This window comes from Pseudomonas sp. CFBP 5748 (assembly GCF_053850495.1).
Genome location: NZ_JBSPTN010000019.1, coordinates 1 through 53,324 on the forward strand (window position 1 = coordinate 1; position 53,324 = coordinate 53,324).

Consider the following 53,324-nt stretch of genomic DNA (forward strand, 5'->3'; position numbering starts at 1 on the left):
ACTGCGGTGCATGCACATGTTTCAACGGACCGGGTAATCAAGGCCGCCAAAACGAAAAGACCTTGAAAGGGATGGCTCTAAACGCCTAATGCAGGTAGATTCACGCCCTGACAAAAATCGGGGCGTTTTTTTATGCGTATTGGCCACGGCTACGATGTTCACCGTTTCGCTGAAGGCGACTTCATTACTCTGGGCGGCGTGCGTATCGCACACGGCTTCGGGCTGCTTGCGCATTCTGACGGTGACGTTCTGCTGCACGCCTTGAGCGATGCATTGCTCGGCGCGGCCGCCCTGGGTGATATCGGCAAACACTTCCCCGACACCGACCCGCAATTCAAGGGCGCCGACAGCCGCGTGCTGCTGCGTCATGTGGTTTCGCTGATCCACGCCAAGGGCTGGAAAGTCGGCAATGTCGATAACACCATTGTTGCCCAGGCGCCGAAAATGGCGCCGCACATCGAAGCGATGCGCCAGTTGATAGCCGAGGATCTTCAAGTTGAGTTGGACCAAGTGAACGTGAAAGCCACCACCACCGAGAAGCTGGGTTTCGTCGGTCGCGAAGAAGGCATTGCCGTCCACTCCGTCGCCTTGTTGCTGCGCCCATGACTGAATTGGAACTACTGGGCCCGCGTGCCTACGGTGAACCGCTGGGCAGTGCGGTACTCAAGGCTACCGCTGAAGATTTTCAGGTCGATGAAGTGCTCGATATTCCGTTGACCGGCGATGGCGAGCATTTGTGGATCTGGGTTGAAAAACGCGGCTTGAACACCGAAGAGGCGGCTCGGCGAATTGCCAAGGCTGCTGGCGTGCCGTTGCGCACCGTCAGCTACGCCGGCCTCAAGGACCGACAGGCCCTGACCCGCCAATGGTTCAGCGTCCAGTTGCCCGGCAAGGCCGATCCGGATTTGTCGGCGGCAGAGAACGAAACACTGAAGATCCTCAAGACCGGTCGGCATAAACGCAAACTGCAACGCGGCGCGCACTCGGCCAATGGCTTCACCCTGCGCCTGACCCAGTTCAAGGGCGACACCGCGGCTATCGATGCGCGGTTGCAACAGATTGCGCGCCAGGGCATCCCCAACTATTTCGGCGCCCAACGGTTTGGGCACGACGGTGGCAACGTCGTTGATGCCCGTGCCTGGGCGGCGCGCAAGGCCTTGCCGGAACAGCGCAATGTGCGTTCACGGCTGTTGTCCACGGCCCGCAGCTTTCTGTTCAACCGGGTGCTGGCGGCACGAGTGGCCGACGGTACCTGGCAACAAGCGCAGGTGGGTGACTTGCTGGCCTTCACCGACAGCCGCAGTTTTTTTCCGGCCGGCGAAGCTGAATGCAGCGATCCACGGCTGGCCATTCTCGATCTGCACCCGACCGGGCCGCAGTGGGGCGAAGGGCCTTCGCCTGCCGCCGGCGCGACCTTTGCGCTGGAACAGGCCATCGCCGAGGGCGAAGCCGATTTGCGCGACTGGTTGATAAACGCGGGAATGAGTCACGAACGTCGCATCCTGCGACTGCCCATTGGCGGGCTGTCGTGGCATTATCCCTCGCCTGACATTCTGCAACTGGAATTCGTCCTGCCGGCCGGATGTTTCGCCACTGTCTTGGTGCGCGAACTCGTCGATCTGGTGCCGGTGGGGCAGACGGACAGCCCATGCGTATTCTGATTTCTAACGACGACGGGGTGACTGCACCCGGTCTTGCCGCGCTTTATGCTGCGTTGGCGGATTTTGCCGAGTGCGTGGTCATCGCCCCGGACCAGGACAAAAGCGGCGCCAGCAGCTCGCTGACGCTCGACCGTCCTTTGCACCCCTGCTACCTGGATAACGGTTTCATCAGTATCAACGGGACGCCGACCGATTGCGTGCACCTGGGTATCAACGGGTTGCTGGAGCGCGCGCCGGACATGGTGGTGTCAGGCATCAACCTGGGCGCCAACCTGGGTGATGACGTGCTGTATTCCGGTACTGTCGCCGCAGCCCTGGAAGGTCGCTTCCTGGAGCAACCGTCGTTTGCCTTTTCGTTTGTTTCACGCCAGGTTGATAACTTGGCTACCGCCGCCTACTTCGCCCGTAAATTGGTCGAAGCCCATGGCGAGCTGGAGCTGCCACCGCGCACGGTGCTGAACGTGAATATCCCGAACCTTCCGCTCGATCATATCCGTGGCATCCAATTGACGCGCCTGGGCCATCGCGCCCGCGCCGCCAAGCCCATGCACGTGGTCGATCCGCGAGGCAAGGCCGGTTACTGGATCGCCGCTGCCGGAGATGCCGAGGATGGCGGGCCGGGCACTGACTTCCATGCGGTGATGCAAGGGTATGTCTCGATCACGCCGTTGCAGCTCGATCGCACCTTCAACGATGCCTTTCGAAACCTCGATGGCTGGCTGGAGGGGCTGCGCTGATGGCTCGTGAGCAAGACGATATGCTACGCCGCGGGATTGGCATGACCTCCCAACGCACCCGTGAGCGACTGATCCAGCGGCTTTACGAGGAAGGCCTGTCCAACGCCCAGGTGTTGGAAGTGATTCGCCGCACGCCGCGACATTTGTTCGTCGATGAAGCCCTGGCCCATCGCGCCTACGAAGACACGGCGCTGCCGATCGGCCACAACCAGACCATTTCCCAGCCTTATATGGTGGCCCGCATGAGCGAGTTGCTACTGGAGGCGGGGCCGCTGGACAAGGTCATGGAGATCGGCACGGGGTCGGGTTACCAGACGGCAGTATTGTCGCAACTGGTGGAGCGGGTGTTCTCCGTAGAACGAATCAAGGTGCTGCAAGACCGCGCCAAGGAGCGTCTGGTCGAACTGAACCTGCGCAACGTGGTGTTTCGCTGGGGCGATGGTTGGGAAGGCTGGCCGGCCTTGGCGCCTTATAACGGCATCATTGTGACCGCCGTGGCCACCGATGTCCCCCAGGCCTTGCTGGATCAGCTCGCTCCCGGTGGGCGACTGGTGATTCCGGTGGGCGCGGGCGAAGTCCAGCAGTTGATGCTCATCGTGCGCGAAGAACACGGTTTTTCGCGACATGTTCTCGGGGCCGTGCGGTTTGTGCCATTGCTCAACGGGCCATTGGCCTGAGCATTTATAAACAAGCGCTGAATTCCGTGGCATTGGCTGTGTCTTACAGCGGCGCTGATTCGTTAAATGCAGGTTTGTTAAACGGCGTTCAACGGCGTCGAGCAAACGTGTGCGGTGCCCCTTCACGCTTCATTAATAGAAGCGCGGTCGCGGCCAGCTATTGTTGTATGACTTCTGCCTGGACAGGCAGTTTCCAATTTTTCAGCCACCACAAAGGGAGCGGCGGGTGAGTCTCACAGTCATTGCGCAGCGTATGGGTATCACGAGCTTTCAGCGCCTGGTGACTGGCCTTGTCTTGAGTACCTTGCTGGTCGGTTGTTCCAGTACACCGTCGGGTAATGTCCGGGTGGTCGATCGCAATAACAATGCGGCGCCGCAACGTCCTACAGTAACGACCGGTCAGTATGTAGTCCGTCGCGGCGATACGTTGTTTTCCATCGCTTTTCGCTACGGCTGGGACTACAAGGCCCTCGCGGCGCGCAACAACATTCCTGCGCCCTACACGATTCATCCGGGTCAGACGATTCGCTTTGATGGTCGCAGCGGTTCAACGCCGACTGCGGTTGTCACGCAGTCGGGCTCGTCGGCTTCGTCGTCGAGTAAAACCACGGTCATTCGCCGGCCGGCGGGGGCTGCAACGTCGACAGTACCGTCCGTCGCGAGCAAACCGACCCCCGCTCCGATGCCTCCAGCGGGCCCCGCCCCGACAGGCTGGGGATGGCCTTCTAGTGGCGTTCTTATTGGAAAATTCTCTTCAAACGGTAGTTTGAATAAAGGAATTGATATCGCCGGGGATTTGGGACAGCCTGTTTTGGCCGCGTCTGATGGCACGGTTGTGTACGCCGGGAGTGGTTTGAGGGGCTACGGCGAACTCGTGATCATCAAACACAGCGATACCTACGTCAGTGCCTACGGTCACAACCGCAGGCTGTTGGTTCGGGAGGGGCAGCAGGTCAAGGTCGGACAGACAATTGCCGAAATGGGATCAACGGGAACAGACCGGGTGAAACTGCATTTTGAGATTCGCCGACAGGGTAAGCCAGTAGATCCGCTGCAATTCCTGCCACGTCGTTGATTTGATTGTCAGCCTGTTCCGTCACGTAGAGGGAACAGGCTCCAGCGTTGCCAAGGATAAAGGCGTCGCTTGAGCTTGAGGTCGAACTCACCAAAGGACTATAACAATGGCTCTCAGTAAAGAAGTGCCGGAGTTTGACATCGACGATGAGGTTCTCCTTATGGAGACCGGCATCGCTATGGATTCGATGTCGAATGATGAAGGGGCGACTCCACCTTCCGTTCGTGCCAAATCCAAACACTCCGCTTCACTTAAACAACATAAGTACATCGATTACACCCGGGCGCTCGACGCCACTCAGCTGTACCTTAACGAAATCGGTTTCTCGCCGTTGCTCTCCCCCGAGGAAGAGGTTCATTTTGCGCGTCTGTCGCAAAGTGGCGACCCGGCCGGTCGAAAACGCATGATTGAAAGTAACCTGCGCCTGGTGGTGAAAATCGCCCGACGCTACGTCAATCGTGGGCTTTCGCTGCTGGATCTGATCGAAGAGGGCAACCTGGGCTTGATTCGCGCGGTCGAGAAGTTCGACCCTGAGCGAGGCTTCCGATTCTCGACCTATGCCACTTGGTGGATCCGCCAGACCATCGAACGGGCGATCATGAATCAGACCCGGACCATCCGGTTGCCGATTCATGTGGTCAAGGAGCTGAACGTCTATCTGCGGGCCGCCCGTGAGTTGACCCAAAAACTCGACCATGAACCCTCACCCGAAGAAATCGCCAACCTGCTGGAAAAACCAGTAGGTGAGGTCAAGCGAATGCTTGGGCTCAACGAACGGGTTTCTTCAGTAGACGTCTCGCTGGGGCCGGACTCGGACAAAACCCTGCTGGACACCCTGACCGATGATCGACCCACGGACCCATGCGAGCTGCTCCAGGACGATGATTTGTCCCAGAGTATCGACCAGTGGCTTTCGGAACTTACGGACAAGCAACGGGAAGTGGTCATTCGCCGCTTCGGCTTGCGCGGTCATGAAAGCAGCACCCTTGAAGATGTAGGCCTGGAGATTGGTTTGACCCGTGAGCGGGTGAGACAGATCCAGGTTGAAGGTCTCAAGCGTCTCCGGGAGATCCTGGAGAAAAATGGCCTGTCGAGCGAGTCGCTGTTCCAGTAACTCGAACGCAGGCGCAGCAGAAAAGGCCCCGACTGGTTCGGGGCTTTTTCGTTTCTGCGGTGACTGTTTTCCAGTCCGGCTCTATTTGTAGTTTCAGCTTGTAAGCCTTTGCCTAGTGTTGCGTAAGCGATCGGTTTTCCAACGAAGGGATGGACGGCTATTAAAGTTGTCCTGTTTTTGTAGTGCATTGATTAATAAAGAATTTTTCTTTGATGAACGTAGCGTGACAGGGTAAGGCAACGCTGGCAGGCGAATTGCGCTCGTTCGGGAAGATATTAATATCAGTCCTGTGTCGACGGACAGACACACCTGTCATGGACGATGGGGAGGAAGGACATCGCAGGACGCGATTCATCAGGACGATGAAAAGGACCAAAGGGATTAGGGAAAAAATGTGGGCGGGTCAAACCGCCCCTTTTTTTTGCCTGCGATTTCTTGAGCCTGGAAAAGCAAAAAGGCCCGCAAGGGGCCTTTTCGAGGAACGCCGAGAGGATCAGCGTTCGAGGTCGGCGATCTTGCCTTCCTTGCCATCCCACTCTTCGGCGTCCGGCAGCGCGTCTTTCTTCTCGGTGATGTTCGGCCAGATGTCCGCCAATTCGGCGTTCAGCTCGATGAAGTTCTCCATGCCGGCTGGCACTTCGTCTTCCGAGAAAATGGCGTTCGCCGGGCATTCCGGTTCACACAGGGCGCAGTCGATGCACTCGTCCGGGTGAATGACCAGGAAGTTCGGGCCTTCGTAGAAGCAGTCCACCGGACAGACTTCTACGCAATCGGTGTACTTGCACTTGATGCAGTTGTCGGTGACGACGAAGGTCATTTCTAATTCTCTCCTCAGGCGGCGGCAGCGGAGCCCCTTCACGGTGGGGTCGCCAGGTTCGGGAGGATAGTCTGCGAACCAGGCTAATAGCCCGCAGCATCCCAAACCGCGCGAGATTCTAACAGCTTGAAAGCTTGTGCGTTAGATCCGTGTCTTCAATGTATAGAGTAAATCCAGTGCCCGACGTGGGGTCAGGTCGTCCAGATCAAGTTTGGCCAGTTCATCGAGCACCGGATGGGGCAGGCTGGCGAACAGGTCGCTTTGCTGCGGTGCAGCCGGTTTGCCTTTGGTTGGGCGCGGCGCTTCGTGGGGCAGGCTGGTGGTTTCCAGGCGGCTCAAGTGCTCGCGGGCCCGGCTGATCACTTCGCTGGGGACACCGGCCAGTTGCGCGACCGCCAGGCCATAGCTCTGGCTGGCCGGGCCGGGCAGCACATGGTGCAGGAACACGATGCGTTCGTTGTGCTCAGTGGCGTTGAGATGCACGTTGGCCACCAGCGGCTGGCTTTCCGGCAGCACGGTCAGTTCGAAATAATGGGTGGCGAACAGCGTGTAGGCACGCAGGTGCGCCAGCCGTTCGGCCGCCGCCCAGGCCAGGGACAGGCCGTCGAAGGTGCTGGTGCCGCGCCCGACTTCGTCCATCAACACCAGGCTGCGTTCGGTGGCGTTGTGCAGGATGTTCGCGGTTTCGCTCATTTCCACCATGAAGGTCGAACGCCCGCCGGCCAAGTCATCGCTGGAGCCGATCCGGGTGAAGATCCGGTCCACCAGGGACAATTCGCAGCTCGCCGCCGGCACGAAACTGCCGATGTGGGCCAGCAGCACGATCAATGCGGTCTGGCGCATGTAGGTGGATTTACCGCCCATGTTCGGACCGGTGATCACCAGCATGCGGGTGTTGTCGTCCAGGCTCAGGTCGTTGGCCACGAACGGCGTGGTCAGTACCTGCTCGACCACCGGGTGACGACCCTGGCTGATGCGCATGCACGGCTCGCTGACAAAGCGCGGGCAGTTGAGGTCCAGGTTCAGCGCCCGCTCGGCCAGGTTGCTCAGCACGTCCAGTTCCGCCAGGGCGCCGGCGGTGTCCTGCAATGGCGGCAGTTGGCTGATCAGGTCTTCGAGCAGCGCTTCATAGAGCATCTTTTCACGGGCCAGGGCGCGGCTCTTGGCCGACAGCGCCTTGTCTTCGAACGCCTTGAGTTCCGGGGTGATGAAACGCTCGGCACCCTTGAGGGTCTGGCGGCGAATGTAGTCGGCCGGGGCCTGTTCGGCCTGCTTGCTCGGCAACTCGATGAAGTAGCCGTGGATGCGGTTGTAGCCGACCTTGAGGTTGGCCAGGCCGGTGCGGGCTTTTTCCCGGGCTTCGAGGTCGATCAGGAACTGACCGGCGTTTTCGCTCAGCGATTGCAACTCGTCGAGTTCGGCGTCGTAGCCGGTTTTCAGCACGCCGCCGTCGCGGATCACCGCCGGCGGGTTATCGATAATGGCTTTTTCCAGCAGCGCGGCCAGTTCCGGGTAAGTGCTGGTGGTGCGCGCCAGTTGCTGCAGGTGTGGCGCTTCGAGGTCGGTCATCGCCACCTGAAGCTCGGGCAGGGCGCCGAGGGCATCGCGCAGGCGCGCCAGGTCGCGGGGACGGGCGTTGCGCAGGCCGATACGGGCCAGGATCCGCTCGATGTCACCGATTTCCTTGAGCTGTGGTTGCAGTTGCTCGAAGCGATAACGGTCCAGCAGGCAGGTGATGGAAGTCTGGCGCGCCAGCAGCACCGTCAGGTCACGCAGCGGACGGTTCAGCCAGCGGGTGAGCAGGCGGCTGCCCATGGCGGTCTGGCAGCGGTCGACCACCGATTGCAGGGTATTGTCGCGGCCGCCGGCCAGGTTGGTGTCCAGCTCCAGGTTGCGGCGGCTCGCGCCGTCCAGCACCACCGTGTCATCCAGGCGCTCGTGACGCAGACTGCGCAAGTGGGGCAGGGCGGTGCGCTGGGTTTCCTTGGCGTAGGCCAAGAGGCAGCCGGCGGCACCGATGGCCAGGGTCAGGTTTTCGCAGCCGAAGCCCTTGAGGTCTTGGGTGGAAAACTGCTGGCAGAGACTTTTCAGCGCCGAGTCGCGCTCAAAATCCCACGGCGCCCGACGTCGCACGCCACGGCGTTTTTCTGCCGGCAGGTCTTTGGGCCAGTCATCCGGGATCAACAGTTCCACCGGATTGACCCGCTCCAGCTCTGCCAGCAGGTTTTCCCAGCCCTTGATTTCCAGCACCGAGAAGTTGCCGCTGGTGATGTCCAGCACGGCCAGGCCGAACAGGCGCTCATCGCCCAGGACTGCGGCGATCAGGTTGTCCCGGCGTTCATCCAGCAGGGCTTCATCACTGACCGTGCCCGGCGTAATGATCCGTACGACTTGGCGTTCCACTGGCCCTTTACTGGTGGCCGGGTCGCCGACCTGCTCGCAAATCACCACCGATTCGCCAAGCTTGACCAGTTTCGCCAGATAACCTTCCGCCGCGTGGTAAGGAATCCCACACATCGGAATCGCCATGCCCGCCGATTGCCCACGCGCCGTCAGGGTAATGTCCAACAACTTGGCGGCCTTCTTCGCATCCTCGTAGAAGATCTCGTAGAAGTCGCCCATGCGGTAGAACATCAGCTGATCGGGGTGCTGGTTCTTCAGGCGCCAGTATTGCTGCATCATCGGCGTGTGGCTGGAGAGGTCGTTCACGGCTGTATTCATGGGTGTCAGGGAAGCTCGTTGAAAGGTGTGGGGCAAAAGGAGGGGCATTGGCCCGGCTTTTCCGCGATGGGCGCAAGGTTAACATGGGCGGTCGAGGGGGACCCAGGGATGAGTGTCTTCGATTGTTTTTGATCAGACTGGATTTCTGGCCCCAGGTCTTTTCCTTTCGGCATGTGGTGAACAATCTTTTACGAGGCATGAGCCAGGCAACAAAAAAGCCCGACACGTGGTCGGGCTTTCCTTAAATCTTGATGTCAGGCTCGTTTAGCCTCGGCCTGCATCATCACCAAGTTCTGCTGCTTGGTAGCCTCTGTCAAAACCTCGCCATAAACACGCTTCTTTTGGTCCGACTTTGCATTACGGATAAAATCGGCAAAGGTGCTTTTGGCTCCTTTGGACAAGCCTAGCTTGATCGAAATCATAGGTGCCCTCCTGATGATGGCTCGAGCGTGGCTTCTAGGTCGGCCCGCGTGTGTTGCTCAGGGATATGGTAGTCAATTTTATCGACACCAGCTTTGTAAAGTCGTCCCGAATTATCGATATGCTTGAGCAATAGATCCACATGGACGTCACCTCGATACTCTAGCTTAAGGGCGTTCACTACGTCACGTGCGGCGAAGTATTGCTTGATGAAATGTTCTTTGCGGATCCTCCTACCCTCGGCCGCCTCGCGAGCGTTGACGAATTCCCAAGCAAGCACAGGCGATTGATATACATACAAAATCTGTACGAATCGCCCTTTTTTCAAGGAGCGGTCTACGTTCCGTCTTGCTACGTCTATGTTAGAAAACGTTCCATCAAGGATGAAGGACTGCTGTTGATCCAACGCAAAATCCAACATTTTATCGACCAGAATCGATACACCGCCCTGAAAAAGCCAGGAATTTGCCCCCGCGTAAGTAGGAAATTCGCTTCGCAGTTCATCAGCGTCTATGCGTAGGATGGCGGTATCTGTAAATAGATTCACCAAAGCTATTGATGCCTCGGTTTTACCCGCGCCTGGAGAGCCCGCCATGAAAACTGATACCGGCGCCTCTTCTGGCGGATAAAGCACCTTATCTGTGAGTCGCTTTGCGATTGCTTTTTTATTGGATCTAGCGAAGCGCAATGCGTCTTCACAAACGGCTTGGTCTGCTGAGGTCATTACCTGGTTGCGTGTATCGGCGTCCTCCGTCATCAATCCAACTCCTTTTCGACGATACCTATTGTTTGAACCGAGCTATGCCAGACCACGTTATGCCTAGTGCTGCCCATTTATGGAAGTCGGTAAAGCCGTAGCGAGGGGGCTTACTTCCGCTTGAGTGCGAAGCGCTCATAAAAAAGGGCTGCTGCGCAGCCCCGCGAGAGCAAGCTTTCTCGCCACAGGTTCATCGTTTTGCTCAAGTGAACAGTATGGCTACACACATGGTCGTTTTTTGTTTCTGTTTAAGTCGGGCCTGTTTTACCTCGGCCCACATCATGAATGCCTACCTCGGCTCAACTACATCCAACGCCCGATTCGCCAGCAACTGCCCCAGCTCAATCATCTGCTGGACCCCTAGCGCGATATGCCGTCGCGAGCCCTCCATATCGAACGCCAGATCACTGACCATGGCGTTGGCCGAGGCCAGGGTTTCGCTGAGGTTGGCGAGCAGGCATTCGGCGTCGATGTTAGGGGCGATGACGAAAAGGGTGTCGGGTGTGTAGCCAGTTTCTTTGTCGGCTTTGGGTTTGAGGTAATAGTCCAGGGCACGAGTGGCCGCGTCGTCGAGTTTTTTGGCTTTGGCCGACTGGGGGCGGGAGGTGTGATCGTCTGGGGGATTCGGTGTGTTCTTCGGCATTCTATGGATCCTTGAAGTTGAGCCACCACTCACTCGCGACTAAACGAGGGGGTGGCAGCTGTACGCAGGTTAGTCGACCGGGGATCCAAGGAACCGGCGCGCCCGAGGGCGCCCTGCGCACAGCCACCATCAAGTGCAGGAATGGGGATACCTGACTGAATGGAGCAATGAGCACCTTGGAATACCGAGCGACTAAACCCGATCACTGATGGGCAGTGACAGGATCAAAAGTACCGATGGGATCCAAGGTGGACAAGCCGGCGGATTCTGGCGTAGTTGTAGGCAGAGGCGCAAGGCGACGTAGCCTCGTGTCGCACATTTGAAGGATGCAGGGTTGGGCCGTTTCCCACGAGGTTGTAGGGGGAATTTCCCAAGTGTCGGAAGACATGACGCTTGGTCGCAACACCGTTCATTTGAGCGTTGAATTGAATCCGTGGCGAGGGAGCTTGCTCCCGCTTGAGCGCGAAGCGCTCACACAAGTTGGCCGCCCTACGTAGCCAGCGAGAGTGCTGAGGACAGCGTGCATCGGCGTTGAATGTGCCGCCGTCTTCGCGAGCAAGCCCGCTCCCACAGTTTTACCGAGGTGTTCACAGACATCGCATGCACCCCGAATCCCCTGTGGGAGCGAGCTTGCTCGCGATAGCGGTGGTTCAGCTTGCGTTGATGTTGGAGGGAAGCAGTTCGTCGTCGATATGCACGCTTATGCAAAACAGCATTTGTCTTCTGCAAAAAGAACAAGCATCATGCGCGTTATGCAAAAACGCAACGTTTCTACCGTATTAAGAGCATTGCTCGATCAGCACGGGATCTCCCCCACGGAGCTTCACCGTCGTACCGGCGTGCCTCAGTCCACCCTCTCGCGGATCCTCAGCGGCAAGATTGTCGATCCTTCGGATAAACACATCTCGAAGATCGCCGAATACTTCGCGGTGAGTACCGACCAGTTGCGCGGGCGCGCGGACGTTGTGCCTGCCGGTAATGCTCGTCGTGACGAGCCGCATTCCGAACTCAAGGACATAAGCCTGTGGGATGACGATACCCCCGTCGAGGAAGACGAGGTGTCGGTCCCTTTTCTGCGTGAGGTTGAATTGGCTGCTGGATCAGGAAGATTCGTCATCGAGGAAAGCGAGCGTTCTAGCCTGCGCTTCGGCAAGCGTAGCCTGCGCCATAACGGCGTGCAGTTCGATCAGGCCAAATGTGTGACGGTGCGCGGCAACAGCATGTTGCCAGTGCTGCGCGACGGGGCCACGGTCGGGGTGAACGCGGGCAAGTGCGGGATCGGCGACATCGTCGACGGCGACCTCTATGCCATCAACCACAACGGCCAACTGCGGGTGAAGCAGCTTTACCGCCTGCCCACTGGCATCCGCCTGCGCAGTTTCAATCGCGACGAGCATCCGGATGAGGACTACACCTTCCAGGAAATGCAGGATGAGCAAATCGTCATCCTCGGCCACGTCTTCTGGTGGGGCATGTACGCCCGCTAACCCCTCCGCTGTCAGATAAAACCCGCCGCCGTGCGGGTTTTTTTTCGCCTCTGAAAATCCTCTGCCCCCTGTGTTCACTGGCTGTCGATGCGTCAGTGCATCCGTTATGCATAAATAAATGCATTTACGCATTGACTGTGTATGCATCCATGCATATTCTGTGTCCAAGCCGCTCGACAAAGCGGCTGGCAACAAAGCTCTTTAGTTCCACCAACAGGCAGCGATGAACCGGCCTTAACGGTTCAGAGGGTTGGCAACTGACCCGGGTGTGCAGCGTAAAGCACCAGAAGCAGTTATCCGGCGGGCAGGGACCGCGGCCGGAGGAACAATTTGAATGGATCCGTACCGCGCCAGTCGCGCCGAAAGATCAAGCGCATTACTGAAAAGCCTGGGCAACCGGGCTTTTTGGAATGCCTCTGTATCAACGCCCCAAAAACCATTACCTGAAGGAAGTAGATCAATGAAAAAACTATTCAGTGTTCTGATCGCAGCCGTCCTGGCGGCCCAGGTCGCCCATGCGCTGGCTGAAACGTCCCCTGTCGGTTCGTGGCAATTTGCGTCCTACCATGTTCCGGGCGGTAGTTTTTATGCCAACCAGACGATCTGTTTCAAAGCGGACAATACCTGGTATTCAAGCTCGCAGGCTGGCTGGAAGGGCGCATGGTTCCAGAACGGGGACGATCTCCAATGGAATGGGAGTGTGCCAATGCCAGGCGCAGGGAGTGCCAATAATCTCGCCACCATTGCCATGGGTAAATTGGTGGTTGCTGGCTCAATGTCGGGTAACTACGCGGAATGGTCGGCACCCAGCGCGCTGCCGCTGTCGTGGGACAGGCACTACACCTACACCATGACTTACAAAGGCGCGACCTGCGCTGCTCCAAAGTGACGCCAACCCAGTTCCATTAAAGGCACGTCAAAAGATCAGACGTATTACTGAAAAGCCTGGGCAACCGGGCTTTTTGGAATGCCTGTGCCATGAGGCACTTCAAACCGCCGCCAATGGGAGGGCTTTCAATGCTGAAGGATTTCAGATGCGGTAGCTGCAAAAGGCTTCTGGCCCGCATGGGCGAGAACACCGAACTCCAGATCAAATGTTCCCGATGCGGGACGTTGAATCATGTGAAGGCCCTTGAGCCTCGAGTGATCGCCAGAGAGCGAGATGAGCGCTGTTGATCAACCGCGCGATCAATCAATAACTCAAGAGGTGAATCATGAGTCGTTTCAAGAAATACGTTGCCCCGCTGTTGCTATCCATTGCGCTGCTCGGTGTTGGGAGCAACGCGAGCGCCGCCAACCTTCTGGTCAACGGTAGTTTCGAACAGCCAGGCTGCAGTGGCAGTTGCATCCTCGATACCCCGGCGAAAGCCAATTTCATCACCGGTTGGACGACGTTTCTGTCCGGCGCCGAGTACTTCAATATGCCCGCTTCGATCGGGGGTTCCGTGGCTGCGGATGGCGTTGTGATTGTCGACCTGGCCAATTATGTCTACGGCAACGGCGGTGGTATCCAGCAGAACTTCGCCACCGCAGTCGGCGCCAAGTATCGATTGACCTTCAGCGCGGGTAATTCGCGCTACGCCAGCCGCTCCGGCGACGGCACCATCCAGGTCAAGGTGGCGGGGCAAAGTGTCACCTTCAACACGCCGTCGGCCAAAGGTACCGCCGTGGAGTGGAGCACCATCACGTATGACTTCACGGCCACTTCGGCCCAAACGACTTTGGCGTTCTCCAATGAGCAGAACCCTTACGCCCACTTCGCCTTCATCGACAACGTCAGCGTTGAGCCACTGTAAACCAACGATTGTCCTGCGAAGACCCGTCGACTCCAAGCATTCATCCATCACCCCCCAGGAGGCGTGACATGACAAACGAGCAACAAGCGTTGCTGGACATGCCGATCTGGCTGGTCATCGTGCTCGCCCTGGTGGGTGGGGTGTCCGGCGAGATGTGGCGTGCTGACAAGGAGGGCGCCCGTGGCTGGTCGCTGCTGCGGCGCCTGGCCCTGCGCTCCGGTGCCTGCGTGGTCTGCGGGGTTTCGGCAACCATGTTGTTGTATGCCCTCGGCATGTCGATCTGGAGTGCTTGCGCCCTGGGTTGCCTGACCGCCATGGCCGGTGCCGATGTGGCTATCGGTCTTTACGAGCGCTGGGTCGCCAAGCGGATTGGCGTTTGCGAAGTGCCACCGCGGGACGTTCCTCCCGACCAGCCATGAATCGACATCGTTGATCCATACACAAGGAGGCGATCAATGCCCGTCCTTATCGAAAAACCGTCGCAGCTGTTCGCCGCCATTGCCCAGACGCTGCGCGCCACTTACCCCACTTTGAAAATCGGCAGCCCTCAGGATTTCGATGGCACCGACGACCAGCCCTGGGTGCTGATTGCCATTGAACGTGATGCATCAGGCAACCGCGCCAACGATGGGCGTATCGCCCATGTCCTGACGGTTTCCCTGCAAGTGGTCATGGCCGTTGCGGGATGGGAGGCGTGCGATCTGGCCGGTGAGCTGAAACACCTGGTCGTGGATAACCGCTGGGGGCTGTCGGGTGATCAATGCGATCTGCCCACGGAGATCGATGGTATCGCATCCGCGTTCACCCACGAAGCTCGGGCGTACACCGCCTGGACCCTTTCATTTACCCAAACACTCTATCTCGGCCCGATGCTGCTGGAGGACCCGCTGGGCATCCCGAAATTTGCCCGTACCTGGGAAGTCTCGAACATCGACGACCCGGATCAATACACCACACTCGAGGCCTGACCCATGTTCGATGCGCTGTTACGGATGCATCTGGGGCCGATCATCGAGCGTCTGGCCGAGATGGAAACCGAGCTGGAAGACTTGCATCGACGTGCGGAGAGCTTCTGTCGCATCGGCGTCTGCCAGGAAGTCGATGCGGCCAGCAACACCTGCAAGGTCAGTCATGGCGGGCTGCTCACCCCGGCGATCCGTTTTTTCAACCCGAGCGCCGGCGCCCAGAGCGAGTCGCGGATTCCCTCCGTCGGTGAGCAGTGCCTGCTGCTGAACCATGGCGGCGGTGAGGGCGGTGGGCAGTCGGTGGCGTTGTTCGGCCTCAACGGTGGGCAGTTCCCGCCCGTTTCGACCCAGGCATCGCTGACCCGTCGCCTGTATCAGGACGGCACGGAGAACGGCTACGACCACGCCAGCCATGTCCTGCACTGGCAAAACGGGCCGGCGGCATTCACCGGTTCCCGTGAATCCCTTGAGTTGAGCATTGGCCCGTCGAGATTGGCGATGACGCCCGAGGCCATTGAATTGCAGGTCGGCGCCGTCGGCATTCGGCTCGACGCCTCCGGTGTGCACCTGAGCGGCCCGGTGGTGGATCATCAGGGACGCGTCATCAGTACCGCATAAGAGATTTCCCCATGATTGGAATCGATCGAAATTCCGGCGCCACGGTCGACGACTGGCTGCAATTTGTCCAGCGCGCCACTCGGGCGTTGACCACGCCGTTGGGCACTCGCCAGAAGCGCCCGCTGTATGGCTGCGCACTCACGCAATTGCTTGGGCAGAACCTCGGCGATGACTTGCTGATTCTCGCCCAGAGCCATGCGGCCCAAGCGTTCTACAACCAGGAAAACGGCATCGCTGATTTCGAGCCGCAGGTCATTGTCGCCAGCCGACACGGCGCCGGCTTGTTGTTGCGCTTCGCCGGCACCTGGAAAAACCGCAAACAGACTTTCGAGGTGGTGACATGAGCATGTTGATACCCGGCCAGAACCAGTTGGCCGAACCGGCCATCGTCACCGTCGAAGCGTTCGAGGATCTGCTCGCCGAATTCAAGACCTTCGTGGTCGAGTACGTCGGCGCACGCTCTCCCGAGAGCGCGGCCAAGCTGGTGGACAGCCTGGAAAACGAAAGCGAATTGCTGACCCTGGCCCTTGAGGCGTTCTGTGTCCGGCTGCAAACCCACGAACGCAAATACAACGCTCGCATCAAGCAGATGCTGGCGTGGTGGGCCACCGGCACCAACCTCGATGCCCGTCTCGCGGACATGGGCCTTGAGCGTCAACTGCTCGACCCGGGCGATCCGGCGGCTTTCCCGCCCATCCTGCCGGTCTACGAGAGCGATGATGATGCCCGCTTGCGCTACTACCTGGCGCCGCATGCCCCGGCGGCTGGCTCGCGCATGCAGTATCGGCGGGAGATCTTCACCCTGGGCGAACGGCCTGCCGTGAAGGTGGAAAACGCGGCAGCGGGCGTGGTGACGGTCACCTATACCTTCGACCCGGATGGATACGCGGCGCAGATCAAGGACGGCAACGGACGCCGCACCGCCCCGGGCGAAGTCACGGTCACGGTGCTGTCCCGAGAGGGCAATGGCACACCGTCCGAGGCGCTGCTCGAGGGCGTTCGCCAGCATTTCGCCCGGCCGGATGTGCGACCGGAAACCGACCTGGTCATCGTTCAGGCCGCGCAAATCAAACCCTACAAAATCCGTGTCGTGGCGAAGATCAATGCCGGTCCGGATTCGGGTTTGACCCAAGTTGCCGCAGAGCAGCAATTACAGGCGTACGCCGAGGCCTGTCACCGCCTGGAAGGTCGGGTGGACCCGAGCTGGATCGACTACACGTTGCACAGCGCGGGCGCAGTTCAACTGCAGATTCTCGAACCGCTGGCGCCGATTGTGACGACGGCTTTCCAAGCCCCGTACTGCACGGGTGTCGAGGTCGAGGTGGATACGTTATGAGTGACGACACACTTCGCCAAAGCCTGCTGCCGGCCAACAGTTCGGCGCTGGAAAGGGCGCTTGATCTGGGTTTTGGTCGGTTGCTCGATCGCATTGACCCGCCGTTTCCCGAGTTGATGAACGCGAGCCAGACCCCGTCCGCCTTCTTGCCATATCTGGCGGCGGACCGCGGCGTCAGCGAGTGGGATGCGGGAGCCAGCGATCTGGAAAAACGTCTGACGGTTTCACTGTCCTGGCAGATCCAGCGTCAGGCCGGCACTCGCCAGGCGTTGAACCACGCTGTCGAGTCTCTGGGATTCACGCCCCACGTCACCTCCTGGTATGAACAGCAACCCCATGCCCATCCCTACACCTTTGATGTGCAAGCCATCATCGGCCAAGGTTGGGCCAGTGGTGATCACAATCGCCTGATAAAGCGAATCAATGCAGCCAAGAGCGAGCGCGATCAAGCCACCATCACCCTCGTGCATCAAACGCGCGGTGGCTTGGCAGCGGCGGCAGTTTTGCACGGGCCGCTGATCGACGGTGAGCTGTTTTTGTGCGGGGCACTGCCGGTACTTGAACTCGGTACGCGGCTTATTGGCATTGGGATTTCCCAGCGCTACACCATTAACGATTACGACCTCAAGGCGCAGCCATGACAGAAGACATTACGCGCTTGGTTCGCTTCACTTCCGCCGGCCTGGCAGAAGTGTTGCAGGCAAAGAACCAAGGCTTGAAAGGTGAGATCACTCACATCGGTGCTGGCACCGCTCGCTACGATCCCAATGGATCGGAAACGGCGCTTCGCGATGAGCGGCAGCGTGTGGCGATCGTGGATTACGAAGACCTCGATCCAGGGCAACTGAGAATGGCTGCCCTGTTCGACGGGCCTGATGAATACGAGATCGGTGAATTCGGTTTTTATCTCTCCACCGGCACGCTGCTAGCGGTGTACTCAGTGGCTGGAAAGTTGCTGACTTACAAAGCCGCTGCAGCGCGCGTGTTGCAAAAGTTCACGCTGGATATCTCACCGCTGCCAGCGCAAAGCGTCACGGTGGTGGTTGGGTCTGACGATTTGAACATCCTGTTGAGCGAGGAAATCGCCACCCTGGCGACTGCCAATATCGACAATATGGCGCGACATGTCGGCCTGATGTTTCGGGTGATGACGCTTGAAGCCAAATAAATCAATAGCACAAGGAACTTGAAACGTGAGTCTGGAAACCACTATCGCGTCGCTGGTGACAGCGGCTAATAACTTGACCACAGTGGTCAATGGAAAGATCGGCAGTATCAATACGACCATGGCCACGGCGTTGACCCAGTTCAATGAGTGGCGAAGCCTGAAGGATGTGGAAGGGGATCCGAACGCTCTTGGCACAATCCGCCGCAACGTACTGCAAGGACATGTTTACGGGACTGGCGGCGTCTATGGCGCCACGGCACAGGGTGATTTTGTCTCCACCAACCTGGGCGCCAGCGCAAACGTGTACATGCATTTCAAAGTGCCTCTTAACATCAATGTCAATTCGGAGATGTTCTGGTTCAACATAAAGGGGTACAGCTACGGCACGGCAAAGATAATCGACGAGACGTTGGTGGGGTATTGCTATCAGCCTACGCGGGTCCTGCAAAATGTCTCGACCTTCGGGAATATGACCCCCACTGTCTATGTCGATGCAAACGGCAATATTGTCATGCGGATTCTGGTTCCCAATATTTACTACACCACCGTGCGCATCGACACGATGCGGGTGGGCAATGGTCGATTGTTCAATCTGGGCGACTTGAGCACCAAATTGTCCTTGGCCGAAACCGTTGTCTTCAGTTAAGGAACGAACATGTCTGATATATCCAACGCTGATACGCTTGAAATTCCACTCGCCGTACCGTCGCGTGAAATCGAATGGGCTGCCATTCGCAACCGTCGCAACCAGCTTCTGCGGGACACGGATTTCACTCAACTGCCGGACTACCCAGCGACAGACGCACAGCGCGCTGAGGTTAAGGCCTACCGCCAAGCCCTGCGGGATATCCCCGAGCAGATCGAGGATCCATCGAACCTGGTCTGGCACGTGCTACCGACCTTCGTCAAGTAACCCCAACCGCGACAGCGGTTTTTTTTCGCCCGCAATAAGCCCCGTGATGGGGCTTTTGTGTTTTTCGCGTCTGGAGAACCCGTAGATGCCCATTCGTAAGCAATACACCGTGCTGTTGCCATTCCCTACCGGCGGCGGCCACTGGTCGAGCACCGGCCAGGAACTCGAACTGCTGGATGTCGAGGCCAATGCCTTGCGCAGTGCCGGTCGCCTGGAGCTGACCAGCGTCCTGGCGGTACACAAACAGGCTGTCGACATGCAAGCCACCCCAACTCAACCGGCCAAAAAGGCCGCTGCCAAGAAGGCTGAATAACCATGGCTGAGGTTTTGAACTTCGAGCATAACGGCATTACCGTCAATGCCACTGAATCTCCCGAGGCCATGGGTGGTCTGGGTGATAACGTCATCGGGCTGGTCGGCACCGCGCCGAATGCCAACCTGCTGATTCCGAAAAACACCCCGTTCCGCATCAACAGCTTCACCACCCAGGCCCAGCTGGACCCGACCGGTGCCGAGGCGGGGACGCTGTTCCAGGCGGTCTACCAGATCCTCAAAGTGGTCAAGGTGCCGGTCTACGTGGTTATCGTCGAGGAAGGCGCGACACTGGCCGACACGCAGAACAATGTGATCGGCGGCATCGAGGCGCAGACCGGTCGCAAGCTCGGCCTGGCGGCGTTGAGTGGAGTCGCGGAAGACCTGACCATCATCGGCGCACCGGGCTTCACCGGCACCAAGGCGGTGGCCAGTGAGTTCGCCTCGTTCGGCAAGCGTATCAAGGCGCGTGTGGTGCTCGACGGCAAGGACGCCTCGGTCGCTGATCAAGTGAGCTACAGCCAGGAACTGGGCGGCGCCGACCTCGGTTTCGACCGTTGCCTGGTGGTGCACAACATGCCGGCGGTGTACTCCAAGGCAGCGAAGAAAAACGTCTTCCTGGCGCCTTCCAGTCTGGCCATCGCCGCGCTGGCCAAGGTCAAGCAATGGGAGAGCCCGGGCAACCAGGTCACCTACGCCGAAGATGTCTCGCGCACTGTCGAATACAACATCCTCGACACGTCCACCGAAGGCGATCTGCTCAACCGCTACGGCGTCAGCTACTACGCCCGAACCATCCTCGGCGGCTTCTCGCTGCTGGGCAACCGCTCCATCACCGGCAAGTTCATCAGCTACGTCGGCCTGGAAGATGCCATCAGCCGCAAGCTGGTGAAAGCCGGCCAGAAGGCCATGGCCAAGAACCTGACCAAGTCGTTCATGGACCAGGAGGTCAAGCGCATCAACGACTGGCTGCAAACCCTGGTCGCCGACGAAACCATCCCCGGTGGCAGCGTGTACCTGCACCCGGAATTGAACAGCGTCGAGAAGTACAAGAACGGCACCTGGTACGTGGTCATCGACTACGGCCGCTATGCGCCGAACGAACACATGATTTATCAACTCAATGCCCGCGATGAAATCATCGAGCAGTTCCTGGAGGACGTTCTCTAATGTTTACCAACCGCGTAAGACAGGCCATCGCGGCCACCCTGCAAGGCCTGCCGTTGTCGGCGACGGTGGAAGATTTCACCCCGCCGAAGATCGAATTCGAGATGGAAGAGATGCGTGGCGGCCGTTTCATTGGCGAGGAAATGGCCAAGGGCGGCAAGGTGCTGACGGCCAAGCTGACGCTGCAAGGTCTCGGCCCGGAAATCATGCTGGCACTGGGCGTGAGCGTGGGCGACGACATTCTGCTGAACGTGCGTGAAGCCGGCCAGGATCAGGATGGCAACACTTGGTTCACCTACCACACGGTCGGCGGCAAGTTGAAATCCCTCGAGGAAACCCCGCTGAAAATGACCGAGAAGCCCAAGACCAACCTTGAGCTGTCCTGCCGCACCTACAACCGCCTGGAAAACGGCGTTCCGGTGATCGACATCGATGTGCGCACCCAGAAGTTCGTGCTCAACGGTGTCGACATCCTCGGTGATGCGCGTCGTGCGGTGTTGTTGCCTTAAACCAAGGCCTGCCAGCTGAACGCAGACCTCCTGTGGGAGCGGGCTTGCTCGCGAAGAGGCCATCAGCTTCAACATCGAAGTTGCCTGACCCACCGCTTTCGCGAGCAAGCCCGCTCCCACAAGGGGCTCGCCCTCCATGATCCACCAAGGAATTCACTTCATGTCCTGGACGCCTCCTGTTCACGTCCTGCTGTCGCCGATCACCGCTGACGACGAGTCGCAGATCGAGCAGCTCCCACTCAAACCCTTGTTCTACGCCGCGCAGAAAGACGCCCTGGCCCGTGCCGGCGATGATGAAGACGAGCAGTTTTTTGAACTGGCCAAACTGGCCACCGGCCTGTCGACCAAGGAGCTGGATCAGCTCAAACGCCCGGACTACGTCAGCATTGCCCAGTACGTGCACGACATGTCCACGCGCCCGGCGTCGTACTTTTTGGATGACCCACAGGCCGACCCCGACCAGGTGCAACTGCTGCAACCGCTGAGCGTGGCGGGTCGCAGCCTGACGTCGCTGACATTGGAAATGCCGGTGCTGCGCGCGACCAAGGCGATGAAGAAACTGAAGACGGCCAAGGAACGCGCCGAGTTCATCACCGCCCATTGCACCGGCCTGATGATTCCCGATCTCGGCCTGCTGAGCGTGCCCGACTGGACGCAACTTCAGGTGCGCATCGACGATTTTTTAAACAAACCGGCGGACTACTTTCGGAGCGCGACATCGAAGTAATCCTCGATGTGGTGCCGCTCATTTACCCGGTAAGTGAGGCGGAGATTCTGGAGTGGGACGCCGGCAAGGCCTTGCGCCGTTACGACATCGCGATCACTCGCCTTGGCGTGAAACAGGAGTAGAGCGGGATGGCGGACGATAGATATTCGCTCAAATACGCAGCCTTCAATGAGAGTGGGCTGGCGTTCGGTAATACCAGCCTCACGAGTGGTGTGTCAGCACAAGGCACGGGCACGTCCGCCAGGGATCAGCTGTCTGGCCTCGATCTGGCGCTGGAAAAACTTGGGCTCAAGCTCGGTCTGCTGACGACGGCTATCGAATCATTGACCTTGAAGTTTTCGGCGCAACGAGCAATGGGAACCGCTGCCAAGGCTGAGTCGGCCAATGAGCCAAAGGGTAAATCAGGTGGCGGTATCGAACCGCCGGAGCTGCTTAAACCGGCGATAGCGATGGACTCGGCCATGGCCGATTTGAAGCAGGCGGGTCAATTTTCCCCTCGTCAAATCGCAGAGATGGCGGAGCCCACCCAGCGCATCGCCAGCGCTCCGCTGGTGGCGGCCGGGGGGACCAAAGCGGTTGATCTGGTGAGAATCGAAAGCTTGGCAGCCAGTGCTGGCATCGGTCGCGATCTCCCCAATGCATCGGACCGACAGTTCGAACTGTTGCGCTTTGCCAGTGATGTTGGCGTCACTGCATCGGCGTTCAGAAAACCGGCCATGGAAGTCGCCGAGATGATGGTCGGCTGGCGCACCTCCATGAAGCTCAGCGGCGCTCAAGCCTTTGACCTGGCGGATGCCATCAACCAGTTGAGCAAGATCCCCGGTGGAGCGAAACCGGGAGACATAGGCGCCGTCTTGCAGCGTGACGGTGCGGCTGCGACGACGGCGGGCCTGGCTCCTGCGCAAGCGGCAGCGTTGACGGCGGCATTGCTCAATACCGGCACACAACAGGCTGAAGCCGGCGTGGCGCTTGATAACTTCACGACTGCCCTGGGCAAGGGGGATCAGGCCTCTGCCACCGAGCAAGCGGCCTGGAAGCAACTGGGCCTGGAACCGAACGCGGTGGCGAGCGGCTTGCGTGACAAGGACACGACGTCTGGCACGGTGATGACGGTGCTCGCGGCCTTGAACGCGCAGCCGGCCGAAAAACGCTCGGCCCTTGCCGCCACGCTATTTAGCAATGGCGATGGAGCGGTGCTGCGCATGGCGCAGAAACTGGCCGATGTGAATGAAGCCTTCGGACAAGTGAAAGACCCGGCCCAATACGCCACGTCGCAGTTGGGTGATAAGGGCTCGGTCAGGCAGGACGCGTTGGCGCTGTCGAATACCCAGCAAGGCCAGTGGAATGTCTTGGGTGCACGTGCTGATCGTCTATCGGTGGCCACGGGCAATGCCTTGGCGCCTGTGGCGGATAGCTCGCTTCAGGCGTTGGGTTCGCTGGCCGATGGCATGAGTGAATTGGCTGAGTCCTCACCTAAAGCCACCGCTGCAATTGTGCTGGTTGCCGCAGCGATCAAACCGCTGGTGAGTGCGTTGCTCAAGGCGGTCACGGATGAGCTGAGCAACCAAGTGGCCAAACGAGTGTTGGGGACAGCGAGCGTTGCGACAGTTGAAGCAGGGGCGAGCTCCAGCGGTGTCTTGCGCGGCATGAGTGCTTCGTTGCGCTCGTTTACCCGCTTTATACCTGGAGCATTCGCACTGAGTGCCGCCCCCGAGGTGGTCGAAGGCGCGATGAACGGCGATGCCCGGATGATCGGCGCTGGCCTCGGAACCGCTGGCGGCGGCTGGGCAGGGGCGTCGGCAGGCGCTACCGCCGGAGCCACTGTCGGTACTTTTTTCGGTCCCCTCGGCACCGCCATTGGCGGAGCACTTGGCGCGGTCGTTGGCGGGCTGGCCGGCAGCTGGATCGGTGGAGAGTCGGGCTCCTGGCTGGGTGACCAACTCGCCACGCCCGCCGACAAGCTCCCCCCTCCGGACCAGGCCGCCAAAGCGCTGACCAATGCCCAGACCTCCACGGCACAGAACACCATGACCGCAAACATCTACATCAACGGTCAGGACCAGGCCAGCGCCAGTCAATTGGCCAACCTGGTGGTGCAGCAGCTCTCGGGCCAATTCGGCTTAACGACCATGCCCAACACACTCGCCATGCGCAGTGATGCGGCCCTGACCGACGGAGGTACGTGATGCGTCAACAAATGGCACTGGGCAGCTTCATTTTCGGCCTGTCCAGAAACTTCGCCTATCACTCCCTGGTACGCACCTCGGACGGTGGCTGGAAGAGCATCGACATCCTCACCAGCAAACCTAAGTCCAGCCAGGTCGGCCAAGGCCTGCAAGGGCTGACGATCACGGGCAAGTCGATGTACGCGACTGCCATGGATCGTCTCGATGAATTGCGTGCATTGCAGGCGCAACGCGTTCCTGTCCCGTTGGTTGACGGCATCGGCCGCAACTGGGGGTTGTGGCAGATCAACAAGGTGTCGGAAACCCAGACGGAGATCATTGATGACGGCACCGCGATGGTGGTCGGCTGGGTGATTGAATTAACGGAGTTCGCCAATGCGTAGGGTTCGAAGCATCGCCGGTGATTCGGTGAATCTGTTGCTGTACCGCGAGCTGGAGCGTTGTGACGATGCCGCCGAAGAGGCGCTCTGGCTGCTCAATCCGGGGCTGGCCGAGTGGGGCCCGGTATTGCCGGCAGGGGTGTGGGTGATCCTGCCGGAAGTGGATCTCAAACCTGTCGCACCCACACCGGTTTCGGCCTGGGATTAAGGAGGCAACATGTCACTGGGTTTCACGCCTGCGGTGGAAATTTACGGTGCGAACGCTGCACTGCTCAACGAGCGCTTGCTCAAGTGGACGCACGTCGATGCGGCGGGGATCGAGTCCGATCAACTGACGTTGACGATCAGTCTGGACGGGCTTGAAGGGTTGCCCAGCCTGGGCGGAAAAATCGGTCTGCGGGTTGGTTACCTGGAGTCGGGGCTGGTGGATAAAGGCGAGTTCGTCATTACCCGACGCACGCCGATCCTGTTTCCCTTGCAGCTTGTCCTGGTGGCCATGGCGGCGCCGTTCAGTGCGGCGGACCAGACCGGGTTCAAACAACGCCGATCCGCCAGCCACGGCCCGACGACCCTGGGTGCGCTGTTTCGGCAATTGACCTCCAGGCACGGTTTTTCTCCTCGGGTAGCGCCGGACCTGTCGCTGATAAAAATCGAGCACATCGACCAGTCCAACGAGACCGACATGGGGTTCCTGACGCGCCTGGCCCACCGTTACGACGCCGTCGCCAAGCCGGTCAACGAGTTGTATGTGCTGGCTCGGCGTGGTCAGGCGAAGTCGTTGTCGGGCAAGGTGCTGCCAGAGATAAAGCTGTCGGTGACCAGCAATAATCGCCCGGGGGATAACGCCTTTATCTCGGCCAAGCTGGAGGAAACCGCCCGGGCGAAATACCAGGGCTGCAAGACCAGTTGGTGGGATGCGGCGGGCGGCAAAGTGCGCGTCGAGGAGAGCGGTCTCGCGCCGTTCAAGACCCTGCGCCAACGTTTCCAGAGCGCAGACGACGCCCGCGCCGCCGGTGAAGGCGAGGTACGGCGGATGATGCGCGAGGCCCTCAAGGTGAAGATCGGCTGCCCAGGCAACCCGGGATTGTCCGCTGAAGGCATCGTGCTGCTGGACCCCTCCTGGCCGGACTTCATGCGCGGTCGCTGGTCGATCGACAAAGTCACCGCCAGCGGCGACCGGGAAAAAAGCTACCGCTGCGAGATTGACGCGACCTGCCTGGATGCCAGGGCCTGACGCCACTCCCTCAAACACCGCGAACTCTGTGGGAGCGAGCTTGCTCGCGATAGCGGTGTGTCAGTCGACTTCAATTTCGAATGTCAGACCGTTATCGCGAGCAAGCTCGCTCCCACAGTTTTCCGACTGCCTGCGCCTTTCATATCACTGGAGCCCTCCATGAAGATCACGCCGATCCTCACGCAGCTGCGTGAGCAATGCCCTGCGCTCGCCAATCGCGTGGCCGCGGGCACTGACCTCGCCACCTTGCAAACCCCCTGCGCCTACGTAGTGCCGATCAACGATCTGGCCAGTGCAAACGCTGCGCAAAACGCCACCCGGCAAGCGATCCGCGACCGCTTCGAAGTGACCCTGATACTCGACTCCACCGACCCGACAACAGCGCTGGATCAGTTGCACGACCTGCGGGCCGAGCTGTGGCGGGCGCTGGTGGGGTTTAAACCCGGTGGCGATTACACCGGCATCGAATACGACGGTGGAGAGCTGGTTTCCATCAACAGCAGCCGTGTGTTGTACCGGCTGCGTTTTTTCGCCGAGTTCCAGCTGGGCCGCAACCTGGCGAGCCAGCCTGCCGAAAGCTGGCACGAACGTGAGCTGGACGGCTTGTCGTCCTTTACCGGGGCCACCGTGCGGGTCGATGCCATCGACCCGGCGGACCCTAACCTGAAACGTCCCGGCCCCGATGGGCGCGTGGAACTGACCTTCTCTGGAGACGTAACCCCATGAGCAAACGCATCACCGTGCTGCCGGCCCCGGGCCGTGCCGTACCGGACCCGGAAGCGGGCGATCTGTTGCCCCTCGAAGGCCGTGAAGTGCCGGACAACGCCTGGTGGCGTCGCCGTCTGGCCGATGGCGATATCACCACCAAAACCGTGAAAGCGGCAAAACCACAGGGAGCCAAATAATGGCGATCGGATTCAGCAACATTCCCGCGGACATTCGTGTTCCGCTGTTCTACGCCGAAATGGACAACTCGGCCGCCAATAGCGCGTCGTCGGCCATGCGCCGGTTGATCGTCGCCCAGGTCAACGACAACGTCGCCCCGGCCGAAGTCGGCAAACTGGTGCTGGTGTCCAGCGTCGCGCTGGCCAAGAGCATCGGCGGGCAGGGCTCGATGCTCGCCTCGATGTACGAAACCTGGCGCAAGACTGACCCGCTGGGTGAGATCTGGTGCCTGCCGCTGCACAACACCGCAGGGGCCATCGCACAAGGCGTGCTGACCCTCACCGGCGCCGCCACTCAAAGCGGTGTGCTCAACCTGTACGTGGGCGGCGTGCGCGTTCAGGCGGCCATCGTCAATGGTGCGACGGCCGCTCAAGCCGCCACCGCGCTGGCCTTGAAAGTCAACGCCGCCGCCGACCTGCCGGTGACCGCGGTGGCCGCCGAAGGCGTGGTGACCCTCAGCGCCAAGTGGACCGGCGACAGTGGTAACGACATCGGCCTGCAATTCAATCGCCTGGGCAAGAGCAACGGCGAAGACACCCCGGCAGGCCTGACCACGGCTGTCACCGCCATGACCGGTGGCGCCGGTGTGCCGGACCAGACCGCCGCCGTCGCGGCCCTGGGCGACGAACCGTTCGAGTTCATCGCCATGCCATGGTCTGATCTGGCGAGCCTCAACACTTGGCAAGCAGTCATGGACGACAGCACCGGTCGCTGGTCCTGGGCCAAGCAGTTGTTCGGCCATGTCTATAGCGCCAAGCGCGGTAGCATCGGCACCCTGGTGGCGGCCGGTCAGGCGCGCAACGACCAGCACATGACCATCCAGGCCCTGGAGTTGGGCGTACCGCAACCGTTCTGGGTCCAGGCCGCCGCACTGGCCGCCCGCACTGCGGTGTTCATCTCTGCCGACGCCAGCCGTCCGACCCAGAGCGGCAGCCTGCCGGGCCTGGATCCGGCCCCGGCCAGCGAACGTTTCACCCTGACCGAGCGTCAGTCGCTGCTCAACTACGGCATCGCCACGGCTTATTACGAAGGCGGTTATGTACGTATCCAGCGTTCCATCACCACCTATCAGAAAAACGCCTTTGGCCAGGCTGACAACTCCTACCTGGACAGCGAAACCATGCACCAGTCGGCGTTCATCGTGCGGCGTCTGCAAAGCGTGATCACCAGCAAGTACGGTCGCCACAAACTGGCCTCCGACGGCACCCGTTTTGGCGCCGGCCAACCCATCGTGACGCCGAGCACCATTCGCGGTGAGCTGATCGCCCAGTACGCCAAGCTCGAACTGGAAGGCCACGTGGAAAATGCCGAGCTGTTTGCCGAGCACTTGATCGTCGAGCGCGATAGCCAGGACCCGAGCCGGGTCAACGTGCTGTTCCCGCCGGATTACATCAACGGCTTGCGGGTGTTCGCGCTGCTCAATCAATTCCGCCTGCAATACGACGATGCCGCCTGAAGGTTGCGTCAATCGTATGAACTCAGCCCACCTCGCGTGGGCTTTTTATTGAAGGGAGAAACACCATGGGTCAACTGATTGCGGGCACCTGCTACGTCAAAGTGGACGGCGCTCAACTGACCATTAATGGCGGCTGCGAAGCGCCACTGATGTTCACCAAACGCGAAACCGTCGTACCAGGTTTCTACAAGGAAACCGACATCGCCCCGTCCTTCAAGGTGACGGCGCTGCACACCGCTGACTTCCCGCTCAAGCAACTGGTGGCCGGCACCGACATGACCGTCACCTGCGAATTCAACAACGGCAAAGTCTACGTGCTGGCCGGCGCCTATCTGGTGGAAGAGCCGGTTTCCAAAGGTGACGACGCCGCCATCGAACTGAAGTTCGAAGGCATCAAGGGGACCTGGCAATGAGCGATGTTGTGACACTGCGCGTGGCCATCGAGGCCCACGGCGAGCCTGTGAGCGAACTGACCCTGCGCCGTCCGACGGTGCAGGAAGTCCGGGCGATCAAGGCGCTGCCGTACAAGATCGACAAGAGCGAGGAGGTGAGCCTGGACATGGATGTCGCGGCCAAATACATCGCAGTCTGCGCGGGTATCCCACCGTCGTCGGTCAACCAGTTGGATCTGGCAGACCTCAACGCGCTGAGCTGGGCCGTCGCGAGTTTTTTCATGAGTGCGGCGTCGCAGCCATCGGCGACCTGATCGCCGCCGCCTATGACCTGGCCTGGTTCTGGAAGGTTGACCCCGAACAGATGATGGCCAGGCCACTGGATGTGCTCCGCGAATCCCTGGAGCACGCGCAACGGATCAATGCGATGCAGCAGGTGCAGTGATGGCAGACACACAAAAGGTAGAGAAAAAAGCGCTGCTGCTGACTGGCATCGACGAGCTGTCCCCCAAGCTCGCCAACCTTCGAGCGAAGGTCGCGAGCTTCAAGCAGAACCTCGATGCCACGGGCCTGGGCAGCCTGGATATTTCCGCGCTGCTCCCGGACGGCGGCCTGGTCAAGCCGTTCGTGGAAGGGCTCAAGTCAGCAGAGGCGTTCAAAGGTGAAGTGGGCGCGGCGAACGTGGCGGCCAGCAGCTTGGAGGCGCCTGAAGCGCCGCGTGTGGCGGCACAGAGCCTGGATGGATTGAAGACTTCCATCAGCAATGTATCGGTGCAGTTCGGCTCGGCGCTGGGGCCGGCGATCAACGCGGCAGCGGCCAGCTTGCAGCCGATGGTCACTGGTGTGGCTCAAGTGCTGCAGGACAACCCGCAACTGGTGCAGGGGCTGGCGACAGGTGTGGTGGCGTTCAACGCGATCCAGACGGCAGTCAGCGGTGCGAGCCAGGCCTTGGAAGTGGTCAACCTGGCCTTGAAGATGAACCCCATTGGCTTGATTGCCATGGGCATCGCCTTGGCGGCAGGCATGATCATCGCCCACTGGACGCCGATTTCGGCGTTCTTCGCCGGACTCTGGCAGAAGCTGGCGCCGATCGTTATGCCGATGGTCGAGTTCTTCAAGACGATGTTTGCCTTCACCCCGCTGGGGCAGGTGATCAGCAACTGGGGCCCGATCAGCAGCTTTTTTGGCGCACTCTGGAACGTGATCGTGGCGGCGGCAACCCCCATCATTGGCTTCATGCAAACATTGTTCGCCTGGTCACCCTTGGGTTTGATCATCGCCAACTGGGCGCCACTGAGCGGTCTGTTCGCGGCAATCTGGGACTTGCTCAAAGCCCTGACCGTGCCGGTGATGGACGCCTTGAAAGGCCTGTTCGACTGGACGCCGCTGGGGCTGATCATGGCCAACTGGGGCACGATCGGTGAAGTCTTCGCCGGGATCTGGGAAGGCATTCGCAATCAGGTGTCGATCATGCTGGCGGTGTTCAGCGGTTTGTTCGACTGGTCGCCCATCGAGGGTCTCATCAAACAGTGGGGACCGGTGGGTGAGTGGTTCACTCAATGGTGGGACGAGCTGCAGGGCGTGATCGCGCCGATCAAGGCGTTCTTCAACGGTGGCTTCGGCGAAATCATCACCACCTTCACCGGCAAGGTCGAAGGGCTGACCGAGGCGCAGCGAAAGACCAACGCCGAAGGCAAGGGTGAGCTGGCGCCGGCGTTTTTTGGCGGGGCCAGTGAACCGCCTGCGGGCCTGTCTTCCAACCTTGCGCCAACGCCGGGCAACCTGCCGGCGAAGACCGCATTGGCGCCGGGCGCATTGCCGCAAACCTCCAGTGCCCTGGTGCAACAAAGCGCCGCGAACAATCGCACGCAGCTCGAAGGCGGCCTGACCGTGCGCTTCGAAAATGCACCGGCCGGGTTGCGCGCCGATCCACCACAGACCAATCAGCCGGCCCTGGCGGTGAGCTCGCGTATCGGCTATCGCTCACTGTCCACAGGAGGTTCCAATGAGCTGGCGTGATCGTTTATTGCCGGCGTCGTTTCGTGGCGTCGGGTTCTGGGTCGATCAGGCGAAAACCCCGGTCGGCCACAAGGGGCAGTTGCACGAGTACCCACAGCGCGACCAGCCGTTCTTCGAAGGGCTCGGCCAGCAAGCGAAGATTCATGAGCTGACTGCATTCATTGTCGGCCCCGATTGCCTGGAGCAGCGCGACAAGTTGCTCAAGGCGTTGGAGCAGGGCAGCGGCGAACTGGTGCATCCGTGGCTGGGGCGTCTGCAGGTCAAGGTCGGTGAATGCGACATGACCCACACCCGCCAGGACGGCGGGCTGGTGACCTTCGCCCTGAAGTTCTACCCCGACCGACCACTGCAATTCCCCTCGGCCGCGATCAACAGCCAGAAACTGTTGCTGGTCTCGGCTGACAGCTTCCTCGGTTCGGCGGTGCGGCGTTTCGAGGACGCCATGACCTTGATCAAGGCCGCGCGGATCGGCATCGCTGACCTGCGCAATAGTCTCAAGGAGGTCTACGGCGTGATCGAGCAAGAGCTCAAGCCGTTGATCGAGACCTATCGGCAACTCAGCGATCTGGTCAAGGCGGTGAAAGAGCTGCCCAAGGAAGTGGTCGCCGAGTTCAAGGGGTTGCTGGGTGACATCCGGGAGTTGAAGGACTTTGCCCGTGACGGCTATCGCGGCGTGATTGCCAGCGTGTCGCAACAGGTGGAAGCGATTCGTCAGGCCGACGCTCCCAAGCTCACCACCGGCAAGGACACCACGGCGGCGGCCCAGGCCGTGGCCGATCTGGTGCAGGACACGCTACTGGTGCAGGCCGCGCAATGGATTGCGGCGATGCCGGTGGCGGCACCGGCGGTCAAGTTGGGCGCTACACCCTCGGTGGCGCAACAGGCGGTGCAACCGGTCCAGCGTCGGGACGTGCCGGTGGCCGATGATGTCCTGGCCTTGCGCGATGCCCTCAACGAGGCCATCTGGCAAGCCTCGCTCAAGGCCGATCCGGATCACTACCAGGCGCTGAACAGCCTGCGTCAGCAAATGGCCGCGCACCTGACGGCGGTAGCGTCGTCGGGCGTAAGGCTGATCAACCTGTCGTTCAAGCAAAGCTTGCCGGCGTTGGTGGTGGCGTATCAGCAGTTTGCCGATGCCACCCGGGTGACTGAAGTGACCCAGCGCAACGGTGTAGCCCATCCGGGTTTCCTGCCGCCCAACGACCTGAAAGTCTCGGGGGAGTAAGCCATGAATGAGCACGACAACGCTGTCTCGCTTACCGTCGGCGGGCTGGATTACGGCGGCTGGAAAAGCGTGGAAATCAGTGCGGACCTGGAGCGCCAGTTCCGCACATTCAAGCTCGACATCACCTGGCAATGGCCGGGGCAGACGCAATCGGTGCCGATTCGGCCGGGCGATGAGTGCCAGGTGCGCATCGGTGCCGACCTAGTGCTCAGCGGCTATGTGTTCAAGGCGCCGGTCAGCTACGACGGACGCCAGATCAGCCTCAGCATTGAAGGTGGCTCCAAAACCCAGGACCTGGTGGATTGCGCGGCGATCAATCGCCCGAGCCAATGGCGCGGGCAAACGGTGCTGAGCATTGTCCAGGCCCTGGCTTCTCAATATGGCGTGGGGGTGATCAGCGAAATTCCGGAAACCGCGCGGTTGAGTGAGCACAGCATCGTCCCGGGGGAAACGGTCTTTCAATCCATCGACCGTTTGCTGACGTTGTTCCGGGTGTTTTCCACTGACGACGCACAAGGACGTGTGCTACTGGCCAAACCCGGCAGCGGCGGGAGGGCCAGTGATGTGTTGGAGTTGGGCAAGAACATTCTTTCCGGCAACGCAGCGATGGACTACAGCCAAGTGTTTTCCGAATACCGGGTCATCGGTCAGCACAAGGGCAATGACCAGCAAAGCGGGGCGGCGGTGAGCGAAGTCTGCGGCACCTCCACTGACTTGAGCTTCAAGCGCAAGCGGGTGACGGTGATCAGCGAGAGCGCGCAACTGACTTTCGAACTGGCCCAGCAACGGGCCGATTGGGAAAACGCGATCCGCACCGGCAAGGCCCAGACCACCACCTACCGTGTGCAAGGCTGGCGCCAGGCCAATGGCGACTTGTGGCGACACAACACACTGGTGCGGGTGATCGACCCGGTGCTGGGTTTTGATGGCGACATGCTGATCTCCAAAGTGACCTGGTCGCTGTCCGCCCAAGGCTCCATCACCACCCTGCAAGTCGCCCCCCCCCACACCTTCGACGCGAACCCGACGCCCACCCAAAACCTGAGCCCAACGCCAACCCCTCGGCCACTGCACAACCCCTGTGGGAGCGAGCAAGCTCGCTCCCACGCTGTTCCGGGGTAGCCGCCAAATTGCTGTTCTGCCGATTCCGAAGGAAACCCAATGAGCCTACTGACCCGCCTCCTGGCGCGCGGCACTGTCGTGCTCGCCAATTCGGCCACCAAGTTGCAATCGCTGCAAATGCGCCTCACCGCCGGCGAAGTGAACGACGACATGGAGCACTTCGAACCCTACGGCTTCACCAGCAATCCACTGGCCGGCGCCGAGGGCATCGCCACGTTCCTGGGCGGTGATCGCTCCCATGCCGTGGTGCTGGTGGTCGCCGACCGTCGTTTCCGCCTCAAGGCCCTGGCCCCTGGCGAAGTGGCGATCTACACCGACGAGGGCGACAAGATCCACTTCAAGCGTGGCCGCGTGATCGACATCGACACCGTGACTCTGAACATCCGCGCCAGCAACGCGGTGAACATTGACAGCCCGGTCATCAACCACACCGGCAAACTCGTTTCCCAAGGCGACCAGATCGCCGCCGGTATCAGCCAGATCAAGCACGTGCATGTCGGCGTTCAGGCCGGCAACGGGCAGACCGGCGCGCCGGCGGGAGGCCAGTGATGTTCATCAGCCAGAACCTGCACGCCGCGCTGACTCGCTCGGTGCTGATCAGCCTGTTCAGCTGGCGTCGCGCCGCTGACGACGATGCCGTCGATGACGACGAACGTTTCGGCTGGTGGGGCGACACCTTTCCTACGGTCGCCGACGACCGCATCGGCTCGCGGCTGTGGCTCCTGCGCCGGGTCAAGCTGACCCGCCAGACCCAACTCGACGCCGAGTTCTATGCCCGTGAAGCCTTGCAATGGCTGATCGACGACGGCCACTGCCGGGCCATCGAGATCATCAGTGAACGCCTCGATGCCCAGCGCCTGAACCTGCGCACGGTCCTGACCCTGGCCGACGGCGAGCGCCTGGACATCAACCCCGATAACAGTTGGCAGGTGACCTATGCCGTTTGAAACCCCTTCGCTGCCGGTGCTGATCAAGCGCGCCCAAAGCGACCTGGCCAGCGATTCGCTGCGCCAGTCCGATGCCCAAGTGTTGGCCCGCACCCTTGGCGGCGCCGCCTATGGCCTGTATGGCTACCTGGACTGGATCGCCGAGCAGATCCTGCCGGACAAGGCCGACGAATCGACTCTGGAACGCATCGCCGCCCTGCGCCTGAACCAGGCGCGTAAAGCGGCCCAGGTGGCCAGCGGCAGCGTCAGCTTCACCGCCACCGCTGGCGCGGTGCTGGATGTCGACACGCTGCTGCAATCCAGCGATGGTCGCAGCTACAAAGTGACTAACGCCCGCACCACCAGCAACGGCCTGAACAGCACCACTATTGCCGCGCTGGACGCCGGCAGCCTGGGCAACGCCGACGCAGGCCTGGTGTTGACGCCAGTTCAACCGATTCTCGGCATCGGCAGCAGCTTCACTGTGCTGGCCCCAGGACTGACCGGCGGTGTCGCCCGGGAAAGCCTCGAATCACTGCGGGCGCGGGTGATCCGCTCCTATCGCATCATCCCCCATGGCGGCTCGGCCCAGGACTATGAAACCTGGGCCTTGGAATGTCCCGGTATCACCCGCGCCTGGTGTCGCGGCAGCTATTTGGGCCCTGGCACCGTTGGCCTGTTCGTCATGCGTGACGACGACCCGCAGCCGATTCCCAATGCCGAGCAACTGGAGGAAGTCCGCGCCTATATCGAACCGCTGCGCCCGGTGACCGCCGAGATGCATGTGCTGGCGCCGACCCAGGTCCCCGTGACCTACCGGTTGCGCATCACCCCGGACACCAGCGCCGTGCGCGCGGCCATCGAAGCCCAGCTGCGCGACTTGCATAACCGCGAAGCCGGTCTTGGCGAAACCCTGTTGCTGACCCACATCGCCGAAGCCATCAGCAGTGCTACTGGCGAAACCGACCACAAACTCACTGCGCCGAGTGCCGATGTAGTGGCGGCCAGCAATCAACTGCTGACCTTCGGAGGCTGCGTATGGCTGGAATAAGAACCGCCGAACAGTACCAGGCCCAGCTGCGCAGCCTGCTGCCCAGTGGTCCGGCGTGGGATCCGGAGCGTGTGCCGGAGCTGGACGAAGTGCTGGAAGGCATCGCCCAGGAACTGGCCCGCCTCGACGCCCGCGCCGCCGACCTGCTCCACGAAATGGACCCGGCGGGAGTGAGCGAACTGGTGCCGGATTGGGAGAGGGTGATGAACCTGCCTGATCCGTGTCTGGGGCTTAATCCTGCATTTGAAGACAGGAGGTTGGCGGTTCGGCGAAGGCTCGTTGAGGTCGGCGGGCAGAGCCGGTCTTACTTCATAGACATAGCGATCAGTCAGGGTTACCCAGAGGCCGCCATAACCGAACACCGAACACCTCGGATGGGGCGTTCTCGTTTTGGACTGGCGCGTTTCGGTACTTGGAACGCTCAGTTCATGTGGACCTTGAACACCGGCGGACGCCAGCGACAGGGCCGGCGCTTCGGTGTGAGTTACTGGGGCGAGCAGTTTGGTTTGAACCCTGGGAACCCACTCGAATGTCAGATCCGGCGCGCTGCGCCTGCGAACACGATCGTGCAAATAAATTACAACAACTGAGGGATATAGCGTGGACTTTCCAAAAAGTATACCGAGCGTTGGTTTGGTCGATGGGAAATTTGTAGATGAAGACTTGGTAGCAGGCACGCCTGGGTCGTTAATTCCTGCTCAATGGGGAAATGCCGTCACAGAGGAAGTGCTGAATGTGATTACATCCGGCGGGTTGGTTCCGAACGAGGACAACAATGCGCAGCTTCTGGCTGCGATAACCATGAAGATAGCTGCCGCAATCCCTGCCGCACCACCCGCAGCCTCTGCATCTGTTCGCGGGCTTGTCGAGTTGGCCACGAATGCAGAGACGCAAGCTGGAGCGGACACTGAGCGGGCGGTAACTGCAGCGGGTCTCGCGTCCAGAACGGCCACCGAGTCCCGTTCAGGAATTGTCCAGCTCGCCACCCAGGCCCAGGTCAGCACCGGAACTGACGATGCAACAGCTGTCACCCCCTTAAAGCTGGCGGCGAATCAAGCTGCTACTGGAGCAACTAGCTTTGCCAGGCGTTTAGCTAACTTCCGGGATATCAAACCTCTTGGCACCGCTGGAGGAACCTACACCACGGGAGCATGGCGCACCCGTGATCTGAACACCGCTGTAGTCAATAACATCCCAGGCGCAACTCTAACCTCTAATCAACTGACGCTTCCGGCGGGCACATACTTCCTGATGGGGCAGTCAGCGATAGGCGACATCTACAACGCCAGGCTGCGACTCTACAACGTTACAGACTCGATTGCGGTTTTGGAGGGTATCGGTAACGGTGCCTTACGTACCGGAAATCTGACCAACTCTCTTGCTCATATTATGGGCTCATTCATATTGAGTGCTTCTAAGGTAGTGGAGCTGCAAATGAACGCTGCTGTAACTTCAAACGGTACCGGGATGGGCTATGCGCTCTCGCTCGGTAGTAACGAGGTTTATAGCGATATTACTTTGTGGAGGTTGTTTTGATGGATGTTTCAATGGCAATTGAATGGCTCGTTCCGGCTGCGCAGTATTTCGGCAGTCTGACCGATAACACTCGTGATTCCTTCGAAATGCTCTCGTGGAACGATGAGCGGCCCAAACCCACTTGGGAAAATGTGGAGTTCGCGTGGGAAGAAAGCCAGAAGCCCAACGTTTCTGATCTTGCAGATAAGGCACTGGCTCGGCGTGACGAACTCTTGGTTGCAGCTGCGCTGCGTATTGCGCCACTCCAGGATGCCGTAGACCTGGGAGATGAAACCCCAGAGGAGGAGACGTACCTGAAACAGTGGAAACAATATCGAGTCGCGTTGAATCGGATAAGCCAGCAACCAGACTTCCCCATGGATATCAAGTGGCCGGTGGCTTCGAATTAGTACGCAGCCTGCGTACCTGCGGCGCACAGGCTGATTTTTGCGCATGGAGAAGAGTTATGCCCGTCACAGAGCAGCAATTGCTGCAGATCCTCCCGAACGCCGGCACCAAAGCCGGCGTTTTTGCGTCTATTCTCAGCACGGCCATGGGGTGCTACCAGATTGTCGGGCCATTAAGAACCGCGGCCTTCATGGCGCAGATTGGCCATGAGTCTGGTCAACTTCGCTATGTTCGCGAACTGTGGGGCCCGACTCCGGCCCAGACCCGGTATGAAGGCAGGGACGACCTGGGCAATACCATGCCTGGTGATGGCTTCAAGTATCGTGGGCGGGGGCTGATCCAGATCACCGGCCGGACCAACTACGCAGAGTGCGGAGAGTCCCTGGGCCTGGACCTGATCAATCAACCTGAGCTGCTGGAGCAACCGCAATGGGCCGCGATGTCCGCTGCCTGGTTCTGGTCCTCTCGCGGTTTGAACACCCTGGCGGACGTGGGCGCCTTCGACAAAATCACACGACGGATCAACGGTGGTCAGAATGGCGCCGCAGATCGGCGAGCACTGTATGTCCGGGCGCTGCAGGTGCTGGCTTGAGTCTCGCCGGGCTGAAACTCTGGGTGGTCGGCGTGCTGACGCTCCTGCTGCTGGTCGTCGGCGGAACGTGGAAGGTCCAGGACTGGCGCTACGGCAAGCAGTTGGCGGAGCAGGCCGGCCTGCATCAGTCCGATCTGAACACCATAAGCAGAGCTGCCTCGGCCCAAGCCCAGGCCGAGCACGACAAACGCCTGGCCCTGGAACAACAACTCTCTGCCAGCGAACAAACCCATTACCGAGCCTTGAGCGATGCCCAACGTGACCAGGATCGCCTGCGCGATCGCCTTGCTACTGCCGATGTCCGGTTGTCAGTCCTCCTCGACGCCGACGATGTCGCCGCCGGTTGTGCAGTGCCTGCCACCACCCGCGCCAGCGACGTGGATCATGGTGCCCCACGTGCCCGACTTGACCCGGCGCATGCTCAACGAATTATCGCCATCACCGACGCCGGTGATCGCGGATTGATTGCCTTGCAGGCCTGTCAGGCCTATATCAGGGCGCTGGGTCGGTAATCCGGCGAGCCTTGCAAGCTTCGACTGCTCGTGTACGGTAGGCCTCATTGCGTCGAATCAGGAGAGCTTCATGGACGACATTACCGAACTGGCTGCTGAACTGGGCAGGCGCCTGCAGGTGCTCAATACCCATGTGACCACGGCTGAGTCCTGCACCGGCGGCGGGATTGCCGAGGCAATCACTCGGATTCCCGGGAGTTCGGCCTGGTTCGAGGCCGGTTATGTGACCTATTCCAATCGCCAGAAGACTCAGCAGTTGAATGTGCCGAGCGAGTTGTTCGAGACGGTGGGGGCGGTCAGCCGCGAGGTGGTCGAGGCCATGGTGCGGGGTGCCCAGCACAAGAGCCTGGCGCGTTTTGCCGTGGCGGTCAGCGGCGTGGCGGGGCCGGACGGTGGTTCGCCGAACAAGCCGGTGGGCACCGTGTGGCTCGCCTGGGGCGTTGGCGAGACGGTCACCAGTGAGCAGCGATTCTTTTCGGGCAACCGCGATGAGGTCCGCCGACAAACGGTGAAGGCCGCGCTAGAGGGGCTGTTACAACATGCCGCTGTAGAAATCTCAAATCAGGGGTAGGCGATCTGTAATCGCTGTGGAATAATACTGGCTACTTATACAGGTGTTGGCCGTCAGGCCTTATTGATTACGTGAGGACTTTAATGGACGACAACAAGAAGAAAGCCTTGGCTGCGGCCTTGGGTCAGATCGAACGTCAATTCGGCAAGGGTGCCGTAATGCGTATGGGCGATCAGGACCGTCAGGCTATTCCTTCCATCTCCACCGGCTCCCTGGGCCTGGACATTGCGCTGGGCATCGGCGGCCTGCCAAAAGGCCGTATCGTTGAAATCTACGGTCCTGAGTCGTCCGGTAAAACCACACTGACCCTGTCCGTGATCGCCCAGGCTCAAAAAGCTGGTGCGACCTGCGCCTTCGTCGACGCCGAACACGCCCTGGACCCGGAATACGCCGGCAAACTGGGCGTCAACGTCGATGACCTGCTGGTTTCCCAGCCGGACACCGGTGAACAGGCCCTGGAAATCACCGACATGCTGGTGCGTTCCAATGCGGTTGACGTGATCATCGTCGACTCTGTGGCGGCGCTGGTGCCAAAGGCTGAAATCGAAGGTGAAATGGGCGACATGCACGTGGGCCTCCAGGCTCGCCTGATGTCCCAGGCCTTGCGCAAGATCACCGGTAACATCAAGAACGCCAACTGCCTGGTGATCTTCATCAACCAGATCCGTATGAAGATCGGCGTGATGTTCGGCAGCCCGGAAACCACCACGGGTGGTAACGCGCTGAAGTTCTACGCTTCGGTCCGTCTGGACATCCGCCGTACTGGCGCGGTGAAAGAAGGTGATGAGGTTGTCGGCAGCGAAACCCGCGTCAAGGTTGTGAAGAACAAGGTGGCTTCGCCGTTCCGTCAGGCCGAGTTCCAGATTCTCTACGGCAAGGGCATCTACCTCAATGGCGAGATGATCGACCTGGGTGTGCTGCACGGTTTCGTCGAAAAATCCGGCGCCTGGTATGCCTACAACGGCACCAAGATCGGACAGGGCAAGGCCAACTCGGCCAAGTTCCTGGCGGACAACCCGGAAGTTGCCGCAGCCCTCGAGAAGCAATTGCGTGACAAACTGCTGAGCCCGGTGGCAGACGTCAAGGCAGTGGCCAACCGCGAGACTGCAGACGATCTGGCTGACGCTGACATCTGATCGATTCGATGACCGTCGTACTCGATACCCTCGTCGCGGTGCGACGAACCGCGATGGACCTGCTCGCCAGGCGCGAGCACGGTAGGGTCGAGCTGACGCGTAAACTGCGTCAGCGCGGTGCTCCCGATGAGTTGATCGATGCGGCTCTCGACCGTTTGACGGAAGAGGGCCTGTTATCGGAAGCCCGCTACCTTGAGAGTTTTGTCTCTTATCGCGCCCGCTCCGGTTATGGTCCGTTACGAATTCGTGAGGAGCTCGGCCAACGAGGCTTGCAACGCCCGGATATAGAACTGGCCCTGCGCGAAAGTGGTATCGATTGGCAGGAGCAATTGACGGACACCTGGCGTCGCAAGTTCTCAGGGCATTTGCCCATCGATGCACGAGAACGCGCCAAGCAAGGGCGTTTCCTGGCGTATCGAGGCTATTCCATGGAGATGATTAGCCGCTTGTTCAGCGGTCGAGGCATGGATGATTAAACAAGAACGGCCCGCTATTTCGATAGCGGGCCGTTTTTTTATGGGCTCAGGTTACCTTGATCGGCTCCCATGTAAGGGGGCGAGGTTCAGGGGTGGGCTGGGCCCAGTTTTCCGGCAGGTTGATGTAATCCACCAGTTCCCTTAAACGGCCGTGATCGCGGGCGTTGAAGGTAAATGCCAGTCGCGTCAAATGACTGAACTGGGCTTCGTCGTGCTCCTCGCCACTGTAGTCGTGCTGATGAAAACAATCGTTCAGGCACAGGTCGGCAAAGTCCACTTGCATCTGCTGCAGCGCCTGTTCGCTGAGCTTGTGATTCATGCGGACCACAAACTGATGCTTGAGCCAGCGACTGGAGTGGAAGTTGCGGTAAAACTGGTTGATCTCTTCCACGGCCTCTTCGGCGTTGTACACCAGCCGCATCAGTTTCAAGTCAGTGGGTAGGATGTAGCGGTTTTCCTCCAGTTGCTCACGGATGAAGTTCAGGGCGCCTTGCCAGAACTTGCCCCCAGGAACGTCCAGCAATACCACCGGTACCAGCGGGCTCTTACCCGTTTGCACCAGTGTCAGGACTTCCAGTGCTTCATCAAGGGTGCCAAAGCCGCCTGGACAGAGCACCAACGCGTCGGCCTCCTTGACGAAAAACAGTTTGCGGGTAAAGAAAAAGTGGAACGGCAACAGGTTCGGTGTGCCTTCGACGGTCGGGTTTGCGTGCTGCTCAAAAGGCAGGGTGATGTTGAATCCCAGGCTGTGGTCCCGACCCGCGCCTTCATGGGCGGCAGCCATGATGCCACCGCCGGCGCCCGTGATGACCATCATGTCCGAACGGGCCAGGGCCGCCCCCAGCTCTCGAGCCAGGCCATACAGGGGGTGCTCGATGGGCGTGCGAGCCGAGCCGAAAACGGTGACCTTGCGTCGCCCCTTGAATTGTTCGAGCGTGCGGAATGCATGTTCCAGTTCCCGCAGTGCCTGCAGGGTGATCTTGGCATTCCAGCGGTTGTGATCTTCCTGGGCCATGCGCAGCACGGTCAGGATCATGTCGCGGTAGATGGGGAGGTTGGGGCTGTTGGGGGATACCAGGTTGAGTTGCTCTTCGACCTTGCGGGTGAGGTCGTGGCCATGGTTCTCAAAATGACGACTGAGCAGGTCATTCGGTTTATAAGGCATTCAACTTCTCCTTCTTAACAGAACCCTGGCCCGAACGAGAGATTCGTCAGGGCCACGACACTCCGTGTGTCATTGTCGGCCCAGGCCCATGCCTGGGTGTTCGACCTGGCTTGACGCGGTCTGCAGCAAAGCGATCAAGCCATCCAACAGGTTCTGTTTATCCCTTGGATGAAAAACAATCACACGGCAAGGTGCTGGCAGGGCAGCCTCGTTCTGCCCGATAAAAAGAGGTACTTCTGAATCTAGCTGATCTTCGCAGCCTTGATCATGGCGCTCAAAAGCGACCGTTGGCAACCGCTGAAGGACCCCACCGCTCGTCAGATTGGCGACCAGGTTCGCGCCGCTCTGATTTACTGATAACAAGCGTGCCAATGTGATGCGGCGCTCAGGGCTGGGCGCCACGCGATGGATTGAAACGGATCGGGCATGGAGGCGGGAGAGATGACCAGGGTAACTCTGGAACTCGACAGTCAGTTGCACCTGATGCTGTTGGAAGCGGCTCAGGCCAATCGGGTAAGTCTTGAGGAGGAATGCTACCGCCGGCTGGAAGGCCGGGCATGGCGCTCGCGTTATTTGCAGGCGCTGGTGGCGGAACTGCGCGCCGACGATGAGCAGCGACGCGCGCGCGCGGGTTGATTACTTCTTGGTCTTGGCCGGTTTCGGGCAGTCCGATTCCTGGAAGCGTTCAGTCGCGACCGGGCGGTTGGTTTTAACCTCGGTAAACTCGTAGCGCATGGTGGCACCCTTGGCCATCAGCTTGCGGAAGCCTGGGTTGGTGCATACCGTGGAACCCAACTGGAAATAAACAGCCTTGGGGTCAGCGCGCATTTTCTGGGCATGGCTGCTTTGCACGCTGAGGTGATTGATCAGCTCGGTGCCTTCGACGGTGTAACCCTGGTCAAGAATATCTTCGCTGATCGCCCGCGGCGTGCCGACGCTGCTTTGCGTGGCCACGTTCTGCAGCATCTTGTTCAGTTCGAGTTCTTTCAGCGAAGCAGCCTGAGCGCTGAGGGACGTCGCCAGCAGAACGGCAACGGTAGGGACGATAAGGCGCAGCATGAAACTCTCCTGGTTCAGTGACTGGTGGTTCGACCGATCACATGACTGTGCGTTCAGTGGCGAGAAATTATAGGGGAGCCCGGGCGGACGGTACAGGCTTGCGCGCTCTGGTAGACTGCCGGCCTTTCTTGCCCTGCCGAGTGTTGTTCGTGTCGAGTTTTCCTGTCTGTCGGCGTTGCCCACGATGAACCATGCCCCTAACGCCGTCGCCCGCCTGCGCGACCAGCGCATCGATGAAGGTATCAAGCCGATTCAGGCCCGTGGCTGGCGCGCCCCCCGGTGCAGCGCCTGCCGGGTGATCGAGAGCCATTGCCTGTGCGCCTGGCGGCCGAGTGTCGAGACCCGTTCCGGGGTTTGCCTGATCATGACCAACAAGGAAGTGTTCAAGCCAAGCAACACCGGTTGGCTGATAGCTGACGTGGTGCGCGACAATCATGCGTTCATCTGGTCGCGCACTGAAGTCGACGAGCAACTGCTGGCGCTGCTCAATGACCCGCAATGGCAGCCCTACCTGGTATTTCCCGGTGAATATGTCGAGCCATCGCGAGTCACCCACACGGTTGATCTCGATCCTTGCAAGCGTCCGCTGTTCATTTTACTGGACGCGACCTGGACGGAGGCGCGTAAGATTTTCCGTAAAAGCCCGTATTTTGACCGCTTGCCGATCCTGAGCCTGCTGCCCGACAAGCTGTCGCGCTACCGCTTGCGCCGTTCGACCCGCAGCGAGCACCTGTGCACCGCCGAAGTAGCGGCGTTGTGCTTGGAACTGGCAGGGGACAGTGACGCCGCGTCGGCCCTGGATGCCTATTTCGACGTGTTCAGCCAGCACTACCTGGGCGCCAAACGCCAGCAAGAGGTCAATATATCGACCCCGGCCCACGCCGAATTGCAGCCCTTTATCCGTACCGCGCAAGCAGTATTGGCCCAATAGTGGCCCATACTGCACACAGGGCCGGCCGTGCTGCTTGACCACCCCGGCTTCGCTGGGCATGCTTGGCGCCGACCAGGGTGCGGCCGAAGTTTGAAACGCCGTGTTTGGCGTTGAACGTGCCCCTGTGGATATCGCTGCATGGCGGTGTCTTGAGTTGTTTGGCGAGGCGCGAATGTATCGGGCCTGCCATTAAAAACAGGATCATTTTAAAAATGGCCACATACGAAATCCTGATTGCCGATGACCACCCGCTCTTTCGCAGCGCGTTGCATCAGGCAGTGACCCTGGGCCTGGGCCCGGATGTCCGGCTGACGGAGGTGGCCAGTATCGCGGAACTGGAAGCCCGGTTGACTGAAAAGGCCGACTGGGACCTGGTGCTGCTGGACTTGAACATGCCGGGTGCCTATGGCTTTTCAGGATTGGTGCTGTTACGTGGCCAATACCCGCAGATCCCCGTGGTGATGGTGTCGGCCCAGGAAGAGGCCTCGGTGATGGTCAAGGCCCGTGAATTCGGCGCCAGCGGTTTCATTCCTAAATCCAGCTCCCTGGAAAATATCCAGCAGGCTGTGAAAGCCGTGCTCAATGGCGACGTATCCTGGCCACCCCAGGCGTTCGAGGCGGTCAGCGTATCCGCGGAAGCCAAGGCCGCCAGCGAAGGGCTGGCCAGTCTCACACCGCAGCAGTTCCGGGTGTTGACCATGGTCTGCGAAGGCTTGCTGAACAAGCAGATTGCCTATGAGCTGAGTGTGTCGGAGGCCACCATCAAGGCCCACGTGACGGCTATTTTTCGTAAACTGAACGTGCGCACCCGGACCCAGGCGGCTTTGTTGCTGCAACAACTTGAGTCAATTTCACCGCAGCCTTAGTGCGCTTGTTCACGCTTTTTTGACCGGGTTTGAATTAGCGTCTCCACTCCTTTTCGATCAGTTGCCCACTCTATGTCACCTTTTAAAGGCCAAACCGGCCTGAAACGCATCCTCAACGCCTCTGGCTATTCCTTGGACGGGTTGCGTGCAGCCTTTGTCGGCGAAGCGGCGTTCCGCCAGTTGGTCCTGCTCAACGTCGTTCTGATTCCGTTGTCGTTCTTTCTGGATGTCAGCCGTGTCGAGCAGGCGATGCTGATTGCGGTCTGCCTGCTGGCGCTGATCGTGGAGTTGCTCAACTCGGCGGTGGAGGCGGCCATCGACCGAATTTCCCTGGAACTTCATCCGTTGTCCAAAAACGCCAAGGACATGGGCAGCGCTGCCCAGTTGCTCGCCCTGACGATGATTGCGTTGGTGTGGGGCCTTATTCTGCTTTAACGCCTCAGGCAATGGCCGGCAGCACGATTTCGTCGCTGCGCTGGACCCCAGCGGTGAAGGCTCGGCACAGTTCGAGGAATTCGCGCATGGCCGATGTCTGATATTTCTGTTTGTGCCAGATGAAATAAAACTGCCGCGCCAGGTCCATGTCCGGAGTTTCCACCGCGACGAGGCTGCCGCGGCGGAAGGCATCGCGCAGGGCCAGGCGGGAGATGCAGCCAATCCCCAGGCCGGACTCCACGGCGCGCTTGATGGCTTCGGTGTGCTCGAGCTCCAGACGAATGTTCAGCGCGCTGCGATGGTGGCGCATGGCTTGGTCGAAGGTCAGGCGGGTGCCAGAACCTTGCTCACGCAGAATCCACGCTTCATGGGTCAGCTCCTCCATGGTCGCCTGGCCGCGCTTGGCCAACGGATGCTGAGGGGCGCAGAACACCACCAGTTCGTCCTCGACCCAGCTCTGCACCTCGATATCCGGATGGCTGCAGTCGCCTTCTATTAGACCCAGATCAATTTCATAGTGGGCAACCTGGTGCACGATGTTGGCAGTGTTCTGCACGTGCAGCTTCACCTGGCTTTCCGGGTGGCGCTGCATGAAACCGCCGATCAACAGGGTCGCCAGGTAATTGCCGATGGTCAACGTGGCCCCGACGGCCAGTGAGCCGAAACCGGACTTGCCATTGAGCAGGTCTTCGATCTCCTTGGCCTGGTCCAACAGCGCCACGGCCTGGGGCAGCAGCTGTTTGCCCAGGGCATTGAGGCTCAGACGTTTGCCGGCGCGGTCGAACAATTGGCAGCTGGATTGGCGCTCCAGTTCGGTGATGGAGGTGCTGGCGGCCGACTGCGACAGATTGAGCAGGCCCGCAGCACGGGACACACTCTCTTGCTGAGCGACGGCGACGAAGACTTGAAGTTGACGGAGAGTAAATCGCATATCGATATAACCGATAACCCTTATCTTAATAATCCATTTAACAGATATTGTCGCCGCCATTAGAATGCGATGCAATTGCGCAAATTAACGACGCAGGCATCATTCCCCAGGAGTCACCGTACATGAGCAACATGAACCACGAGCGTGTCCTCAGTGTTCATCACTGGAACGACACTCTGTTCAGCTTCAAGTGCACCCGCGATCCGGGCCTGCGCTTCGAGAACGGCCAGTTCGTGATGATCGGCCTGCAACAGCCCAACGGCCGCCCGCTCATGCGCGCTTACTCGATTGCCAGCCCGAACTGGGAAGAGCATCTCGAGTTCTTCAGCATCAAGGTGCCTGATGGCCCGCTGACTTCCCAGTTGCAGCACCTGAAGGAAGGCGACGAGATCATCATCAGCAAGAAGCCTACCGGCACGCTGGTGCTGGACGACCTCAAGCCTGGCAAGCATTTGTACCTGCTCAGCACCGGTACCGGCCTGGCGCCGTTCATGAGCGTCATCCAGGATCCGGAAACCTACGAGCGTTTCGAAAAAGTGATCCTGTGCCACGGCGTGCGTTACGTCAATGAAGTCGCTTACCGCGAATTCATCACCGAGCATCTGCCGCAGAACGAGTTCTTCGGCGAAGCGCTGCGTGACAAGCTGATCTACTACCCGACCGTGACCCGCGAGCCGTTCGAGAACGAAGGTCGCCTGACCGACCTGATGCGCAGCGGCAAACTGTTCCGCGACATCGGCCTGCCGCCGATCAACCCGCAGGACGACCGCGCCATGTTGTGCGGTAGCCCGAGCATGCTCGATGAGACCAGCGAAGTGCTCAACAGCTTCGGCCTGACCGTTTCGCCGCGTATGCGTGAGCCGGGTGATTACCTGATCGAGCGGGCGTTTGTAGAGAAGTAAGCCTGTTTGGATAAGGGGGGAGCGGGCTTGCTCGCGAAGAAGGCGACTCGGTCCCTACAGTAACCCCACAAAAAAGCCCGCGCTGCCTGAAGAAGGCTGCGCGGGCTTTTTCGTGTCTGGCGGTTACGATTTCGCCGGAATTACTTCCAGGACCCGGATCAACCCTGGCTGCGGGTAATGCCAGCGCACGTCCAGATCCCAGAACTGCGCGCCATATTCCCGCTCGGCTGTGGGAATCTGGTACGCAGGGCGTGGGTCTTGGGCCAGGCACTGTTCGATCAGCGCCACCAAGGGCTCTTCCAGGCGCGTGGCGTGATCTTGAGCTTGTAGCAGGGCGGTATCCGCCCATTGCACGGGGATCGGCTCAGGCGCTGCACTGGCGATGGTATTGGACGCCGAGCCGATGATGTCGGCGTAGGGCACGTAGGGCTTGATGTCGAGCACTGGCGTGCCGTCCAGCAAATCAATACCGGAGATCCACAGGCGTCCGGCTTCGACCCGTTCCAGCTTCACCACCGACTGGCCGATGCCGTTGGGACGGTGGGTGGCGCGGGTGGCGAACACCCCCATGGACTTATTGCCGCCCAGGCGCGGTGGCCGCACCTTCAAGCGTGGCTTGTCTTCCAGGGCCTGATGGAACAGGAACAGCAGCCAGACATGACTGACCTGCTCCAGCCCCTGCACCGCATCACCCTGATCGAACGGCGCCACCAGCTCCAGCACACCGCGTGCGGCCGGGGCCAGTTGCGGTTGACGGGGGATGGCGAACTTCTCCTTGAAACAGGAGCGGACGAAGCCGATGGGGGAGACGGTATGGGTCATTGGCTGGGATCAGCCGCGAACGCGCAGCGTCAGGCCCTTGAGGAAGTTGCGCAGCAACTGGTCGCCACACGGGCGGTAGTTGGTGTGGCCGAATTTGCGGAACAGCGCGCTCAGTTCCGGCTTGGACACCGGGAACTCGGCAGCCTTGAGGATGGCGTGCATGTCGTCCTCTTTCAGCTCGAAGGCCACCCGCAGCTTTTTGAGGATGATGTTGTTGGTCACCGGCACTTCGATCGGCTGCGGCGGACGGCTTTCGTCCTTGCCGCGCTTGAAGATCACCAGGCCGTCGAGAAAATGCGCCATGACGTCGTCAGGGCAGAACACGAAGCCTTCTTCCTCATCTTTCTTGAGGTAGCCTGTCAGGTCCGCCAGGGAGACTTCCAGGCCGCCCAGCTTGATGATCTCGATGACTTTCTTGTCGCTGATGTCGAGCATGTAGCGCACGCTGCGCAGTACGTCGTTGTGAATCATGTGTGCAATCCTGATCAATCGGCAATGGGCGCCCCGGCTCGGCGGGGCGCCGGAAAATTAGAATTTCTCTTTGGCGGACAGGTAGCGCCACTGGCCCAACGGCACCTTGCCGATGGACACGCCGCCGATGCGGATGCGGCGAATGGCGACCACCTTGAGGCCGACCGCCTGGCAGAACAGGGCGATCACGCCCGGTTGTGGGTTTTTCATGGCAAAGCGCAAGCGGTTCTCGTTTTGCCAACTGGCCTTGACCGCTGGCAGTTCCTTGCCTTTGTAGGTCAGCCCGTGGTTCAGGCGGTTGAGGCCGTGGGCGACCATCTCGCCCTCGACTTCCACCACGTATTCCTGCTCGATCTTGGCGGCATCGGCGGTGAGCTTGCGCAAAATCTTCCAGTCCTGGGTGAACACCAGCAGCCCGCTGGCGTTGGCCTGCAGGTCGGCGCTGGCGGTCAGGCGCAGGAAGTGGCCCTTGAGTGGCCGCTTGCTGAAGCGATGTTCTTCGCTCAGGGTCTGTGGCCCCAGGGAGGCCATCGCAGTGTCCACATCGGTGCCTGCCGGCACGTTCAGCAGGATCGTCACCGGCTCTGGCGCGGTGGCCTTGGCTTCGGGGTCGAGTTCGACTTTCTGGGTGGTGACCTTGAACTGCGGTTCATCGATCACTTCGCCATCCACGGTGACCCAGCCGCCCTCGATGAACAGCTCAGCCTCCCGACGGGAACAGCCGACGAGTTCGATGAGGCGTTTGGAGAGACGAATCGGGTCAGTCATGACAGGGCCGTAACAAAAAGAGGGTGGGCATTGTACCTGCCTGGCGCCGGTTAATCGCGGGTCCATTTGCGCCGTGTGGCTTTTAGCCGCGTTGGGCCTTCAAGTCGGGTTGCTTATAGCGCATGTGCAGCAGTGGGTAAGGCTGGTTCATGCCGTCCCGTGCCGAACGCCCAACCACTTCGAACCCTTGCTTGAGGTAAAAACCCAGGGCTTGCGGGTTCTGTTCGTTGACGTCCAGTTGATCGGCGTTCAGGTGTTCCATGGCGTAGTGCAGCAGTTGTTTGCCCAGGCCCTGGCCACGGTGTTGTGGGTCGATGAACAGCATCTCGATCTTGCCAGCCGCGACACCGGCGAAACCGGTAATCCGCTGGCGAGCGTCTCGTGTGCAGATGAGCATCACCGCATCCAGGTAACGGGTGAGCACCAGGTTTTTCAGCAGTTCGATGTAACTGTCCGGCAGAAAGTCATGGGTGGCCCGCACCGAAGCCTCCCAGACCTGGGTCAGTTCCTGGTAGTCGCTGGTTTTGGGTGTGTGGATGACCGAATGCTGACGCATGCCCGCCTGTTCCTTGTGCTGGATTCCTGGGTTTCTTCATACGATAGCCGTAAAAAAGCCCCGTATCTTGTGAGGATAGCGGGGCTTTTCAAATTTTTCGGCTGTGAAAGAACCTGTGGGAGCCTGTAGAGCGCGGCAGATCAACCGATCTGTTCAGCCCACAAGTCGTACTCGTCGGCGTCGGTCACCTTGCACCAGACCTTGTCGCCCGGCTTGAGGTTACTGCCGTTGTCGATGAACACGTTGCCGTCGATTTCCGGGGCGTCGAAGAAGCAGCGGCCCACGGCGCCTTGCTCGTCCACTTCATCGACCAGCACTTCGATTTCGCGGCCGATGCGCATTTGCAGGCGGGCCGAGCTGATGGCCTGCTGGTGCGCCATGAAGCGGTCCCAACGGTCCTGCTTGACGTCGTCCGGCACCACATCCAAATCCAAGTCGTTGGCCGGTGCGCCTTCGACAGGGGAGTACTGGAAGCAGCCGACGCGATCGAGTTGGGCTTCGGTCAGCCAGTCCAGCAGGTACTGGAAGTCTTCTTCGGTTTCACCCGGGAAGCCGACGATGAAGGTCGAGCGGATGATCAGGTCCGGGCAGATTTCCCGCCAGTTCTTGATGCGAGCCAGGGTTTTGTCTTCGAACGCCGGACGCTTCATGGCCTTGAGGACTTTTGGGCTGGCGTGCTGAAACGGAATGTCCAGGTACGGCAGGATTTTGCCAGCGGCCATCAGCGGGATCAGTTCGTCGACATGCGGATACGGGTAGACGTAATGCAGGCGGACCCAGACGCCGAGGGTGCTGAGGGCTTCGCACAGTTCGGTCATGCGGGTTTTCACCGGCGCGCCGTTCCAGAAGCCGGTGCGGTATTTCACGTCGACACCGTAGGCGCTGGTGTCCTGGGAGATCACCAGCAGTTCCTTGACGCCGGCCTTGACCAGGCGCTGGGCTTCGTCGAGCACATCGCCCACTGGACGGCTCACCAGTTTGCCGCGCATCGACGGGATGATGCAGAAGCTGCAGCTGTGGTTGCAGCCCTCGGAAATCTTCAGGTACGCGTAGTGGCGCGGGGTCAGCTTGATGCCTTGCGGCGGCACCAGGTCGATCAGCGGGTTGTGGTCCTGGCGTGGCGGTACCACGTCATGCACGGCATTGACCACCTGCTCGTACTGCTGCGGACCGGTCACGGCCAGCACGCTCGGGTGCACGTTGCGGATGTTGCCTTCTTCCACGCCCATGCAACCGGTGACGATGACCTTGCCGTTTTCCTTGATGGCCTCGCCGATCACTTCCAGGGACTCGGCCTTGGCCGAATCGATGAAACCGCAGGTGTTGACCACCACCACATCGGCGTCCTGATACGTGGACACAACGTCATAGCCTTCCATGCGCAGCTGGGTCAGGATGCGCTCGGAGTCGACCAGAGCTTTCGGGCAACCCAGGGATACGAAGCCAACCTTCGGATTGGCTGGCGCGGTAGTGGTGGACATGTCTAACCTCGGTGTAGGGGGGATCGTCTCTTGCCGAGACAGGACGCCTGACGCGCCTCTGATCAAAAAGTGCGCAATTCTATCCATGGTCGACGCACTTGACCAGCTTTATACCGGGAAATACGACGAGTGCTGCGCTATGCTTCGCGCCTTTGCGGCCACTGAAAATTTACAGTCAAACAATAATCTGTAACAGGAAGTTAGGTGGCGCAGGTGCAAGGTTAAGCGTAGTGCTTCTTTCCAGGAAGCCGGATCAGGTAACGGGAGTGTTGGATGGAGCAGGCAGAGAGTCGGTCGTCGGGTGCCGCGCATGGTGCGGCCAAGCCAATAAGCATGCTGGTGGCGGCGGCCGGGGTGGTTTATGGAGACATTGGCACCAGTCCCTTGTACACCATCAAGGAAGTGTTTTCCGGCCAATATGGCGTGCAAGTCAACCATGACGGCGTGTTCGGAATCCTGGCGCTGATCTTCTGGTCGCTGATCTGGGTGGTCTCGATCAAATACGTGCTGTTCATCCTGCGGGCCGACAACCAGGGCGAGGGCGGCATCATGTCGCTGACGGCGCTGGCCCGGCGGGCGTCAGCCGCCTATCCCAGGTTGCGCACTGTGCTGGTGATTCTCGGGCTGATCGGTGCCTCGTTGTTTTATGGCGACAGCATGATTACCCCGGCAATTTCCGTGTTGTCAGCGGTAGAGGGGTTGGAGGTGGCCTTCGATGGTCTGGAGCACTGGGTCGTGCCCATGTCGCTGGTGATCCTGGTGGGGCTTTTTCTGATTCAGAAGCACGGAACCGACCGGATCGGCAAATTGTTCGGGCCGGTGATGGTGTTGTGGTTCGTGGTTCTTGGGGGCCTGGGCGTCCACGGCATCGTTCAACATCCAGAAGTGCTCAATGCCTTGAATCCGGCCTGGGGCGTGCGCTTTTTTATTGTCCATCCGGGGGTAGGCGTCGCCATTCTGGGCGCTGTGGTATTGGCTTTGACCGGCGCTGAAGCCTTGTATGCGGACATGGGCCACTTCGGTCGTAAACCGATTGCGCGGGCCTGGTTCGCCCTTGTGCTGCCAGGGCTGGTGCTCAATTATTTCGGCCAGGGCGCCTTGCTGTTGGAAAATCCGGAGGCCGCGCGCAATCCGTTCTATCTGTTGGCGCCGGACTGGGCCCTGATACCCCTGGTGGTGCTCTCGACCCTCGCCACCGTGATCGCCTCGCAAGCAGTGATTTCCGGCGCGTTCTCGCTGACACGGCAGGCCATCCAGCTCGGGTACATTCCGCGCATGCATATCCAGCACACCTCCAGCGCCGAGCAGGGCCAGATCTACATTGGTGCGGTGAACTGGGCGTTGATGGTGGGTGTGATCCTGTTGGTGCTCGGCTTCGAGTCGTCCGGTGCCTTGGCGTCGGCCTATGGCGTGGCGGTGACCGGAACCATGTTGATTACCAGCATTCTGGTGTCGGCGGTGGCGTTGCTGCTGTGGAAATGGCCGCCCCTGCTGACGGTGCCGCTGCTGGTAGGTTTCCTATTGGTGGATGGTCTGTTCTTCGCCGCCAACGTCCCGAAAATTGTGCAGGGCGGTGCGTTTCCGGTGTTGGCGGGAATCGTGCTGTTCGTTCTGATGACCACCTGGAAGCGTGGCAAGGAATTGCTGGTGGATCGATTGGACGAAGGCGCGTTGCCGCTGCCGATCTTCATTAGCAGTATTCGCGTGCAACCGCCCCATCGCGTACAGGGCACCGCCGTGTTCCTGACCGCGCGCCCGGACGCCGTGCCCCATGCGCTGTTGCACAACCTGCTGCACAACCAGGTGCTGCACGAGCAGGTGGTGCTGCTGACGGTGGTGTACGAAGACATTCCCCGGGTCCCGCCGCAACGGCGCTTCGAGGTCGATGCCTATGGCGAAGGGTTCTTCCGGGTGATCCTGCATTTCGGCTTTACCGACGAGCCGGACGTCCCGCAGGCGCTCAAGCTTTGCCATCTGGATGACCTGGACTTCAGCCCGATGCGCACCACCTACTTCCTCAGCCGCGAGACCGTCATCGCCTCCAAGCTCGAGGGCATGGCCCGCTGGCGCGAGTTGCTGTTCGCCTTCATGCTGAAAAATGCCAATGGCAACTTGCGCTTCTTCAATTTGCCACTGAACCGGGTGATTGAGTTGGGAACGCAGGTCGAGATGTAAAAACTGGGCAAAAGCCCCCGTTGCCTGGCGGTAGCGGGGGCTTTTTTTGTGGGTGATACATATGCTGATACCAAACCAAAAACTTTATGGGAGCGAGCAAGCCCGCTCCCATAAAGAGGTGTGTGCAAGCCGAGCGGCCACAAAAAAGCCCCGGCAGCCATAAGGCTGCAGGGGCTTCTCGTTAAGCGTGTATCAGATCACTGCTCGGCAACCTTGGTCTGCCGCTTATTGATCTCGTCCACCAGGCGCTTGGCCAGGGCCGGGTAGTTTTCGTCAAAGTGGTGGCCGCCAGGCAGTTTGATGACTTCGCCCACGGCGGTCTTGTCGGTGCAACCGCTTTCGTCGGCCTCTTCGCCACCATAGATGCACACCACTTTCTCGGCAGGCAGCTTGGCCATTTCCGGGCCAGTGGCGGCTTCAGTGCCGGCGTTGCCGAGCCAGCCTTCAACCTCGATCTCGAAGCTGCCAGTGCGGGCAAAGGCCAACAGGATGATCGCATCGACCCGCTGTTGCTCGGTGGCCGGCAAGCGGTTGTAGATCGCCGGCAGCACGTCGGCACCGAAGGAGTAGCCGGTCAGGATAAAGCGCTTGGTGCCCCAGACCTGGCGGTAGTGCTGCATCAGTTCGGTGAGGTCCGCCGCACTCTGCTCCGGGCTCTTGTGCTGCCAGTAGTAACGCAGGGTATCGATGCCGACCACCGGGTAGCCGATCTTGGCCATTTCATCGGCCACGTCACGGTCCAGGTCACGCCAGCCGCCGTCTCCGGAGAGGAACAGGGTCACGGTATCCTTTGTCTGGCTGGCGGGGACTTCTACCACCGGAATGCTCAGGCCGCCCTTGGCCTTGTCGGTGCCCACCAGGATTTTGCGCAGTTCGTTGTTCAGCACTTGCGGCAGGTTGATGTCGTAGTCGCTGATGCTGGTTTCGGCATTTTTCTGATCCCGTACGAAACCGGCGCTGGTGTCGTCAGGGTTATCGTTCCAGGCCACCAGCCAG

Annotated in this window: 66 protein-coding genes (1 of these 66 running past the window's edge); 52 read left to right on the forward strand and 14 right to left on the reverse strand. The window is 60.0% G+C overall.

Annotated features, from left to right (window positions below; all coding sequences use genetic code 11):
- Window positions 1-132 precede the first annotated feature (132 nt).
- The 6 genes from ispF (at window position 133) to rpoS (ending at window position 5,264) form a co-directional block, all read left to right on the forward strand.
- Complete coding sequence (ispF, locus tag ACWNZ1_RS27555) at window positions 133-606, forward strand: 2-C-methyl-D-erythritol 2,4-cyclodiphosphate synthase (RefSeq protein WP_003184863.1); 474 nt, start codon at window positions 133-135, stop codon at window positions 604-606.
- Entirely contained in the window at window positions 603-1,661 is a 1,059-nt protein-coding gene (gene truD, locus ACWNZ1_RS27560; RefSeq protein ID WP_135843936.1) for a tRNA pseudouridine(13) synthase TruD, read from the forward strand. Before ispF ends, truD begins: the two co-directional genes overlap by 4 nt.
- Window positions 1,649-2,398 carry a 5'/3'-nucleotidase SurE gene (surE, locus tag ACWNZ1_RS27565; RefSeq protein ID WP_135843937.1) on the forward strand — a complete coding sequence of 250 codons (750 nt, stop codon included), beginning with the start codon at window positions 1,649-1,651 and terminating at the stop codon, window positions 2,396-2,398. The genes truD and surE overlap by 13 nt, the downstream gene beginning before the upstream one ends.
- A gap of 41 nt (window positions 2,399-2,439) precedes the next feature.
- Complete coding sequence (locus ACWNZ1_RS27570) at window positions 2,440-3,075, forward strand: protein-L-isoaspartate(D-aspartate) O-methyltransferase (protein WP_170862085.1); 636 nt, start codon at window positions 2,440-2,442, stop codon at window positions 3,073-3,075.
- A 226-nt stretch (window positions 3,076-3,301) separates the two neighbouring features.
- Complete coding sequence (locus ACWNZ1_RS27575; protein ID WP_135843938.1) at window positions 3,302-4,150, forward strand: peptidoglycan DD-metalloendopeptidase family protein; 849 nt, start codon at window positions 3,302-3,304, stop codon at window positions 4,148-4,150.
- Window positions 4,151-4,256: 106 nt separating this feature from the next.
- Complete coding sequence (gene rpoS / locus ACWNZ1_RS27580) at window positions 4,257-5,264, forward strand: RNA polymerase sigma factor RpoS (RefSeq protein WP_003198289.1); 1,008 nt, start codon at window positions 4,257-4,259, stop codon at window positions 5,262-5,264.
- Window positions 5,265-5,757: 493 nt separating this feature from the next.
- Here the strand turns inward: rpoS and fdxA are convergent, their stop codons facing one another.
- From fdxA to ACWNZ1_RS27605, 5 genes are all read right to left on the reverse strand, one after another.
- Window positions 5,758-6,081 (reverse strand): ferredoxin FdxA, encoded by a 324-nt coding sequence (gene fdxA / locus ACWNZ1_RS27585; RefSeq protein WP_014336809.1) that lies wholly within the window; start codon window positions 6,079-6,081, stop codon window positions 5,758-5,760.
- A 141-nt stretch (window positions 6,082-6,222) separates the two neighbouring features.
- Window positions 6,223-8,790, reverse strand: a complete 2,568-nt coding sequence (gene mutS, locus ACWNZ1_RS27590; RefSeq protein WP_256454374.1) for a DNA mismatch repair protein MutS — start codon at window positions 8,788-8,790, stop codon at window positions 6,223-6,225.
- A 266-nt stretch (window positions 8,791-9,056) separates the two neighbouring features.
- The gene (locus ACWNZ1_RS27595; RefSeq protein ID WP_178084238.1) at window positions 9,057-9,224 is read right to left on the reverse strand and encodes a hypothetical protein; all 168 of its coding nucleotides are present in this window, start codon (window positions 9,222-9,224) and stop codon (window positions 9,057-9,059) included.
- On the reverse strand, window positions 9,221-9,946 hold the full coding sequence (locus ACWNZ1_RS27600) for a zeta toxin family protein (RefSeq protein ID WP_135847954.1): 726 nt from the start codon (window positions 9,944-9,946) through the stop codon (window positions 9,221-9,223). The genes ACWNZ1_RS27595 and ACWNZ1_RS27600 overlap by 4 nt, the downstream gene beginning before the upstream one ends.
- Window positions 9,947-10,268: 322 nt before the next feature.
- Window positions 10,269-10,622, reverse strand: coding sequence for a DUF6124 family protein (locus ACWNZ1_RS27605; protein ID WP_456027994.1), 354 nt, complete (start codon window positions 10,620-10,622; stop codon window positions 10,269-10,271).
- A gap of 752 nt (window positions 10,623-11,374) precedes the next feature.
- On the opposite strand from ACWNZ1_RS27605, the gene ACWNZ1_RS27610 reads away from it, so the two are divergent.
- From ACWNZ1_RS27610 to recX, 40 genes are all read left to right on the forward strand, one after another.
- The gene (locus ACWNZ1_RS27610) at window positions 11,375-12,109 is read left to right on the forward strand and encodes a LexA family transcriptional regulator (RefSeq protein WP_210645117.1); all 735 of its coding nucleotides are present in this window, start codon (window positions 11,375-11,377) and stop codon (window positions 12,107-12,109) included.
- Window positions 12,110-12,569: 460 nt separating this feature from the next.
- Window positions 12,570-12,998, forward strand: coding sequence for a DUF2147 domain-containing protein (locus tag ACWNZ1_RS27615; protein WP_135843941.1), 429 nt, complete (start codon window positions 12,570-12,572; stop codon window positions 12,996-12,998).
- Window positions 12,999-13,126: 128 nt separating this feature from the next.
- Window positions 13,127-13,285 (forward strand): Com family DNA-binding transcriptional regulator, encoded by a 159-nt coding sequence (locus tag ACWNZ1_RS27620; RefSeq protein WP_135843942.1) that lies wholly within the window; start codon window positions 13,127-13,129, stop codon window positions 13,283-13,285.
- A 38-nt stretch (window positions 13,286-13,323) separates the two neighbouring features.
- A complete protein-coding gene (locus ACWNZ1_RS27625; protein ID WP_256452251.1) occupies window positions 13,324-13,905 on the forward strand; it encodes a DUF642 domain-containing protein in 582 nt (193 codons plus the stop codon).
- 68 nt (window positions 13,906-13,973) lie between these two features.
- Window positions 13,974-14,324 (forward strand): phage holin family protein, encoded by a 351-nt coding sequence (locus ACWNZ1_RS27630; RefSeq protein ID WP_135843944.1) that lies wholly within the window; start codon window positions 13,974-13,976, stop codon window positions 14,322-14,324.
- A gap of 36 nt (window positions 14,325-14,360) precedes the next feature.
- Window positions 14,361-14,873, forward strand: a complete 513-nt coding sequence (locus ACWNZ1_RS27635; protein WP_256452252.1) for a hypothetical protein — start codon at window positions 14,361-14,363, stop codon at window positions 14,871-14,873.
- A 3-nt stretch (window positions 14,874-14,876) separates the two neighbouring features.
- The gene (locus tag ACWNZ1_RS27640) at window positions 14,877-15,488 is read left to right on the forward strand and encodes a phage baseplate assembly protein V (protein ID WP_456027995.1); all 612 of its coding nucleotides are present in this window, start codon (window positions 14,877-14,879) and stop codon (window positions 15,486-15,488) included.
- 11 nt (window positions 15,489-15,499) lie between these two features.
- A complete protein-coding gene (locus ACWNZ1_RS27645; RefSeq protein WP_134923008.1) occupies window positions 15,500-15,832 on the forward strand; it encodes a phage baseplate protein in 333 nt (110 codons plus the stop codon).
- Window positions 15,829-16,824 carry a baseplate J/gp47 family protein gene (locus tag ACWNZ1_RS27650; RefSeq protein WP_456027996.1) on the forward strand — a complete coding sequence of 332 codons (996 nt, stop codon included), beginning with the start codon at window positions 15,829-15,831 and terminating at the stop codon, window positions 16,822-16,824. The genes ACWNZ1_RS27645 and ACWNZ1_RS27650 overlap by 4 nt, the downstream gene beginning before the upstream one ends.
- On the forward strand, window positions 16,821-17,465 hold the full coding sequence (locus ACWNZ1_RS27655; RefSeq protein WP_135843948.1) for a phage tail protein I: 645 nt from the start codon (window positions 16,821-16,823) through the stop codon (window positions 17,463-17,465). Before ACWNZ1_RS27650 ends, ACWNZ1_RS27655 begins: the two co-directional genes overlap by 4 nt.
- Window positions 17,462-17,992: a hypothetical protein gene (locus tag ACWNZ1_RS27660; protein WP_135843949.1), complete on the forward strand. Its 531-nt coding sequence runs from the start codon at window positions 17,462-17,464 to the stop codon at window positions 17,990-17,992. Before ACWNZ1_RS27655 ends, ACWNZ1_RS27660 begins: the two co-directional genes overlap by 4 nt.
- A 25-nt stretch (window positions 17,993-18,017) precedes the next feature.
- Entirely contained in the window at window positions 18,018-18,638 is a 621-nt protein-coding gene (locus ACWNZ1_RS27665) for a hypothetical protein (RefSeq protein ID WP_135843950.1), read from the forward strand.
- A 9-nt stretch (window positions 18,639-18,647) separates the two neighbouring features.
- Window positions 18,648-18,905, forward strand: a complete 258-nt coding sequence (locus ACWNZ1_RS27670; RefSeq protein WP_456027997.1) for a tail fiber assembly protein — start codon at window positions 18,648-18,650, stop codon at window positions 18,903-18,905.
- A gap of 85 nt (window positions 18,906-18,990) precedes the next feature.
- Window positions 18,991-19,218, forward strand: a complete 228-nt coding sequence (locus ACWNZ1_RS27675) for a hypothetical protein (RefSeq protein ID WP_135843952.1) — start codon at window positions 18,991-18,993, stop codon at window positions 19,216-19,218.
- Between the two features lie 2 nt (window positions 19,219-19,220).
- Entirely contained in the window at window positions 19,221-20,387 is a 1,167-nt protein-coding gene (locus ACWNZ1_RS27680; RefSeq protein ID WP_135843953.1) for a phage tail sheath protein, read from the forward strand.
- The gene (locus ACWNZ1_RS27685; protein WP_135843954.1) at window positions 20,387-20,893 is read left to right on the forward strand and encodes a phage major tail tube protein; all 507 of its coding nucleotides are present in this window, start codon (window positions 20,387-20,389) and stop codon (window positions 20,891-20,893) included. Before ACWNZ1_RS27680 ends, ACWNZ1_RS27685 begins: the two co-directional genes overlap by 1 nt.
- A gap of 160 nt (window positions 20,894-21,053) precedes the next feature.
- Complete coding sequence (locus tag ACWNZ1_RS27690) at window positions 21,054-21,620, forward strand: phage tail assembly protein (protein ID WP_135843955.1); 567 nt, start codon at window positions 21,054-21,056, stop codon at window positions 21,618-21,620.
- A 128-nt stretch (window positions 21,621-21,748) separates the two neighbouring features.
- Window positions 21,749-23,806, forward strand: a complete 2,058-nt coding sequence (locus ACWNZ1_RS27695; RefSeq protein WP_456027998.1) for a phage tail tape measure protein — start codon at window positions 21,749-21,751, stop codon at window positions 23,804-23,806.
- Window positions 23,806-24,189: a phage tail protein gene (locus ACWNZ1_RS27700; protein ID WP_135843957.1), complete on the forward strand. Its 384-nt coding sequence runs from the start codon at window positions 23,806-23,808 to the stop codon at window positions 24,187-24,189. Before ACWNZ1_RS27695 ends, ACWNZ1_RS27700 begins: the two co-directional genes overlap by 1 nt.
- A complete protein-coding gene (locus ACWNZ1_RS27705; protein ID WP_135843958.1) occupies window positions 24,182-24,394 on the forward strand; it encodes a tail protein X in 213 nt (70 codons plus the stop codon). Before ACWNZ1_RS27700 ends, ACWNZ1_RS27705 begins: the two co-directional genes overlap by 8 nt.
- Window positions 24,395-24,403: 9 nt before the next feature.
- Window positions 24,404-25,420, forward strand: a complete 1,017-nt coding sequence (locus tag ACWNZ1_RS27710; RefSeq protein ID WP_135843959.1) for a contractile injection system protein, VgrG/Pvc8 family — start codon at window positions 24,404-24,406, stop codon at window positions 25,418-25,420.
- 159 nt (window positions 25,421-25,579) lie between these two features.
- Window positions 25,580-26,146: a phage tail terminator protein gene (locus ACWNZ1_RS27715; protein ID WP_265072765.1), complete on the forward strand. Its 567-nt coding sequence runs from the start codon at window positions 25,580-25,582 to the stop codon at window positions 26,144-26,146.
- On the forward strand, window positions 26,143-26,325 hold the full coding sequence (locus tag ACWNZ1_RS27720) for a DUF2635 domain-containing protein (protein WP_039594435.1): 183 nt from the start codon (window positions 26,143-26,145) through the stop codon (window positions 26,323-26,325). The genes ACWNZ1_RS27715 and ACWNZ1_RS27720 overlap by 4 nt, the downstream gene beginning before the upstream one ends.
- Entirely contained in the window at window positions 26,325-27,821 is a 1,497-nt protein-coding gene (locus tag ACWNZ1_RS27725; RefSeq protein ID WP_256452260.1) for a phage tail sheath subtilisin-like domain-containing protein, read from the forward strand. Before ACWNZ1_RS27720 ends, ACWNZ1_RS27725 begins: the two co-directional genes overlap by 1 nt.
- A 65-nt stretch (window positions 27,822-27,886) precedes the next feature.
- Window positions 27,887-28,234 carry a phage tail tube protein gene (locus tag ACWNZ1_RS27730; RefSeq protein ID WP_024618254.1) on the forward strand — a complete coding sequence of 116 codons (348 nt, stop codon included), beginning with the start codon at window positions 27,887-27,889 and terminating at the stop codon, window positions 28,232-28,234.
- Window positions 28,231-28,527: a phage tail assembly protein gene (locus ACWNZ1_RS27735; protein WP_003198316.1), complete on the forward strand. Its 297-nt coding sequence runs from the start codon at window positions 28,231-28,233 to the stop codon at window positions 28,525-28,527. The genes ACWNZ1_RS27730 and ACWNZ1_RS27735 overlap by 4 nt, the downstream gene beginning before the upstream one ends.
- A gap of 130 nt (window positions 28,528-28,657) precedes the next feature.
- On the forward strand, window positions 28,658-30,232 hold the full coding sequence (locus ACWNZ1_RS27740) for a phage tail tape measure protein (RefSeq protein ID WP_135843962.1): 1,575 nt from the start codon (window positions 28,658-28,660) through the stop codon (window positions 30,230-30,232).
- Window positions 30,219-31,457: a DNA circularization protein gene (locus tag ACWNZ1_RS27745; protein WP_135843963.1), complete on the forward strand. Its 1,239-nt coding sequence runs from the start codon at window positions 30,219-30,221 to the stop codon at window positions 31,455-31,457. The genes ACWNZ1_RS27740 and ACWNZ1_RS27745 overlap by 14 nt, the downstream gene beginning before the upstream one ends.
- Before the next feature lie 3 nt (window positions 31,458-31,460).
- Window positions 31,461-32,579 (forward strand): phage baseplate assembly protein, encoded by a 1,119-nt coding sequence (locus tag ACWNZ1_RS27750; RefSeq protein ID WP_456027999.1) that lies wholly within the window; start codon window positions 31,461-31,463, stop codon window positions 32,577-32,579.
- Between the two features lie 39 nt (window positions 32,580-32,618).
- Window positions 32,619-33,128 (forward strand): phage baseplate assembly protein V, encoded by a 510-nt coding sequence (locus ACWNZ1_RS27755; protein WP_135843965.1) that lies wholly within the window; start codon window positions 32,619-32,621, stop codon window positions 33,126-33,128.
- Window positions 33,128-33,526: a phage GP46 family protein gene (locus tag ACWNZ1_RS27760; RefSeq protein ID WP_135843966.1), complete on the forward strand. Its 399-nt coding sequence runs from the start codon at window positions 33,128-33,130 to the stop codon at window positions 33,524-33,526. Before ACWNZ1_RS27755 ends, ACWNZ1_RS27760 begins: the two co-directional genes overlap by 1 nt.
- Window positions 33,516-34,556: a baseplate J/gp47 family protein gene (locus ACWNZ1_RS27765; RefSeq protein WP_256452263.1), complete on the forward strand. Its 1,041-nt coding sequence runs from the start codon at window positions 33,516-33,518 to the stop codon at window positions 34,554-34,556. Before ACWNZ1_RS27760 ends, ACWNZ1_RS27765 begins: the two co-directional genes overlap by 11 nt.
- A complete protein-coding gene (locus ACWNZ1_RS27770) occupies window positions 34,544-35,146 on the forward strand; it encodes a YmfQ family protein (RefSeq protein ID WP_456028000.1) in 603 nt (200 codons plus the stop codon). The genes ACWNZ1_RS27765 and ACWNZ1_RS27770 overlap by 13 nt, the downstream gene beginning before the upstream one ends.
- A gap of 10 nt (window positions 35,147-35,156) precedes the next feature.
- Window positions 35,157-36,092 carry a hypothetical protein gene (locus ACWNZ1_RS27775; RefSeq protein ID WP_456028001.1) on the forward strand — a complete coding sequence of 312 codons (936 nt, stop codon included), beginning with the start codon at window positions 35,157-35,159 and terminating at the stop codon, window positions 36,090-36,092.
- The gene (locus tag ACWNZ1_RS27780; RefSeq protein ID WP_456028002.1) at window positions 36,092-36,481 is read left to right on the forward strand and encodes a tail fiber assembly protein; all 390 of its coding nucleotides are present in this window, start codon (window positions 36,092-36,094) and stop codon (window positions 36,479-36,481) included. Before ACWNZ1_RS27775 ends, ACWNZ1_RS27780 begins: the two co-directional genes overlap by 1 nt.
- 56 nt (window positions 36,482-36,537) lie before the next feature.
- Window positions 36,538-37,071, forward strand: a complete 534-nt coding sequence (locus ACWNZ1_RS27785; protein WP_456028003.1) for a glycoside hydrolase family 19 protein — start codon at window positions 36,538-36,540, stop codon at window positions 37,069-37,071.
- On the forward strand, window positions 37,068-37,583 hold the full coding sequence (locus ACWNZ1_RS27790) for a lysis system i-spanin subunit Rz (RefSeq protein WP_456028004.1): 516 nt from the start codon (window positions 37,068-37,070) through the stop codon (window positions 37,581-37,583). The genes ACWNZ1_RS27785 and ACWNZ1_RS27790 overlap by 4 nt, the downstream gene beginning before the upstream one ends.
- Window positions 37,584-37,653: 70 nt before the next feature.
- Window positions 37,654-38,154 carry a CinA family protein gene (locus ACWNZ1_RS27795; protein WP_456028005.1) on the forward strand — a complete coding sequence of 167 codons (501 nt, stop codon included), beginning with the start codon at window positions 37,654-37,656 and terminating at the stop codon, window positions 38,152-38,154.
- Window positions 38,155-38,237: 83 nt separating this feature from the next.
- Window positions 38,238-39,290, forward strand: a complete 1,053-nt coding sequence (recA, locus tag ACWNZ1_RS27800) for a recombinase RecA (RefSeq protein WP_079303629.1) — start codon at window positions 38,238-38,240, stop codon at window positions 39,288-39,290.
- An 8-nt stretch (window positions 39,291-39,298) separates the two neighbouring features.
- Entirely contained in the window at window positions 39,299-39,766 is a 468-nt protein-coding gene (gene recX / locus ACWNZ1_RS27805; protein ID WP_135843977.1) for a recombination regulator RecX, read from the forward strand.
- A gap of 46 nt (window positions 39,767-39,812) precedes the next feature.
- On the opposite strand, the gene ACWNZ1_RS27810 is transcribed toward recX, so the two are convergent.
- Window positions 39,813-40,931, reverse strand: a complete 1,119-nt coding sequence (locus tag ACWNZ1_RS27810) for an LOG family protein (RefSeq protein ID WP_135843978.1) — start codon at window positions 40,929-40,931, stop codon at window positions 39,813-39,815.
- Window positions 40,932-41,372: 441 nt separating this feature from the next.
- On the opposite strand from ACWNZ1_RS27810, the gene ACWNZ1_RS27815 reads away from it, so the two are divergent.
- Window positions 41,373-41,567 carry a hypothetical protein gene (locus ACWNZ1_RS27815; RefSeq protein WP_135843979.1) on the forward strand — a complete coding sequence of 65 codons (195 nt, stop codon included), beginning with the start codon at window positions 41,373-41,375 and terminating at the stop codon, window positions 41,565-41,567.
- Here ACWNZ1_RS27815 and ACWNZ1_RS27820 read toward each other — a convergent pair whose 3' ends face one another.
- The gene (locus tag ACWNZ1_RS27820; RefSeq protein ID WP_135843980.1) at window positions 41,568-41,990 is read right to left on the reverse strand and encodes a PA3611 family quorum-sensing-regulated virulence factor; all 423 of its coding nucleotides are present in this window, start codon (window positions 41,988-41,990) and stop codon (window positions 41,568-41,570) included. It lies immediately after the preceding gene.
- Window positions 41,991-42,174: 184 nt separating this feature from the next.
- Between ACWNZ1_RS27820 and ACWNZ1_RS27825 the strand changes: the two genes are divergently transcribed.
- The 3 genes from ACWNZ1_RS27825 (at window position 42,175) to ACWNZ1_RS27835 (ending at window position 44,222) form a co-directional block, all read left to right on the forward strand.
- Window positions 42,175-42,921, forward strand: a complete 747-nt coding sequence (locus ACWNZ1_RS27825; protein ID WP_135843981.1) for a tRNA-uridine aminocarboxypropyltransferase — start codon at window positions 42,175-42,177, stop codon at window positions 42,919-42,921.
- Between the two features lie 212 nt (window positions 42,922-43,133).
- A complete protein-coding gene (erdR, locus tag ACWNZ1_RS27830) occupies window positions 43,134-43,787 on the forward strand; it encodes a response regulator transcription factor ErdR (RefSeq protein ID WP_135843982.1) in 654 nt (217 codons plus the stop codon).
- Window positions 43,788-43,859: 72 nt separating this feature from the next.
- Entirely contained in the window at window positions 43,860-44,222 is a 363-nt protein-coding gene (locus ACWNZ1_RS27835; protein ID WP_135843983.1) for a diacylglycerol kinase, read from the forward strand.
- Window positions 44,223-44,226: 4 nt separating this feature from the next.
- Here ACWNZ1_RS27835 and ACWNZ1_RS27840 read toward each other — a convergent pair whose 3' ends face one another.
- A complete protein-coding gene (locus ACWNZ1_RS27840; RefSeq protein WP_053214485.1) occupies window positions 44,227-45,153 on the reverse strand; it encodes a LysR family transcriptional regulator in 927 nt (308 codons plus the stop codon).
- A gap of 122 nt (window positions 45,154-45,275) precedes the next feature.
- Between ACWNZ1_RS27840 and fpr the strand changes: the two genes are divergently transcribed.
- Window positions 45,276-46,055 carry a ferredoxin-NADP reductase gene (fpr, locus tag ACWNZ1_RS27845; protein ID WP_003184787.1) on the forward strand — a complete coding sequence of 260 codons (780 nt, stop codon included), beginning with the start codon at window positions 45,276-45,278 and terminating at the stop codon, window positions 46,053-46,055.
- Between the two features lie 123 nt (window positions 46,056-46,178).
- Here the strand turns inward: fpr and tsaA are convergent, their stop codons facing one another.
- The 5 genes from tsaA to rimO all read right to left on the reverse strand — a co-directional run bounded on the left by tsaA (window position 46,179) and on the right by rimO (window position 50,153).
- Window positions 46,179-46,877 (reverse strand): tRNA (N6-threonylcarbamoyladenosine(37)-N6)-methyltransferase TrmO, encoded by a 699-nt coding sequence (gene tsaA / locus ACWNZ1_RS27850; protein WP_256452266.1) that lies wholly within the window; start codon window positions 46,875-46,877, stop codon window positions 46,179-46,181.
- Window positions 46,878-46,886: 9 nt separating this feature from the next.
- Window positions 46,887-47,348: a YehS family protein gene (locus ACWNZ1_RS27855; protein ID WP_135843985.1), complete on the reverse strand. Its 462-nt coding sequence runs from the start codon at window positions 47,346-47,348 to the stop codon at window positions 46,887-46,889.
- A 57-nt stretch (window positions 47,349-47,405) separates the two neighbouring features.
- Window positions 47,406-48,116, reverse strand: coding sequence for an rRNA pseudouridine synthase (locus ACWNZ1_RS27860; RefSeq protein WP_135843986.1), 711 nt, complete (start codon window positions 48,114-48,116; stop codon window positions 47,406-47,408).
- Between the two features lie 82 nt (window positions 48,117-48,198).
- The gene (locus ACWNZ1_RS27865; protein ID WP_135843987.1) at window positions 48,199-48,672 is read right to left on the reverse strand and encodes a GNAT family N-acetyltransferase; all 474 of its coding nucleotides are present in this window, start codon (window positions 48,670-48,672) and stop codon (window positions 48,199-48,201) included.
- Between the two features lie 140 nt (window positions 48,673-48,812).
- On the reverse strand, window positions 48,813-50,153 hold the full coding sequence (gene rimO, locus ACWNZ1_RS27870) for a 30S ribosomal protein S12 methylthiotransferase RimO (protein ID WP_135843988.1): 1,341 nt from the start codon (window positions 50,151-50,153) through the stop codon (window positions 48,813-48,815).
- A 333-nt stretch (window positions 50,154-50,486) separates the two neighbouring features.
- Here rimO and ACWNZ1_RS27875 point away from each other — a divergent pair, with 333 nt between their 5' ends.
- A complete protein-coding gene (locus ACWNZ1_RS27875) occupies window positions 50,487-52,328 on the forward strand; it encodes a potassium transporter Kup (RefSeq protein WP_406550157.1) in 1,842 nt (613 codons plus the stop codon).
- Window positions 52,329-52,525: 197 nt separating this feature from the next.
- Here the strand turns inward: ACWNZ1_RS27875 and ACWNZ1_RS27880 are convergent, their stop codons facing one another.
- A protein-coding gene (locus ACWNZ1_RS27880) for a virulence factor family protein (protein ID WP_135843991.1) crosses the window boundary here: on the reverse strand, window positions 52,526-53,324 show its 3' portion. The gene runs 491 nt beyond the window's last position; only the last 799 of its 1,290 coding nucleotides appear in the window; the start codon falls outside the window, past its right edge; the stop codon is at window positions 52,526-52,528.

Excerpts from the sequence above, each read along its gene's own strand:
- ispF (WP_003184863.1), top strand. The coding sequence starts at position 133 with ATGCGTATTGGCCACGGCTACGATGTTCACCGTTTCGCTGAAGGCGAC.
- truD (WP_135843936.1), top strand. The coding sequence starts at position 603 with ATGACTGAATTGGAACTACTGGGCCCGCGTGCCTACGGTGAACCGCTG.
- surE (WP_135843937.1), top strand. The coding sequence starts at position 1,649 with ATGCGTATTCTGATTTCTAACGACGACGGGGTGACTGCACCCGGTCTT.
- ACWNZ1_RS27570 (WP_170862085.1), top strand. The coding sequence starts at position 2,440 with ATGACCTCCCAACGCACCCGTGAGCGACTGATCCAGCGGCTTTACGAG.
- rpoS (WP_003198289.1), top strand. The coding sequence starts at position 4,257 with ATGGCTCTCAGTAAAGAAGTGCCGGAGTTTGACATCGACGATGAGGTT.
- fdxA (WP_014336809.1), bottom strand. The coding sequence starts at position 6,081 with ATGACCTTCGTCGTCACCGACAACTGCATCAAGTGCAAGTACACCGAT.
- ACWNZ1_RS27595 (WP_178084238.1), bottom strand. The coding sequence starts at position 9,224 with ATGATTTCGATCAAGCTAGGCTTGTCCAAAGGAGCCAAAAGCACCTTT.
- ACWNZ1_RS27600 (WP_135847954.1), bottom strand. The coding sequence starts at position 9,946 with ATGACCTCAGCAGACCAAGCCGTTTGTGAAGACGCATTGCGCTTCGCT.
- ACWNZ1_RS27605 (WP_456027994.1), bottom strand. The coding sequence starts at position 10,622 with ATGCCGAAGAACACACCGAATCCCCCAGACGATCACACCTCCCGCCCC.
- ACWNZ1_RS27610 (WP_210645117.1), top strand. The coding sequence starts at position 11,375 with ATGCAAAAACGCAACGTTTCTACCGTATTAAGAGCATTGCTCGATCAG.
- ACWNZ1_RS27615 (WP_135843941.1), top strand. The coding sequence starts at position 12,570 with ATGAAAAAACTATTCAGTGTTCTGATCGCAGCCGTCCTGGCGGCCCAG.
- ACWNZ1_RS27620 (WP_135843942.1), top strand. The coding sequence starts at position 13,127 with ATGCTGAAGGATTTCAGATGCGGTAGCTGCAAAAGGCTTCTGGCCCGC.
- ACWNZ1_RS27625 (WP_256452251.1), top strand. The coding sequence starts at position 13,324 with ATGAGTCGTTTCAAGAAATACGTTGCCCCGCTGTTGCTATCCATTGCG.
- ACWNZ1_RS27630 (WP_135843944.1), top strand. The coding sequence starts at position 13,974 with ATGACAAACGAGCAACAAGCGTTGCTGGACATGCCGATCTGGCTGGTC.
- ACWNZ1_RS27635 (WP_256452252.1), top strand. The coding sequence starts at position 14,361 with ATGCCCGTCCTTATCGAAAAACCGTCGCAGCTGTTCGCCGCCATTGCC.
- ACWNZ1_RS27640 (WP_456027995.1), top strand. The coding sequence starts at position 14,877 with ATGTTCGATGCGCTGTTACGGATGCATCTGGGGCCGATCATCGAGCGT.
- ACWNZ1_RS27645 (WP_134923008.1), top strand. The coding sequence starts at position 15,500 with ATGATTGGAATCGATCGAAATTCCGGCGCCACGGTCGACGACTGGCTG.
- ACWNZ1_RS27650 (WP_456027996.1), top strand. The coding sequence starts at position 15,829 with ATGAGCATGTTGATACCCGGCCAGAACCAGTTGGCCGAACCGGCCATC.
- ACWNZ1_RS27655 (WP_135843948.1), top strand. The coding sequence starts at position 16,821 with ATGAGTGACGACACACTTCGCCAAAGCCTGCTGCCGGCCAACAGTTCG.
- ACWNZ1_RS27660 (WP_135843949.1), top strand. The coding sequence starts at position 17,462 with ATGACAGAAGACATTACGCGCTTGGTTCGCTTCACTTCCGCCGGCCTG.
- ACWNZ1_RS27670 (WP_456027997.1), top strand. The coding sequence starts at position 18,648 with ATGTCTGATATATCCAACGCTGATACGCTTGAAATTCCACTCGCCGTA.
- ACWNZ1_RS27675 (WP_135843952.1), top strand. The coding sequence starts at position 18,991 with ATGCCCATTCGTAAGCAATACACCGTGCTGTTGCCATTCCCTACCGGC.
- ACWNZ1_RS27680 (WP_135843953.1), top strand. The coding sequence starts at position 19,221 with ATGGCTGAGGTTTTGAACTTCGAGCATAACGGCATTACCGTCAATGCC.
- ACWNZ1_RS27685 (WP_135843954.1), top strand. The coding sequence starts at position 20,387 with ATGTTTACCAACCGCGTAAGACAGGCCATCGCGGCCACCCTGCAAGGC.
- ACWNZ1_RS27690 (WP_135843955.1), top strand. The coding sequence starts at position 21,054 with ATGTCCTGGACGCCTCCTGTTCACGTCCTGCTGTCGCCGATCACCGCT.
- ACWNZ1_RS27695 (WP_456027998.1), top strand. The coding sequence starts at position 21,749 with ATGGCGGACGATAGATATTCGCTCAAATACGCAGCCTTCAATGAGAGT.
- ACWNZ1_RS27700 (WP_135843957.1), top strand. The coding sequence starts at position 23,806 with ATGCGTCAACAAATGGCACTGGGCAGCTTCATTTTCGGCCTGTCCAGA.
- ACWNZ1_RS27705 (WP_135843958.1), top strand. The coding sequence starts at position 24,182 with ATGCGTAGGGTTCGAAGCATCGCCGGTGATTCGGTGAATCTGTTGCTG.
- ACWNZ1_RS27710 (WP_135843959.1), top strand. The coding sequence starts at position 24,404 with ATGTCACTGGGTTTCACGCCTGCGGTGGAAATTTACGGTGCGAACGCT.
- ACWNZ1_RS27715 (WP_265072765.1), top strand. The coding sequence starts at position 25,580 with ATGAAGATCACGCCGATCCTCACGCAGCTGCGTGAGCAATGCCCTGCG.
- ACWNZ1_RS27720 (WP_039594435.1), top strand. The coding sequence starts at position 26,143 with ATGAGCAAACGCATCACCGTGCTGCCGGCCCCGGGCCGTGCCGTACCG.
- ACWNZ1_RS27725 (WP_256452260.1), top strand. The coding sequence starts at position 26,325 with ATGGCGATCGGATTCAGCAACATTCCCGCGGACATTCGTGTTCCGCTG.
- ACWNZ1_RS27730 (WP_024618254.1), top strand. The coding sequence starts at position 27,887 with ATGGGTCAACTGATTGCGGGCACCTGCTACGTCAAAGTGGACGGCGCT.
- ACWNZ1_RS27735 (WP_003198316.1), top strand. The coding sequence starts at position 28,231 with ATGAGCGATGTTGTGACACTGCGCGTGGCCATCGAGGCCCACGGCGAG.
- ACWNZ1_RS27740 (WP_135843962.1), top strand. The coding sequence starts at position 28,658 with ATGGCAGACACACAAAAGGTAGAGAAAAAAGCGCTGCTGCTGACTGGC.
- ACWNZ1_RS27745 (WP_135843963.1), top strand. The coding sequence starts at position 30,219 with ATGAGCTGGCGTGATCGTTTATTGCCGGCGTCGTTTCGTGGCGTCGGG.
- ACWNZ1_RS27750 (WP_456027999.1), top strand. The coding sequence starts at position 31,461 with ATGAATGAGCACGACAACGCTGTCTCGCTTACCGTCGGCGGGCTGGAT.
- ACWNZ1_RS27755 (WP_135843965.1), top strand. The coding sequence starts at position 32,619 with ATGAGCCTACTGACCCGCCTCCTGGCGCGCGGCACTGTCGTGCTCGCC.
- ACWNZ1_RS27760 (WP_135843966.1), top strand. The coding sequence starts at position 33,128 with ATGTTCATCAGCCAGAACCTGCACGCCGCGCTGACTCGCTCGGTGCTG.
- ACWNZ1_RS27765 (WP_256452263.1), top strand. The coding sequence starts at position 33,516 with ATGCCGTTTGAAACCCCTTCGCTGCCGGTGCTGATCAAGCGCGCCCAA.
- ACWNZ1_RS27770 (WP_456028000.1), top strand. The coding sequence starts at position 34,544 with ATGGCTGGAATAAGAACCGCCGAACAGTACCAGGCCCAGCTGCGCAGC.
- ACWNZ1_RS27780 (WP_456028002.1), top strand. The coding sequence starts at position 36,092 with ATGGATGTTTCAATGGCAATTGAATGGCTCGTTCCGGCTGCGCAGTAT.
- ACWNZ1_RS27785 (WP_456028003.1), top strand. The coding sequence starts at position 36,538 with ATGCCCGTCACAGAGCAGCAATTGCTGCAGATCCTCCCGAACGCCGGC.
- ACWNZ1_RS27795 (WP_456028005.1), top strand. The coding sequence starts at position 37,654 with ATGGACGACATTACCGAACTGGCTGCTGAACTGGGCAGGCGCCTGCAG.
- recA (WP_079303629.1), top strand. The coding sequence starts at position 38,238 with ATGGACGACAACAAGAAGAAAGCCTTGGCTGCGGCCTTGGGTCAGATC.
- recX (WP_135843977.1), top strand. The coding sequence starts at position 39,299 with ATGACCGTCGTACTCGATACCCTCGTCGCGGTGCGACGAACCGCGATG.
- ACWNZ1_RS27810 (WP_135843978.1), bottom strand. The coding sequence starts at position 40,931 with ATGCCTTATAAACCGAATGACCTGCTCAGTCGTCATTTTGAGAACCAT.
- ACWNZ1_RS27815 (WP_135843979.1), top strand. The coding sequence starts at position 41,373 with ATGACCAGGGTAACTCTGGAACTCGACAGTCAGTTGCACCTGATGCTG.
- ACWNZ1_RS27820 (WP_135843980.1), bottom strand. The coding sequence starts at position 41,990 with ATGCTGCGCCTTATCGTCCCTACCGTTGCCGTTCTGCTGGCGACGTCC.
- ACWNZ1_RS27825 (WP_135843981.1), top strand. The coding sequence starts at position 42,175 with ATGAACCATGCCCCTAACGCCGTCGCCCGCCTGCGCGACCAGCGCATC.
- erdR (WP_135843982.1), top strand. The coding sequence starts at position 43,134 with ATGGCCACATACGAAATCCTGATTGCCGATGACCACCCGCTCTTTCGC.
- ACWNZ1_RS27835 (WP_135843983.1), top strand. The coding sequence starts at position 43,860 with ATGTCACCTTTTAAAGGCCAAACCGGCCTGAAACGCATCCTCAACGCC.
- ACWNZ1_RS27840 (WP_053214485.1), bottom strand. The coding sequence starts at position 45,153 with ATGCGATTTACTCTCCGTCAACTTCAAGTCTTCGTCGCCGTCGCTCAG.
- fpr (WP_003184787.1), top strand. The coding sequence starts at position 45,276 with ATGAGCAACATGAACCACGAGCGTGTCCTCAGTGTTCATCACTGGAAC.
- tsaA (WP_256452266.1), bottom strand. The coding sequence starts at position 46,877 with ATGACCCATACCGTCTCCCCCATCGGCTTCGTCCGCTCCTGTTTCAAG.
- ACWNZ1_RS27855 (WP_135843985.1), bottom strand. The coding sequence starts at position 47,348 with ATGATTCACAACGACGTACTGCGCAGCGTGCGCTACATGCTCGACATC.
- ACWNZ1_RS27860 (WP_135843986.1), bottom strand. The coding sequence starts at position 48,116 with ATGACTGACCCGATTCGTCTCTCCAAACGCCTCATCGAACTCGTCGGC.
- ACWNZ1_RS27865 (WP_135843987.1), bottom strand. The coding sequence starts at position 48,672 with ATGCGTCAGCATTCGGTCATCCACACACCCAAAACCAGCGACTACCAG.
- rimO (WP_135843988.1), bottom strand. The coding sequence starts at position 50,153 with ATGTCCACCACTACCGCGCCAGCCAATCCGAAGGTTGGCTTCGTATCC.
- ACWNZ1_RS27875 (WP_406550157.1), top strand. The coding sequence starts at position 50,487 with ATGCTGGTGGCGGCGGCCGGGGTGGTTTATGGAGACATTGGCACCAGT.